We start from the raw sequence: 54,733 nt of genomic DNA, 5'->3' as shown, positions 1-54,733 counted from the left end.
ATCGACACGTTGTCGGGCGAGCGGACAAAGGCCATGTGCCCGTCGCGCGGCGGCCGGTTGATCGTCACCCCCGCGTCCATGAGCGTCTGGCACATCTCGTAGATGTCGGGGACCGTGTAGGCCAGATGGCCGAAATGGCGCGAATCCGAGGGCAGTCCCTCGTCTCCGTCCCAGTTGTAGGTCAATTCCACGTCGGCGGTGCCGTCGTCCTGCTCGGGCGGGCAGAGGAAGACCAGCGTGAAGCGGCCCTTCTCGTTCTCGCTGCGCCGGCGCTCCTTGAGGCCCAGCAGCTTGTAGAATTCCAGCGACTTGTCCAGGTCCTTCACCCGGACCATCGTGTGAAGGTAGCGGATGCCCATGAGCGGTCTCCTTGTCATTGTCATTCCGGGACGTTCCGGTCCGCCAAGAGGCTAGCAGCCGCCGCCTGGTTGTCGAGCGTTCAGAACCGCGACTCGATGCCGACCGAGATCGAGTACTCCTCGGTATCGAACCGGCTGACGTTGGATTCGCTCCGTTCGGCACTCAGCCGCACCTTCGGCACGAACCCCGCGACATCGAACCGATGCAGCGTCAGGTCGAGATCGGCGCCGTAGAACCTGTCCTCGCGCCCCCCCGGCACCGGCAACACCACGCGGTAATCGGGATAGTGACTGTCGAAGGCCGAAAGCGACAGCCCCAGTTTTACCGGACCGACGGGCCGGCCCAGGTCGAAACGTGCGCGCAGACCTTCGGTCCGGCGCACAGCGTTTACGTTCTCGGACTGGCTGTCCGCGACCTGGTAGTTCAGGGACAGGCGACTGCCCTGCGCAAGCCGCCGCATCACGCCCAACGACCAAGCCTGCGTGGTCACGTTATCGGCCGTGCCATCAAGGTCGTATTGTTCCTGCCGCATGTGGCCGATGGTCAGCGCCGTTCGCGCGCCCAGCGACTGCACCATTGCTGCGCTCACCCGGCCGAAATCATAGCGCGGCGCCTCGGCGGCCCAGCTGCGCCCGCCATGTACCCCCAGTGAAAGCACCGGCCCCTTTTCGGCGAGACTACGGCGATGCATCAGCCCGGCTTCCAGCAGGCTGGATCCGAAGTCCCCGTTGTCTGCCGAGGGCGCCTTGTCCTGCGCCTCATCGCTCAGCCAGACCCGCTTGACCTCACCATGCGCACGCAGCTCGGTCTGCGCCCTCTCGTTGCGCGCGAGGCGGTAGCGCAGCGTCATCTCCGCGCGTGCGACGGTACCGGACAGCGCCTGCGCGGTCGGTGACAGGATGCCCACGAGAGGCAGACCCTCGATGGTGTTCACACGTTCCGAGGATCCACCGTTCACGTTAGATGAGGGCGCGACGGTCAATCCTCCGTCGATCCGCAGCCTCGCCTTGCGCCGCAGGGCACGAAACTCGTTCGCGGCCCGTTGCGTCATCGCCTCGCCGGGCGAGGACCAGAGCGCGCGGCGCATCCAGATCTGGGCGGGCAGGAACCGCCCCTCGCGCGCACTGGCGGCCGCCGCGGCGCGGGCTGCCTCGTGTTTCTGCACGTCGGTGTCGGCGTGGCGGTAGGAAAGATGCGCCGCCTCGCGCGCGAGACGCGGATCGCCGCCCCGCAGATGGGCCTCCGCGACGACGAAATGTGCGTAGCTATCCTCGGCATCCGCCGCGAGCATCAGCCCGGCCAGTTGCAGCGCCGCGTCGTAGCGCCCCGCCTGGACCGCCCGGGCGGCAAGCGCACGCAGCTGGGGCAGGGTCAGTTCGACGGCCGTCGCCGGCGGATCGTCTTGCACGGCCTCGGTCTGGGCGCTCACCGGTTCCGCGACCGGCAACGCCGCGAGCAGCGCCGCGGCGAGACAGGCCGCCGTGCGGCGCATCACTCGAACGGCGCCGCCTGGTCGCAAACCGCGTCATCTCCGTCGAGGCCGCACTGAGTCAGGACGAAAGCGCCGATTTCTTCGATCGAGTTGTTCTCGATGTTGAAATTCGTCACGCCCGCGACATGTCCCGCATCCTCGCCGCCGAAGATGCCGCCGTAGCTGCCGACATTCTGATCGTTCACACTGCCTTCGCCAAGGAATTCGCCGTTCTCGTCGATGTCCGAGACGTAGAGGTCGACATCTTCGAAGCTGCGCGTTGCGTTGTAGCCTTCCGGGATCTGGTCGTCGTTGCTCGGATCGTCGTCCAGAAGGTTGGGATTTGGCGAGGGGTTCTCGGCCACACGATCGAAAATGATCCCTTCGACGGTCGCCTCGGCGAAGTTGGCATTGAGGAAGATAACCCCCTCGATCACCGCGGGCTGCGACGGCGTGATCGCCAGGGGGGTCCCATCCGCGACCGGCAGGATGATGACCGGGTCGCCGTCCGCCGTGGTGTCGTCGCGGCCGGTGAGGCTCAGCATCGAGACGTAACGCCCGGCATAGCTGACCTGCCCCTCGCCCGGGCCATCGCCGACGGTCGGCGGAGTATAGGCACCGTCGCGCGAGTAGCCGCTGCCATGGTAGACGGTGCCGAACTGCCCGCCCGAGGCGACGGCCGTCGCCTCGACCGAGCCGTCGGCGCTGCGGTTGCCGAGCGCCATGAAGAAGCGGTCCAGCGGGTCCTCCTGCACCGAGTAGGCGAGGTAGGCGATCTCGCCTGCGTCGTTGCGCACGTCGAGCGCGGTGTTTCTCTGGTAGGTCGCCTCGAGCGGTGTGGTGTCGACCGAAACGACGCTGACCGACATCGTGCTCTTGTCCTCGGAGAGCCTGAAACTGGCGAGGCTTTCGGCGAGGTCATCGGGCACGCCCTCTTCCTCCTCCTCGACGACTTCCTCTTCCTCTTCGGCCTCCTCGCACTCCTGCAAGGGGTTCTCGCGGACGCATTCCTCGTCCTCGGAGAGCGGGTTGTCGCCTCCTCCGCCGGACGAACAGCCAGCAAGAACACCCGCAAGCGCGAGCATCATGAAATAACGATACATTGTACTGCCCCGGTTCCTGCCCGTGTATTTTGACGTGAGGCTACGGGAGCCGCCTTGAAAGTCAATCGAGCCCGCGGAAAATGCCGGCCGGTGAGGCAAATCCGTCGCCACCGCATATCGCGGTTCAACGCCGAGCTCCCGCCAGATATGGTTCGCGAACGACTCATCTAGTGGAAAGGGATTCGTCCATGCCCCTCTCGCCCGACCAGCAGGCCGAAATCGAAGAGCTGCGCAGCCAGCCGCAGCAGACCCTGCGCGCGGTCTCGCCCGGGATGGAGGCGCATCTCTACCACGCGCGGCCGGTGCTGGACCACGGCTTCGTGCGGGTGGTCGACTACATGGGCGACGACGCGGCGATCACCCAGGCGGCGCGGGTCAGCTACGGACGCGGCACCAAGAGCGTCTCGAACGACGAGGGGCTGATCCGCTACCTGATGCGGCACTGGCACTCGACGCCCTTCGAGATGTGCGAGATCAAGCTGCATGTGAAGCTGCCGGTCTTCGTGGCGCGTCAGTGGATCCGCCACCGCACCGCCAACGTGAACGAGTACTCCGCGCGCTACTCGATCCTCGACCGCGAGTTCTACATCCCCGAAGCAGACGCACTGGCGGCGCAGTCGACGGTCAACAACCAGGGTCGCGGCGCGGCGCTGACGGGCGAGGAGGCCGAGCGCGTGCTGCGCTACCTGCGCGACGACGCGATGCGCGCCTACGACCACTACGAGGAGATGATCTCGACCGAGGGACAGGACGGCCTCGCGCGGGAACTGGCACGGATGAACCTGCCGGCGAACATCTACACGCAATGGTACTGGAAGGTGGATCTGCACAACCTGCTGCACTTCCTGCGCCTGCGCGCCGACAGCCACGCGCAATACGAGATCCGCGTCTATGCCGATGCCATCTGCGAGATGGTCAAGGACTGGGTGCCCTTCGCCTACCGGGCCTTCGAAGACTACCGCATGGGCGGCGCCACCCTCTCGGCTGCCGGCCTGGAGTGCGTCCGCCGGATGCTCAAGGGTGAAGAGGTGACACAGGAAAACTCCGGCATGTCCAAGGGCGAATGGCGCGAGTTCCAGGGCCTCATCGGCTGAAATCAGGGCGTCAAACGGGGCAGGCGCGGCGCCTCTGGCCGCGCGCCCGATGCCACGGTGCACGCAGCCGGAGCGCGCCACGGTTCCATTGACGTAACGCCAGCCGGCCAAACTCTGCCGACACTCTCTCACGCTGCGCCAAATCCTGCCGAAACCTTTGGAATCGTGGCGTTTCCGTGCCTGTTCCGCAACAGCACGATGATGTGACCGGGATGCATGGAGCCTCTCGCGCCCGCATCTGTTCCTTCTCCACGCGACCGGCAAAGCGCCGGTCCAGAGAACACCAAAAGGAGCAGAGAGCATGACCTTCAAACCGCTGATCCTCGTCCCCTTCCTCGCCACCCCCGCATTCGCGGGCTCGCTGGACACCGCCCAGCCCGAGCCGGCGCCCGCGGCCCCGGTCGCACCCGTTGCAGCGACGCCCACCTACGACTGGTCCGGCCCCTCGGTCGGTGTGCAGCTGGGCTACGGCAACCTCGACGCCGACGACCCGATCGACAGCGAAGACGACGGCGCGCTCTACGGCGCACGTGCCTTCTATGACTACGACTTCGGCAACTGGGTCGCCGGCGGCGGCGTGCAGTACGACGGCGCCGACATCGAGATGGGCGACGGCGCGACGCTCAATGGCATCGGCAAGATCGGCGGCCGCGCGGGCTATGACCTCGGCCGCACCATGGTCTACGGCACCGGCGGTTACGCCCATGCCTTCACCGACGACGATGACATCGATCCGGGCGACTCGGGCGGCTACTACGTCGGCATCGGCGCCGAGCACTTCGTGACCGAAAACGTCACCGTGAGCGGCGAAGTGGCCTACAACAAGTTCGACGACTTCGACGACACCGATCTCGAGGTCGACGCAACGACGACCACCGTGGGCCTGAACTACCGCTTCTGATCCACGCCCCCCCCCCCGCNCCCGCGCCCGGATCCACCGGGCGCGGGCTTCCCGCTGCGTCGCGACGCGGTCCGGCTTCCGCATTGGCGGAGGCCTTTTTTTGTGTCTCCTGTTCGCCCCCGCCCCGGCGATGGGCTTGCAATGGGCATCGGACGCGACAGGCCCCGGTGGCGGCACGCCGAGAGGTCAAGGCACCTTCCCCCGCCCTGCCCGCTCTGTCATACTCGGCCCCAATCAACAGACCAGACCGAGCAGGACTCCATGGCAGACGACCTTCTGGCCGCCAGTGACGCGCCCGATTATGACGCCTCCTCCATCGAGGTTCTCGAGGGACTGGAGCCGGTGCGCAAACGCCCGGGCATGTATATCGGCGGCACCGACGACCGCGCGCTGCACCACATGGTGGCCGAGGTACTGGACAACTCGATGGACGAGGCCGTCGCCGGCCACGCCAACCGCATCGAGGTGGAGCTTCTGGCCGATCACTCGGTGATGATCCGCGACAACGGCCGCGGCATCCCGATCGATCCGCACCCCAAGTTTCCCGGCAAGTCGGCGCTCGAGGTGATCCTCTGCACGCTGCACGCCGGCGGCAAGTTCTCGGGCAAGGCCTACGAGACCTCGGGCGGCCTGCACGGTGTGGGCGCCTCGGTGGTGAACGCGCTGAGCGACTCGATGGTCGTGCAGGTGGCGCGGAACAAGGCCCTCTTCGAGCAGCGCTTCTCGCGCGGCAAGCCGCTGGGCCCGGTCGAGCAGGTGGGCGCGGCGCCCAACCGGCGCGGCACCACGGTGACCTTCCACGCGGATGAAGAGATCTTCAGCCACCACCGGTTCAAGCCCGCGCGGCTCTTCAAGATGGTGCGCTCCAAGGCCTATCTCTTCTCGGGGGTCGAGATCCGCTGGAAATCCGCCATCGAGGACGGCGACACGCCGACCGAGGCGACCTTCCACTTCCCCGGGGGCCTTGCCGACTACCTGACCGAGACGCTGGGCGGCGCCTCGACCTATGCCGAGCGGCCCTTCGCGGGCACGGTCGAGTTCCGCGAGAAGTTCAACGCCCCCGGCAAGGTGGAATGGGCGATCAACTGGACGCCCGCGCGCGACGGCTTCCTGCAGAGCTACTGCAACACCGTGCCCACCCCCGAGGGCGGCACCCACGAGGCGGGCTTCTGGGCCGCGATCCTCAAGGGTATCCGCGCCTACGGCGAGCTGGTGGGCAACAAGAAGGCCGGCCAGATCACCCGCGAGGACCTCGTGACCGGCGGCTGCGCGCTGGTCTCCTGCTTCATCCGCGAGCCCGAGTTCGTGGGCCAGACCAAGGACCGGCTCGCAACCACCGAGGCCGCCAAGCTGGTCGAGGGCGCGGTCCGCGACCACTTCGACAACTGGCTCGCCGCCGACACCAAGAGCGCGGGCGCGATCCTCGACTTTCTCGTGCTGCGCTCGGAAGAGCGTCTGCGGCGCAAGCAGGAGAAGGAGACAGCGCGCAAGTCGGCCACCAAGAAGCTGCGCCTGCCCGGAAAGCTGACCGACTGCACCAACAAGAACCGCGAAGGCACCGAGATCTTCATCGTCGAGGGCGATTCGGCGGGCGGCTCGGCCAAGGGCGCGCGGTTCCGCGAAAGCCAGGCGCTGCTGCCGCTCAAGGGCAAGATCCTGAACGTGCTTGGCGCGGCCTCGAACAAGCTGACCTCGAACGCCGAGATCCGCGACCTCTGCGAGGCGCTCGGCGTGGGTCTGGGCACCAAGTTCAACATCGACGACCTGCGTTACGAGCGGATCATCATCATGTGCGACGCCGACGTGGACGGCGCGCATATCGCCTCGCTGCTGATGACCTTCTTCTACACGCAGATGCGGCCGCTGATCGACGGCGGGCATCTCTACCTTGCCTGCCCCCCGCTCTACCGCCTCACGCAGGGCGCGAAACGCATCTACGTCTCGGACGACGCCGAGAAGGAGCGCGTGCTCGCCGAGGGGCTTGGTGGCAAGGGCAAGATCGACGTGCAGCGCTTCAAGGGCCTGGGCGAGATGGATGCCAAGGACCTCAAGGAAACCACGATGGACCCGGCGACCCGCACGCTGATCCGCGTCACCATCGACGAGGACGAGCCGGGCGAGACCGGCGACCTCGTGGAGCGGCTCATGGGCAAGAAACCCGAGCTGCGGTTCCAGTACATCCAGGAAAACGCGCGCTTCGTGGAAGAGCTCGACGTGTGAAGGGCGCAGGGCGCGCTGCGCGCCCTGCCTGCATCACTCCGGCAACTCTTCCTCGACCGGGAAGGCCGCACGGCACTGTCCCTGGTCCTCGGCCGCGGCGCGGCGGAGGGCCGGAAGGTCGCGGGCAAGCTGGGCGTCGCGCGCCCTCAGAGCGTCTGCATCAATGGGCACGCGGCGGGTGACCGGCTCCATGCTCGTCTCGCGGCAGTAGTAGAGCGTTCCCTTTTGGGTGCGGCACCAGCGGCGGGTGACGACACGCTCGAACCCGGTCTCGTAGGTGAAGCCGCGGCCGAGGTCGCGGGCGATGCGCTCGCGCTCCTCCAGCGCGTCGCGGTAGGGCGCGGCGGCCTCGCGCAGGCAGCGTTCCAGCGGCGTGCCGCAAGCGGTGAGCGCGATGAGCGGAAGCAGGACGAGGAATCGTTTACGCATGGCCCAGCCTAGCCCGCAGCGCCGCTGCCGTCGACGGGCGGCGTGTCGCGGGCAGTGACACGGAAGCCGTCGTCATCGAAGGCGACCCGCCAGGCCTTGGCCGCGATCCGCGTGCCGCGTCCCGTCCGGTGCGCCTCGATCAAGAGGCGGTCGCCCTCGAGCCGCCCGGTGGCGCGCACCCCGTCGGCAAGGGTGAGCATCACCGGACCGTCGTCCGGGCGGCCCGAAAGAACGCGCCCCATGGCGCCGGGATAAAGATGCGTGTGATGGGCTTCGAGTTCGAGCATCGGACCTCCGGTTGGACGTCGCAGGCAGTGCCGCGGCGATGGACTCTGCCGGTCTGCGCGTTATCCTTTCATCCGCGACCTTTGCACCGAGGACCCATGCTGACCAGCCGCATCGCAATCCTGCCGACCGTCCTGCTGCTGGCCGCCTGCCAGCCCGTCGAGTCGGGGGAGACCCGCTCCAAGGACACCGACATGAAGAAAGACCCGGCCCAGACCGCCTGCCAGCCCGAGCGTTTCGAGCAATACATCGGTCAGCCCGCCGACACGATCGAGGTGCCCGAGGGCACGCCCTACCGCGTCACGGCGCCGGGCACGGTCATCACGATGGAGCACCTGCCCCAGCGGGTGAATTTCCAGACCGACGAAGACGGAATCGTGCTGCGCATCACCTGCGGGTAAGCGACCGAAGCGGAAAGGTATCTTCATGGAAGAGTTTTTCGAGGCCCTGAGCACGATCATGTTCGTGCTGCTCATACTGGTCGGCCTTGCGTCGGGCGCCATCGCGGGCGTCGTCGCGGGCCGCAACAAGGCGCTCTACCTCGTCATGGGCGTGGTCGGCGCGGTGGCGCTGCCCTTCGTGCTGGCGGCACTCGGGATCGGCGTGCTGGCCGCCGGAGGCGCCATCGCCATCCTGATGGCCGCGCTGGTGGGCGCGGCCGTGCTGCTCATGCTGGTGGCCCTGCTCTCGAGACGCTAACCCCTCTCAGCGCTTGCGCTTGACGTTGCCGCCCCGCTGGCCGGGGCGGCCCGCGGTGGAGCGCCCGGAGGATTTGACCGCCTGTTCCGAGGCCTTCTCCACGGCTTGCTGCCGCGCGAGCGGGTCGTCGGCCACGGCCAGATCGACCGCCTCGAGCCGCTTGATCTCGTCGCGCAGGCGGGCGGCCTCCTCGAACTCGAGGTTTTCGGCCGCCTTGCGCATGTCGGTGCGCAGCCCGTCGAGCACCGCCTGCATGTTGGCGCCCTGACGCTTGTCGTCGATGGTCGCCGTGACGCGGTTCATGTCCACGTCACCTTGGTAGAGCCCGGAGAGGATGTCCTCGACGTTCTTCTTGATCGTGGCGGGCGTGATCCCGTGTTGCTCGTTGTACTCGATCTGCTTGGCGCGGCGACGGTCGGTCTCGGCCATGGCGCGCTCCATGCTGCCGGTCACGCGGTCGGCATACATGATGACCCGGCCCTCGGCGTTCCGCGCGGCCCGCCCGATGGTCTGGATGAGCGAGGTCTCGGAGCGCAGGAAGCCCTCCTTGTCGGCGTCGAGAATGGCCACCAGCCCGCATTCGGGGATATCGAGGCCCTCGCGCAGCAGGTTGATGCCCACCAGTACGTCGAAAGCCCCGAGCCGCAGGTCGCGCAGGATCTCGATCCGCTCGATCGTGTCGATGTCCGAGTGCATGTAGCGCACCTTGACGCCCTGCTCGTGCAGGTACTCGGTCAGATCCTCGGCCATGCGCTTGGTCAGCACCGTGCAGAGCGTGCGGTAGCCGTCGGCGGTGACCTTGCGGATCTCGTCGAGCAGGTCGTCCACCTGCGTCGCCACGGGCCGGATCTCGACCTTCGGATCCAGCAGGCCGGTGGGGCGGATGACCTGTTCGGTGAAGACGCCGCCGGCCTGGTCCAGCTCCCAGTTCGCAGGGGTCGCCGAGACGAAGACCGACTGCGGGCGCATCGCGTCCCATTCCTCGAACTTCAGCGGGCGGTTGTCCATGCAGGAGGGCAGCCGGAAGCCGTGCTCGGCCAGCGTGAACTTGCGCCGGTAGTCGCCCTTGTACATGGCGCCGATCTGCGGAACCGAGACGTGGCTTTCGTCCGCGAAGACGATCGCGTTGTCGGGAATGAACTCGAAGAGCGTGGGCGGCGGCTCGCCCGGCGCGCGGCCCGTGAGGTAGCGCGAGTAGTTCTCGATGCCGTTGCAGACACCCGTGGCCTCGAGCATCTCGAGGTCGAAGTTGGTGCGCTGCTCGAGCCGCTGCGCTTCCAGCAGCTTGCCCTCGCCGACAAGCTGGTCGAGCCGCTGGCGCAGCTCCTTCTTGATCTGCACGACGGCCTGATTCATCGTCGGCTTCGGCGTGACGTAGTGCGAATTCGCATAGACACGGATCCGGTCGAAGCTGCCGGTCTTCGATCCCGTGAGCGGGTCGAACTCGTCGATCGCCTCCAGCTCCTCGCCGAAGAACGACAGCCGCCACGCCCGATCCTCGAGGTGGGCGGGCCAGATCTCGAGCGAATCGCCGCGCACGCGGAAGGCCCCGCGCTGGAAGCCCTGGTCGTTGCGCCGGTACTGCTGCGCCACGAGATCGGCCATGACCTTGCGCTGGTCGTATTCCTTGCCGACGTGCAGGTCCTGGGTCATGGCGCCGTAGGTCTCGACCGAGCCGATGCCGTAGATGCAGGAAACCGAGGCAACGATGACCACGTCGTCCCGCTCCAGAAGCGCCCGGGTGGCCGAGTGGCGCATCCGGTCGATCTGCTCGTTGATCTGCGATTCCTTCTCGATATAGGTGTCCGACCGCGGGACGTAGGCCTCGGGCTGGTAGTAATCGTAGTAGCTGACGAAGTACTCGACCGCGTTGTCGGGGAAGAAGTGCTTGAATTCGCCGTAAAGCTGCGCCGCCAGCGTCTTGTTCGGCGCAAGGATGATCGCCGGGCGCTGAGTCTCCTCGATCACCTTGGCCATGGTGAAGGTCTTGCCCGTGCCGGTCGCGCCCAGCAGCACCTGGCTGCGCTCGCCCTCGCCCACGCCCGCGCTGAGTTCCGTGATCGCCGTCGGCTGGTCGCCGGCCGGAGCGAACTCGGTCTGCATCACGAAGCGCTTGCCGCCTTCCAGCTTCTCGCGGCTGCGGACGTCAGGCGCCTGCGCGTGCAGCGTTTCTTCGGACTTGTCGGAATGGGCATAGGGCATGGAGGCGGACCTTTCGTGGCGCTTCCCAGAGTTGTTCCCGCGCCCCCGAGATTCAAGGGGGCGCGCCGGCCCGGATCCCTCCGCGCGGCAGATGCCGGAATATACGCCAGCGCCCAAGACTTTCGGATGCCTTTCGGCCCTGCCCTCGCGAATTCCTTTGGGAAAGGCATGGGCCGAATGTATCTTTGAGCCTGCAAACAGTTGGCTCGACGGCGCACCGGCCGCAGATTCCCACCCCTCGCTCCCAGCGGCCCGGCGCGCCGCGGCCCTGTTTGCCCCTTCCGCACAATTGCCGGCAAAGCGTGCCGGGCCGCGTGCCTTGATCTCTTGCACGCGGGGTCCAAATCCCCGATAACGCTGATGACTTCAGGAGGGATTCCATGCGCGCACGGATCTATCGCCCGGCAAGAACGGCCATGTCGTCAGGTCAGGCCAGGACCAAACACTGGATCCTGGAATACGCGGCCAGCGAGCCGCGCTCGGTCGACCCTTTGATGGGCTGGACCTCTTCGGGCGATACGCAGACGCAGGTCAAGCTGCGCTTCGAATCGAAAGAGGCCGCGCTGGCCTACGCCAAGGAGCACGGCATCGACGCGACGGTGACCGAGCCGCACAAGCGCAAGGCCAACGTGCGGCCCCGCGGCTACGCCGAGAATTTCGCGGTCGATCGCAAGGCGGCCTGGACGCACTAGGCTCCCACCCCGGCCGGCCCCTTTTGACCCTGTGCAAGCGGACCGCCCTGCGCTATCGCTTGCCCGAGCGGCCCCTTAGCTCAACTGGATAGAGCAGCTGACTTCTAATCAGCAGGTTCGGGGTTCGAGTCCTCGAGGGGTCGCCAGAAGCGCGCCGGGCGCTTGAGTCTGTCACCAGCTGTCCCGCAGTTCCGCCGCTCCCCTGCGCAGCAGCGCGGCGTCCACGCCAACGGCGATGAACTGCGCCCCAGCCTCGGTGGCCGACTCCAGCAGCGGGCGGTCCGACGACAGCACGCCCGGCGGCAGGCCGGCGGCGCGGATGCGGCGCACCGCCTCGGTCACCGCCTCGCGGACCTCGGGATGCGCCGGCTCGCCGACGCGGCCCATGGAGGCCGCAAGGTCGGCCGGCCCGACAAAGATGCCATCCACCCCCTCGACCTGCGCGATCTCCTCGATGCGGTCCACCGCCTCGACGGTCTCGACCTGCAGGATGACGCAAAGCTCTTCCTCGGCCCGTTTCGCATAGCCCGCGACGGAGCCGTATGCATTGGCGCGGGTGCAGCCCGAGACGCCCCGGATGCCGTGCGGCGGATAGCGGGTGGCGCGCACGGCCGCCTCGGCTTCCTCGGCGTTCTGGACGAACGGCACGAGCAGCGACTGGGCGCCGCAGTCGAGCAGTTTCTTGATGAGAACGGCATCGTTCCAGGCCGGGCGGCACATCGCGCTCACCGGATAGGGCGCCGCCGCCTGCATGAGCGGCATGGTCTGCACCGGGTCCATCGGCGAATGCTCGGTATCGATCAGCAGCCAGTCGTAGCCGCAGCCGGCCAGCAGCTCGACCACGCCACTGTCGGGAATCGTGCACCACAGGCCGATCTGCCGCCGCCCCTCCCGCAGCGCGGCCTTGAAGGCGTTCCGTTTCAGCTCCATCGCGCGCCTCGCACAGCCCGGAACGCGGCCGGCATGCCGGACCGTTCAACCTTTTGCATCATATGATCTTTCCTCCCTCTGCGCGCAGCCTAGGCCCGCCGCGCGCCCAGGGGAAGACCCAAGCGCGGGCATGGTTCTTGGAACATGGCTCGCGCCAAAGCCGTTTCCGGTGTAGGATCGGACTCCCCGCAGAAAGGGGTGTCATCCGTCGACTGAAAGGGAGGATTCAGACATGGATGCAATGCAGATCTCGGAATACGCACACGCGCTCTATCGCGCACACGGCGACTCGGCCGAGTTCGAGGCCGCTCGCCGTTCGCAGGAGAAGGAAGCCGAGGGCAAGATCGACGAGGCCCGCAGCTGGCGGTCGGTTCAGGCGGCTGTCCGGCAGCTGCGCGGTCCCGGCCAAAGCTAGGGCCAGTCGCATTCCGAACCGGCCCGCGCCCGCGCGCGCGGGCCGGAGGCCCTCGCTTTTCAGATCGTACCGCGAATGATCATAGCAGGCCCCGGATCGGATCTAGCATGCCCTTGGTGCGCAGGGTGCGGACCGGGTAGCTGTCATCGTTGATGAAACGGTCCAGCGAGAAGCCCGGTTCGATCTTGCTCAGCTTTTCAGCCACGGCGCGCGCCTTGTCGATCTGTCCGTCGAGCGCGTAGAGCGCCAGAAGATGTCGTTGCGCCGGGCGCAGCGCGGGGGCCGAGCGAGCCGCGGACTCGCCCGCCTCGATCGCCATCTGCGGCTGATTGCAGGCGACGCTGACGATGCAGTGATAAAGATCCCACCAGTGCTTGAAGGGCGAGTATCGCGCGATCGCGCGCGCGCGCGTCGAAGCGGCAAGCGCCTCGCGCGGGTCGCCGCCCAGCATCCGCGCGCCCGAAAGCGCCAGCCAGCCGAAACCGCCGGCCGGATTGCGCTCGACCGACTGGTCGGCAAGGTCGATGCCGCCTGCCGCGTCGGCGAAGGACATCACGCGCACCTGGCTTACCACCGCCTGGACAAGCGGGTTGTCGCCCGCCAGCTCGAGCGCGACGCGGTTCAGCTCCTGGGCCTCTTCGTTCAGCGCCTGGCCGTCAGGCTCGAGCAGTTCGATCATCTGCATCGTCCGCACGAGGCTGCGCCAGGCGGTGTAGATGCCGTTGCGATCCACGTCGATGGCCTGGCACAGCAGGCTGTCGGCCTCCCGCAGCGCCTCGGGCTGGAAGGTGAACATGCGGTAGAGCGCGAGCCGCGCCAGCGCGGTCGCCCGCGCCTCGGGGCGGGCATTGTCCATCGCCAGCGGCAGGCGGCCCAGCACGCGGTCGGCGGCCTCGAAGATCACGGCCGAGATGCCTTCGTCCGAGCGGATCACCGCATCGGCCGAGTCGATCTCCTGCAGCTTGGAGTAGAGGATCCGGCCCGAGGGTTCATGCAGCACCTTGATGAAGGCGTTGAGCCCGCCTTCGGTCTCGAGCAGGTCACAGGTGATCTCCAGGTCGCCGCGGTCTTCGTCGCCGGCCTCGACCGGGCGGCCGGCCCGGCGCCAGGCCCGCACCTGCTCGGCGATGTTCTCGCCGATGCGGTTGGCGAGGATGTCGCCCAGCACACGGCCCGCCCCCATGCCATAGGTATCGGTTCGGCAGTGCATCAGCAGGCCACGGGGCATGCCCGGGCGCGCCGCCTCGGTCCGCGCCTCGAAACGCGAGCGTTCGGCACGCAGCCAGTCCTCGAACTCGGGATCGCGCACGTCCAGACCCTCGAGCAGGTCGTGCCCGTCGTCGATGCAGAAGCCCGCCTCGAGGACGTCGACCTGCACCCGCGCGCGGTCGAGCGAGACGCTGCCGCGGTCGGCACGCAGGATGTCGCCCTGATCGCCCAGCGCGCGCCGCAGCTTGCTGAGTGCCTGCCGCAGATTGGCCGAGGCCTGTTCCGGACCGAAGGTCGACCACAGCTTGTCCTCGATCCACCGGCGGGGGCGTTGCATCTCGGGGCTGAGCGCCAGAAGGGCGATCACGCCCTGGTGTTTGGCCCCCTGTGGCGTCAGGCACGCACCGTCCGGCCCGGCCAGCCGAAGCGGCCCGGCCATCGAAATATGCAGATGACTCGCCTGTCCGGACATGGGGGCCCGTATTCCATCGTTACCCAGCGTCAAGACGGTAGCACCGGTTCAACTGCGCGGCAACGCTCGTGAATTGCCCGCAATTTGGCGGGGCCATGTCCGATAGTCTTTGACGAAAAAGTCATGAAAACCGATAAACCTGCTTATATTCGCGGCATTTGTCGGAGACTTTTCATGACTGTTTTCGGAGCGCAGGGCGCACAGGGAGCCCAGGGCGCGCAAGGTGCACAGGGCGCACAGGGGGCTCAAGGCGCACAGGGAGCGCAGGGGGCACAGGGTGCCCAGGGCGGCTTGGGTGCGCAGGGCGGGCAGGCCCACGCCGGCAGCCCGGCATCGCCCTATCTCAGCCTCGCGCTTGCCAATGCGCGCGACGGCACGCTTGGCTACTGGGACGGCAGCGCAACGCGCGATCCCTCGACCGAGGGACAGGACAGCTGGGCGGCCTTCCAGCGGCTCGATTCCTTTCCCCGCCGTGCGGTGCTGGACCAGGCCATCGGCGCGCCCTTCGGCATCGAGATGGCCAGCAGCGAAACGGCGAACGACGTGGCCCGGCTCACCTTCCTTGGTCAGACGCTTGTCGAGATGCGCAAGCCCTCTGTCGCCTTGCTGAAGGAGCACCAGCTTCACCACCTGCGCGCCGCCGCCGACCTGCGGCTCGACCGGCTGGCCGAGATCCAGGTGCAGACCTCTGACATCGCGTCGTTTTTCGGGGCGATGGGCTACATGCACCCGGAGGCGACGAAATGGACGCACTGGATGACCGGGGCGATGCTGCGGCTTTGCACCAAGCTCGAGATGCCGCTCAAGATGGCCTTCGACGTCCCCCGCCCCATCGCACTGGCCTACGAGGTGCAGCCGATCATCCAGACGCCGGGGCACGGCTCGTGGCCCAGCGGGCATGCCACCGAAAGCGCCGCCGTGGCCACGCTGCTCATGCGGCTCTTCACGGACGTGCCCTTCGCGCCCTCCGCGGCGGTGAACGAGGGCAGCCTGTTCTACCGCCACTCGGCCCGGATCGCGGCCAACCGCACCGTGGCCGGCGTGCATTTCCCCACCGACAGCATGGCCGGCGCCGTGCTGGGCCTGACCCTCGCCGAGGCGCTGGTCAACCTGCTGGACGGGACCGGCAAGACCACGAAGCGGGTGTTTCACGGCGACCGCTATAAAGGAGATTTCAACCTCGGGCTCCTAGCTTCGGAACTCGAAGCACAGGACTGCATTGAAGAGCAGGAAATCGAATTCGACACCGACGGCGTCCCCTATTGGCTGGGGGAGATGTGGCGCGCAGCCAAGGCCGAGGGGTGAGACCGGGTTTAACCCGTGGGGGCCGGATCGCCGGCCCCGTTTAACGAGTGGGCCGGAGCTTCTGCTCCGGCCCGATGTGTTTTCCGGGAACGCGTTCGCCGCAACGGACGTCAGGACCAGACGATCCAGTCCCGGAGGCGCGCCGCCCGCCCCTCCGGCACCGGGATGCGCCCGACGCGGTCCCAGTCGAAATCATCGAGTTGCGTTCCGCGACCGCCGACATGCGTGATCCTTGCGGCCGAGAGGGCCAGCGCGCGGGTCAGCCGCGCGGCCGCTGCACTGGTTCCGCCCACGGTCCGCACGCTGCCGCTCAGCGTGCCCGAGGCCACGCGTCCGGGCAGCACGCGGCTGCGGTCGGCGACGGTCCCGACGGTGGGCCCCGGCACCGACCAGTCCGCGCCGGCGGCGCTGTAATCCGATGGCGGGAAGTCCGCGGCCTCCGTATCGACACGCGCCGCACCAGCCGAAAAGACCTGCCGCGCCGGCGCCGTCACCAGCGCGGAATGCGCGCCCTCGTGACGGATCGGCGAATCCGCCTGCAGCGCGCTGTAGTCGGCATGGAGTGCCGACCAGCCATAGGCCTCGGGACTGTCGAAGTAGCTCTGCCGCGCCTCCGCACGCGCGCCTGCGGGCGCGTCGTCGCGCTGCACCTGCAGGTGCACCGTCATGGGCGCCGCGCCGCGATACCGGCAAGCCAGGCCCCAACGCCCGGCCGGGGCAAGCGGCTCGCCGTGGCAACTCTCGGTCGGACCCAGCGCCATGACGTAATGCGCCCGCTGCACGGTCTGGTCGTCCAGCCGCCGCTCGGGCACGTGGTAGAGCCGTCCCACCGTCTCTCCTGCCAACTGCAGGCTGCGCCACTGCCCGGCCGGCAGCGGCACGAAGTCCGACGACAGGCCCTCGGGTGTCGTCACCGCGATGTCCAGCGCCTCGGACGACTGGCCGGGCGCGGTGCGGATCTCGACATAGCTCTCCGTCTGGTCGCCGGGCTGCACGGCCCAGGTGATCGACTGATCCGTCGCGCTGCGGCTCTCGGCCTTCGCATAGTCGAAGCGCGCCACCAGCCGGTCCTCGTGGTTGTTGCCGAAGGCATGAACCACCCGCACGGGCTGTCCCTTGACGCGCTCCCAGTTCGCCGCCTCGCGCGCGATCTGGTACTCGGCAAAGCGCGTGCCATCCTTGGGCCCTGCGAGGATCCCCATCGAGATGTTGACGATCACCGGGGCCCTCGGGTCGATCTCCTGCGCCCGGCGCAGGATCCAACGGAGGGCCTGCACCATGTAGCTCTCGAACCGGGTGCCCGAAGTGTCGGCCACCGCCTGCGGCGGAAGTTGGACGGCCAGCAGCGGCCAGTCGCGCGCCGGGTCCTCCGGGTCGGCCGGATCGGCACCGGCGGCGAGGTCGAGCATGTGCGTGCCGTGGCTGGTGCCGTGACCGGTCGAACGCCGCGCATCGTGACGGATCAGCCGGGCATTCGTCTCGGCATAGACCCCGGTCTCGTCCAGCGCCGCGCCGCGCGCGAGCATCGCATCGATCTCGGCCGCCTCCAGGACTTCGCCCAGGTGCGCCCCCTGTGCGGGACCCGCGCGTTCCAGCGCCTGCAGCCAGACCGCGTGAAGCCGCGTGCGCGTCGGCGCGCTGCGGAACCGGGCGTTCAGGAAGGCGATGCCGTCGTCGATGATCGCGACGATGGGCTGCACCTTGTGCGCGGCAGCGGCCTGCCGCGTCGAAGGCTGGGCGCGCGGCACGTCGTCGGGGCGCAGCGCGACCGGTCTGCCGGTGTCGAGCACCTCGAAGAGATCGGCATGCGCCGCGTCCGGCGTGCCCAGGCGACGATAGAGCGCATACTCGTCCGGCAGCCCCTCATCCGGATCGGCGCCCGGCGTGCAGCGCGCCTCCAGCACCGCGCGCTCGAACGGCTCCATCCGCAGCGGCGAGTCCCCTGCCCCATCCCGCACGAGGTCCAGCAGCGCGGCCCGCGCGGCGGGCAGATCGTCTCCCTTGAGCCGGACGAAGGCGGGCTCGAAGACATCCCGGCCCGGTGCCGGCTGGCGGCGCTGGCGCATCATCCAGCCGAAATCCAGATAGGCGTCGCGAAAGTCGCCGGGTTCGGGGGCGGTCCAGGTCGGCTGGGGCATCGGGCGGGCTCCTTGGGCGCACGGACAGGGCGCGTCTCCGAAAGCAAAGCCGCGCCGGCGACTGCCGGTCAAGCAAACGCGGCAGGATTGCGCGTTATTCACGGGCCGAACGGCACGCGACACCGGAAAACCTTAACGAAATTGCGCGGGACTCACCGAGCAGTCACGACCTGCTCACGCTGCGTTCACGCTGGCATGGCAGCTTCTGTTTACGTTTCGTCAATACCAAGCGCCGGGCAAACCGGCGTCGTGACAGACAGGGGATGCGCCATGACCATCCGCATGGAAACCGAAAGACCGGCGCTGCGCGTCATCGACGGCGGCCGCAGCCGCGGCGAACCGGCCCTCGGTCCGCTGAGCCTTCCGGCACCGCCCGATCCGGGGCCGGCCGAGCTGGCCGCCGAGATGGCCGAGCTCTATGCCCTCTCGCTGGTGCGCGATGTGCCCTTCGCCGCCATGAGCGATCCGCACCATGCGATCTGGGTGGACGGCGCCACGCGGTTCACCCTGCACGAACTGCTGTGCGAGCTGCGCAGCCTGTCGTGGTTCGACGGCCCGACGCCGCCCACCGGCGCGGCCGTCCCGGTTTCGGCCTCCCGCTCCCGGGCCGGAACCGGGGGAGAGGCTGGTCATCGCCGGGCCCTGCGGCTCAATGGCGATGGCCAGCTGACCCTGCGCTCGCTCTTCCGCGGGCCGCTGGCCCACGGCTGCCCGGAAAACACCGTCTCGAGGCTTCACGCCATCAGGTGCGACGACCCCGAGGCCTGCGTCCCGCCGCGCCCGTCCGAGGATGCCCCGATGTCGCACTGGGTCGAGCATCTGCGGGCCGGCACCGGCGCCGCGCTGACCCTGCCCGGCCTGCCCGGACAGGGGGCCCCGGCCCTCGCCACGCCGCTGGCTCTGATGGCCCATCTGCGCGGCGCGCATCCCAGCCGCGCGCACTTTGCCGCGGCCCTGGCCTGCCTCGCGCGCGGAACCCCCTTCGACCCGGGCCTCGACCGGATCGGCGGCCCCGCACCGATGACCGCGCAGCAGTTGCTGGCGCTCATGGCAAGGACCGCCGATCGCGCGGCCGCCTGCGCGCTCTCTCAGGTCGGCCGCCGCGACCGGATCAGCCGGCCCGACGTTCACGCCGCGCGTTTCACCGTCCTTCAAGCCCACCGCCCGAAACTCATGGCCGGCCGCGGCGAGACGCCGCTGGAGGCGGCGTTCGAGGATCTCGCGCGGGGCGCGCCCAACCTGCTGCACTGGATCGCCCGCCGCAACGCGGCCGACGGGCGCTCGGGCCGCTTCGACGAGGTTCTGCTCCTGCCCGCATCCGGCACCGGGGCCCCTGCCCCCCATCGCAACGACGCCGCAACGCAGGTGGCCATCGCCGGGGCGCTGAGCACCGTGCTCAAGGCGCTCTTCGACACCGCCCGGCCCGCCGGGCCCCGTCCGCTTCATCTGGCTGCAGGCGCGCTCGACATCGCGGCCGAGGCCGACCGGCTGGCGGCAGACATCGCGCTTGCCCGCGCCGCGAGCGGTGGCTGGTTCCAGGCCGAGAACCACCAGGACCTGCGCCTTGGCGAGGCACTTGCTCTGCAGACCCTCCGCGCCTGGATCGAGACCACGGGCGACACGCTGTCGCTGGACTTCACCGACTTCGACGGCCGCGCGGTCGCGCTCTCGGCGCAGGCGCGCGCCACGGGACACAGCCACGCCACGCTGCGCATCGACGGCCGCCTTGCACCCTGGCCCCTCGAGGCATCGCGCAACGGAGCCCATCTCGAGGTGGTGTGAATGCCCGCCACACCCGCCTTGATGCCGATCAAGGCCAAGGCGCGTGCAAGCTGTCAGGCTTGGCCCACATTGCCGGAGGACCACCCCATGCGCCACGCCATTGCCTGTCTTGCCATGTTGCTTGCCACCGCGGGTCCCGGCGCCGCCCAGGACGCCGACGTGGGCCGCGCGCTCTACCACCAGCATTGCGCCACCTGCCACGGGCTCGAAGGCCGGGGCGAAGGGCCGATGGCGGGCGTGCTCCTGATCAAGCCGGTGAACCTGACCGAGCTCACCGCTGCCAACGGAGGCACCTTCCCGCTCGAGCGCGTGGTCAAGCGCATCGACGGCCGCGATCCGCTGGTCAGCCACGGCTCGCCGATGCCGGTCTACGGGGACTACTTCGAGTCCGGTTTCGACGTCCCGATCAAGACGCCGGGCGGCCAGCCGGTGCTGACCTCGCGGCCCGCTGTCGATATCGTGAGCTACCTGCTGGAAATCCAGCGTCGGGAATGATGCCCCGGGTGGAACCTCAGACCGGCGCCACATGTTGCTTCATCAGAATTCAAGCCAAGGAGGCTCCGACATGAACTGGGACCAGATCAAGGGCAACTGGACGCAAATGGTGGGCACCGCCCGCGCGCGCTGGGGCGAGCTGACCGAGGACGAGGTGCAGCAGGCCAAGGGCGACCGCGAGCAGCTCATCGGCCTCGTGCAGGAACGCTACGGCGTCGCCCGCGAACAGGCCGAACGCGAAGTGGCCGAGTGGCAGAACTCGCTGTAATCGGCACCGTTCAGAGCATCGACGCCGGGGCCCGCGTGGCCCCGTTTTCGTGTCAGCGGCAGATGCGCTCGGTTTTGGCGTCCTTCCAGGGGATGTAGACGTCGGGCGCCCGCAGCGCCTCCTCGAGGCCCGCCACCGGCATGACCTCGGAGATCATGTCGCGCAGCCGCGAGGTCCGCGGCGCCTCGGGGTCGAGCAGGTGACAGCAGACGTATTCCTCGACGATGGCGCCCTGCTGTTCGAAGCCGTGATCGAGGAAGCTCGCCCGCGTGTCCGGATCGAAGAGGTAGGGATCCTCGGACACCCCGTGCTCGGTCGCCGCCTTCAGCGGCGAATAGCCCGTCAGGCGCCGGTTCTGCCACTGCCAGACATGCGTCATCTCGTGCGCCATGAGCATCGCGGCATAGAGGTCGACCGCCTCCGGGTAGGCCGCCATGTAGTCCTCGAGATAGAGGTCCTCGCGGTAGAAGACGTGGTTGAAGAGCGCCATGGCCCCCGGCGCGACCGTCACGACCTCGCCCTGCGACGGCGGCCAGATGCGCTCCATGCAGGTCAGCCGCGGCCGGATCGGCCGGCGATAGGTCACCGAGCCGGCCGCTAGGCCGTCGTGGAAGCGAACGCGGGACAGGTTGGTGTCATCGCCCTGAATCGCCGCGGCGAAGGCACGTTCGTTGACCGTCAGCGGCCGACCGCAGGCGGCGAGGACAATCAGGCAGAGGCAGAGGGACATCCAGCGCATGACGCCCATCCCACCGCGAACCTTGGCCGCGATCAAGCCCCTACTCCGTCGTGGCGAGTTGGCGCGGCATCGTGCCCGAAATCTCGAGGATGAGCTTGCGCTTGACCGCCTCGGCAAAACTGTCGCGATCCTCGGCCGTCACGACGAAGGCGCCCATGCCGCCGATGATGCGGTCCTCGTAAAGCGCCTCGAGCCCGCCCTGCGCGCGGCCCGGATCGTCAGGGCGCAGGATCGGAAGCGCGTTTATGGTCACCCCGGCCGCCAGCACCTGCGCACGGGCCTCCGCGATCGAGGGGCCGGACCAGTTGTTCGCACTGTCGCCGGAAAAGTCGATGACACGGCGCCAGCCGTCGATCTCGTTGCGCTCCATCAGTCGCAACCCCTCGAGCAGCGCCGAGCCGATGGCGTTGCGCCCGTAAGCCTGGCGCGGCTTGTCGAGCAGTTCGGCGGCAAAGCCCTCGGCGTCGGCCGCCCCCGCGATGCGCGTCCAGTCCACGACCTGCGCCTGGTTGGCGGCCCACTCCACGTAGGTGACCGCGATCTCGCCGTAGGCCGTGTTGCCGATGGCGGCCAGCACCTCGGGGTCGGTGATGGCCTGGGCATAGCCCTCGCGCTGGAACATCAGCTCGCGTGGCGAGATCGAGCCGGAGGCATCGGCCAGCAGCACGAGCTCCAGGTCGGTGTCCTGCGCCGACACCGGCGGGGCGAGCAGGCAGAGGGCAAGGATCAGGCGGCGCATGGCGATCTCCCGTGGGCAGGGTCGTGCCAAGGCTAGCCGCACATGCCTCACCTGCGAAGCACCGGGAGGGGTGCTGGCGAAAACGTGAGGTCGCGTGGGCGCGGCCTTCAGCTGCCCTCGGAGGCCCGACGCATCTCCTCGGAAAATTGCCGCCGCAGCTGCCGCCGGACCTCGGCAGCGCGCTGGCGGCGGCCCTCGCCCTCGGTCAGGATCCGCAGCTCGGGCACCTCGGCCGGCTTGCCGTCATCGCCCATGGCGACCATCGTGAAGTAGCACGAGTTCGTGTGCCGCCGCGTTCCGGCGCGGATGTCCTCGGCCTCGACGCGGATGCCGATCTCCATCGAGGTGCGGCCGGCGTGGTTCACGCTGGCGCGGAAGGTCACCAGTTCGCCCACGTTGATCGGCTCCTTGAAGATCACCTGGTCGACCGAGAGCGTCACCGCGTAGCTTCCCGAGAACCGCGAGGCACAGGAAAAGGCGACACGGTCCAGCAGGTTGAGCAGCGCGCCGCCGTGCACCTTGCCGCTGAAGTTCGCCATGTCCGGCGTCATCAGCACCGTCATTTCCAGTTTGCGGGGATCCATGCGCGCGCTCCTTGCTTTCCGAACCTCTTGCCACCCGGTAGAGCACCGCGCAAGCGCGCCGCGCCTCGGGGCCCGGCCTCAGGCAAAGAAGGCTCGGCGCAGCAGGTTGAGCGCTGCGATCAGAAGCACGAAAAGCGTCAGCTTGCGAAAGAGCGCCTGGTCGATGCGGTCCTGCACCAGCGTGCCGGCCCAGGTCGCGAGCACGGCGGGCACCAGCAGCGCAAGCGAGAACCAGACCGTCTGCGCGTTCAGAACGCCCGAAAAGACATGGGCCACCGTCAGCGCCACGGCGCCCAGGCCATAGGCAACGCCTTGCACGCGGATCTGCTCGCGCTTCTCCGTGTCGATGGCGGTCAGGTAGGCGACGAACGGCGGCCCCCAGACCCCGGACATACCGCCCATGAAGCCCGCGACCACGCCGACACCCGCCTCGATCGGTGCTGCGGGGCCGTTTCTCAGGTGCGGCCGCCACCCGGCGAGCTGCATCAGGCAGAAGAGCGCGACCGGCCCCCCGATCAGCGCCAGCATCACCGAGACGGGCATGATCCGGACTAGCTGGGACGAGAGCAGCAGGAAGACGAGCCCGACCCCCAGCAGCAGCCGGAACCGCTTGAGCGAGCCGAGTGCCGCGCGAGGCCCCTGCCGGAAGGCCTGCATGGCGTTGCTGAACAGCGTGGGCAGGATCAGCCCCGCCAGCGCAAGATCGGGCGGCAGCACCGAGCCCAGCCCCGAGATCATGATCATCGGCATGGCGAAGCCGACCATGCCCTTGACCATCCCCGCAAGCGCGGCGAGCGCCAGTGAAAAGACCAACGCACCGGGAGAGACTAGCGAAAGAAGCGTATCCATGGCAGGCTCATAATCGGTCTCTCTGCAAGCCGCATCGTCAAAATGATCGGCGCAATATTAGAACGCTATATGTGCCATAGGCGTATTTAAGTTGCGCTGCACATGCGAAATCACTATGTCCGTCGCAACAGGACAAGGATGTGATTCATGGCTCACGACGGACAGGACGCGATGCCCGGCACGGGTATCCTGATCGACGACCTTCTCGCGCTGACCGGTCAGGCCATCGCCCCCGCCGAAGAAGTCCTCGAAAAGGCGCGGCAATCGGTGCGCGCGATGGTCAGCGAGGACGGCCGCGTCTCGGGCCGGCTGATCGAACAGAACCAGTTCGCCGCCCACGGTCTGGCCTGGCTCGCGACCTACGTCGAATCGCTGCGCCAGATGCAGGGCTGGGCCGAGCGCATGCGTGACGAGGGCAGCTTTGGCGAAGTCGAGGCGCTGATCCACCAGATCGCCTTCGGCGAGTACCTCTGGCAGATCTACGGCGGCATCCAGATGAACCAGGGCGAGATGGTGCGCCTGCAGGACATGGGCCTCGGCCAGGATGACATGCGCGGGCTGATGGCCGACGCCGTGATGACGCTGACCCAGCGCGGCAACACCCAGGCAGCGCGCACGCGCCTCGTCGAGCTGATGCAGGAACGCTCGGCCGAGCTCACCGTGGGCCGCAGCGGGCTCGACGAAGAGCTCGAGATGATCCGCGAGCAGTTCCGCCGCTACACCGTCGACAAGGTCGCGCCCCATGCCCACGAGTGGCACCTCAAGGACGAACTGATCCCGATGGAGGTCATCGAGGAGCTGGCCGAGATGGGCGTCTTCGGCCTGACCATCCCCGAGGAATTCGGCGGTCTTGGCCTCTCCAAGGCTTCCATGTGCGTGGTCTCGGAAGAGCTGTCGCGCGGCTACATCGGCGTGGGCTCGCTGGGCACCCGCTCGGAGATCGCGGCCGAGCTGATCCTCGCGGGCGGCACCGACGAGCAGAAGGCGAAATGGCTGCCCGCGCTGGCCACGGGCGAGAAGCTGCCGACCGCGGTCTTCACCGAGCCGAACACCGGCTCGGACCTGGGCAGCCTGCGCACCCGCGCGGTAAAGGACGAGAACGGCGACTACAGCGTGACCGGCAACAAGACCTGGATCACCCACGCCGCGCGAACCCATGTGATGACGCTGCTCGCCCGGACCGATCCGTCGACCGACAACTACAAGGGCCTGTCGATGTTCCTGGCGGAGAAGACGCCGGGCACCGACGAGGCGCCCTTCCCGACCGAAGGCATGACCGGCGGCGAGATCGAGGTGCTCGGCTACCGCGGCATGAAAGAATACGAGCTCGGCTTCGACGGCTTCAAGGTCAAGGGCGAGAACCTGCTCGGCGGCGAAGAGGGCAAGGGCTTCAAGCAGCTCATGGAAACCTTCGAGTCTGCCCGCATCCAGACCGCCGCCCGCGCCATCGGCGTGGCGCAATCCGCGCTCGACGTGGGCATGCAGTACGCGCAGGACCGCAAGCAGTTCGGCAAGTCGCTGATCGATTTCCCGCGCGTCTCGGGCAAGCTTGCCATGATGGCGGTCGAGATCATGGTGGCACGGCAGCTGACCTATTTCTCGGCCCGCGAGAAGGACGAGGGCATCCGCTGCGACCTCGAGGCCGGCATGGCCAAGCTGCTGGGCGCCCGCGTGGCCTGGGCCAATGCCGACAACGCGCTGCAGATCCACGGCGGCAACGGGTTCGCGCTGGAATACGCGGTGAGCCGGATCCTGTGCGATGCACGGATCCTCAACATCTTCGAGGGCGCCGCCGAGATCCAGGCCCAGGTCATCGCCCGCCGCCTTCTGGGCTGACACAAGACCCGGAGCGCCCGGCAAGGGCGCTCCACCTCCCTGAATTCCCTGCGAAATTTCCAGGCGCCCGCGGTGGCGCCGAACACGTTTCGGACGAAGAATCTTTCCACGCCCGCCAGCACCGGAACGCAGAGCCGCCTTGCGGCCCTCTCCTGATCTCGATCAAGGTTCATGCGCGACCGGCATGGTCTTACGCATGCAGGTTATCGAATAGAGAGAGCCATGAGCTTCAAGGACGACCTCGCCCGCAACGCCACCCACATGCGCGAGCTGCGCAAGGCGATGCCGGACACCTTCGCCGGTTTCATGTCGCTCGAGAAGGCCGCATCCGCCGACAACGCATTGAGCGCAAAGCAGAAAGAATTCGTGGCGCTGGGGATTTCCGTCGCCATCCGCTGCGAGGGCTGCATCCTCGCCCACGTCAAGGCGCTGATCCGGCAGGGCGCCAGCCGCGAGGAACTGGTCGATGTGCTGGGCACCGCGGTGCAGATGGCCGGCGGTCCGGGGCTCAGCTATGCCTCGAAGGCGCTGGCGGCCTTCGACGAGCTGACGGCCGGGGCCTGAGGCCCCGGCGCCGGCCAACGGCGGTCAGCCGCGCAGGCTGCCGCCGGTGGCCTTGCCCACTTTCTCGACGATCTTGGCCGCGACGGCCTCGATGTCCTGTTCCTTCAATGTACGAGCCGTAGGCTGCAACCGTACAGTTATGGCGAGCGACTTCTTGCCCTCGCCCAGGCTGCCGCCGACGAACTCGTCGAAGACGCGCACGTCCTCGATCAGGGCCTTGTCGGCGCCCGCCGCCGCGTTCACGAGATCCAGTGCCTGCACGTCGGCGTCGACCACGAAGGCGAAGTCACGCTCGACCGCCTGCAGGTCCGCGAGCGTCAGCGCCCCGCGCGAGGCGCCGGCCTTGCGCGGCAGCGGCACCTCGGCGGGCCAGATGGTGAAGCCCACCGCCGGACCCTTGACGCCCAGCGCGTCCAGCACGCGGGGGTGAAGCTCGCCGAAGACGCCCAGCGCCTTCTTGGGGCCCAGGCAGAAGACGCCGTGGCGGCCGGGGTGCCACCAGTCGGCGCCGTTGCGCAGGATCTGCATCTTCGCGGGCGCGCCGATGGCCGAGAGCAGCGCCTCGGCGTCGGCCTTGGCGTCGAAGAGGTCGACGGGCCGCGAGACGCCGTGCACGTCCTTGGGCCCGGTGCGGCCGACGAGGACGCCGGAGACCTGCAGGTGCTGCTCGCCCGGCTCGCCGCCGGCGAAGGCGGGGCCGACCTCGAAGAGCGCGAGATCGGCGATGCCGCGCGCCTGGTTGCGGGCAGCGGCCTGCAGCAGGCCGGGCAGGAGCGCCGGGCGCATGTGGCTCATTTCCGAGCTGATCGGGTTGGCGAGCATCGTCGCGTCGTCACCGCCGCCGAAGAGCGTGGCCGAGGCCTTGTCGATGAAGCTGTAGGTCACGCACTCGTTGTAGCCCAGCGTCGCCGCCGTGCGCCGCGCGATCTGCTCGCGCTTTTGCTGCGGCGAGAGGATCGGGCGCGGCACGCCGACCTGCGCGCGCGGCATCGGCTGGCCGCGCAGCTTGGTGAGCGAGGCGATGCGGGCCACCTCCTCGACAAGGTCGGCCGGACCCATCACGTCCGGGCGCCAGCTGGGCACCGTCGCCATGTCGCCCTCGAGCGTGAAGCCAAGCGCCTCGAGCGTCGCGCGCTGCTCGGCCTCGGGGATCTCCATGCCCACGAGCGAGATCACCCGTGCCGGGTCGAGTTTGTAGGCGCGCGAGGGATCGGGGGCCTCGCCCGCCACGACGACCTCGGAGGCCTCTCCGCCCGCGATGTCGAGGATCATTCGGGTCGCCGCCTCGATCCCCTGCGCGGCCGAGGTGGGGTCGATGCCGCGCTCGAAGCGGTAGCGCGCGTCGGAATTGATCTTGAGCGCGCGGCCGGTGTGGGCCGTGCGGACCGGATCGAAATAGGCCGCCTCGAGGACCACGTCGACGGTGTCGTCGGCAACGCCCGTCGGCTCGCCGCCCATGATGCCGCCGAGGCTTTCAGGGCCGGTCTCGTCGGAGATCACGACCATGCCGGGCGCGAGCGTATAGGTGCGTTCGTCCAGCGCCTCGAGCGTCTCGCCACCCTGCGACAGGTGCACGCGCAGGTCGCCCTGCACCTTCGCGGCGTCGAAGACATGCAGCGGGCGATTGCGGTCGAATGTGAAGAAGTTGGTCACGTCCACGAGGAAGGAGATCGGGCGCAGGCCGATGGCCTTGAGCCGGTCCTGGAGCCACTGCGGCGAGGGACCGTTCTTCACGCCGCGGATGACCCGGCCGTAGAAGACCGGGCAGGCCTCGCGCGTGTCGTCGTCGATGGTGACCGAGACCGGCGAGGCGAAGCTGCCGGGCACGGTGACCTCCTCGAGCGGCTTGAGCGTGCCGAGGCCACGCGCCGCGAGGTCGCGTGCCACGCCGTGCACGCCCAGCGCGTCGGGGCGGTTCGGGGTGATGGCGATCTCGATCACCGGGTCGACCTTCGCGGGGTCGTTCTCGGCCAGCCAATCGGTGAACCGTTGGCCAACCTCGCCCGAGGGCAGCTCGATGATGCCGTTGTGTTCGTCCGAAAGCTCCATCTCGCGCTCGGAACACATCATGCCGAAGCTCTCGATGCCGCGGATCTTGCCGACCTGGATGGTGGTGTCGATGCCGGGCACGTAGGTGCCGGGCTTGGCCACCACGACGGTGATGCCCTGCCGCGCATTGGGGGCGCCGCAGATGATCTGGCTTTCGCCCTCGTCGGTCTCGACGGTGCAGACCTTGAGCTTGTCGGCATCGGGGTGCTTCTCGGCGGCCAGCACCTTGCCGATGGTAAAGGCCGACAGGCGGTCGGCGGGGTTCTCGACCCCTTCGACCTCGAGTCCCAGATCGGTCAGCGCCTCGGCGATCTCGTCGACGGAGGCGGTGGTGTCGAGGTGCTCTTTCAGCCAGGAAAGCGTGAATTTCATCTGTCGGCGTCCGGGTTGATGATGCGTGCGCGGGACCCTTAGCCGAATGCGCTGCGGGGGGAAAGGGGCCGCCCCCCGGAACGCGACGGCGGCGCCGCCGGGTGCTGCCCGGGGCGCCGCCATGCACGGATGGTGATCCCGGCGGGGGCCGGAGCCCCCTGCCCGGCGCTCAGCGCGCCTCGAACTGGTCGAGCGGGATCTTGAGGTAGCGCTTGCCGTTGCTCTCGGGCTCGGGCAGGCGCGTGCCGAAGGCGTTGACCTGCAGCGCCGCGAGCATCCGGTCGGGCAGCGCGAGCGTCGCGTCGCGGCCGTCGCGCACCTTCTGGTATTCCTCGACCGTGGGGCCGTCCTTGAGGTGGACGTTCTGCGCCTTGTGCTCGGCCACGGTGGCGCAGCACTGGGCCTCGCGCCCCTCGGGGTAGTCGTGGCCGACATAGAGCCGCGTCTCGTCGGGCAGCGCCAGGATCTCCATCAGCGAGTTGTAGAGCTGCGCGGAGTCCCCGCCCGGGAAATCGGCCCGGGTGGTGCCCTTGTCGGGCATCATGAAGGTGTCGTGCACGAAGGCCGCGTCGCCCGCGACATAGGTGATCGAGGCCAGCGTGTGCCCCGGCGAGAACAGCACCTTCACCGGGATCTCGCCGACCATGAACTCGTCGCCCTCGGCGAAGAGCCGGTCCCACTGGCTGCCATCGCTCGCGTGCTCGTCGCCGAAGTTGTAGATCCCCTTCCACAGCTCCTGCACGCCCGTGACCTTTTCGCCGATGCAGCGCTGGCCGCCGAGCTTGTCCTGCAGCCAGAGCGCGGCCGAGAAGTGGTCGGCGTGGGGGTGGGTGTCGAGGATCCAGTCCACGTCGATGCCGGTCTCGATCACGTAGTCGAGGATAAGCTGCGCGTTGCGCGTGGAGGTCGCGCCGCTCTGCGGGTCGAAGTCCAGCACCGGGTCGACGACGGCGCCCTTCATGGTCGCGGGATCATGGAAGACGTACTGCCAGCTTCCGGTGGCCTCGTCCCAGAAGCTCTTGACGGTGGGGCTATGGGTCATCTCTGTCCTCTTTCTGTCTTGCTCGTGAAGCGCGGCCCCGCAGGGCCGCGCCTTGCCCGAAACATCGGGCCTCGGAACTTAACATTCAAGACATGAAATATGTTCCGCCGTCATGTCGGCTTTGCCTCGAGGTCGTCTGCGGTCACGCCCTTCTGCGCCTTGATGCGCTTGCGGCCGAAGACCTGCTGCACCAGCACGAAGAAGAGCGGCACGAAGAGCACGCCCAGCACCGTGCCGGTGATGGTCCCGCCGAGCACGGCAAAGCCCACCGCCGTCCGGCCACCCGCGCCGGCGCCGGTCGAAAGCGCCAGCGGCACCACGCCCAGCGAGAAGGCGAGCGAGGTCATGATGATCGGGCGGAAACGCTGCTTGGCCGCCTCCCTGACCGCGAGGTAGAGGTCCTCGCCCGCCTCGAAACGGTCGCGTGCGAACTCGACGATCAGGATGGCGTTCTTGCCCGTCAGGCCGATCACGGTGAGCAGGCCCACCTGGAAGAAGACGCCGTTCTGGAAGCCGAACCAGTAGGCCGCGCCCATGGTGCCCAGCACGCCGATCGGCATGGCGAGCATCACCGCGAAGGGAATCGCCCAGCTTTCGTAGAGCGCCGCGAGGCAGAGGAAGACCGCCGCGAGCGAGAGCGCGTAGAGCAGCGGCGCCTGGCCGCCGGAGTCGCGCTCCTCGAGCGAAAGGCCGGTCCAGGCCAGCGAGTAGCCGGGCGGAAGCTGCGAGACGAGCCGCTCCATCTCGGCCATGGCCTCGCCGGTGGTGACGCCCGGGACGGGCGAGCCCTGGATCTGCATCGAGGGCACGCCGTTGTAGCGCCGCAGGCCCTGCGGACCGTATTCCCAGCCCTCGGTGGTGAAGTTGGCGAAGGGCACCAGGTCACCCGAGGCGTTGCGCACCCGCCACTTCTGGAGGTCCGAGGGCGTAGCACGGCTGTCCGGCTCGCCCTGCACGTAGACGCGCTTGATCCGGCCGTTGTCGTTGAAGTCGTTCACGTACTGCCCGGCCCAGGCGATCGAGAGCACGTTGCCGACGTTGGTGGGCGTGACGCCCACCGCCCCGGCCGCGCGCCAGTCGATGTCGAGGTTGAACTGCGCGGCATCCTCGAGCCCCGAGGGTCTCACCGACGCGATAAGATCGCTCTGCGAGGCCAGGCCCAGAAGCTGGTTGCGCGCTGACAGGAGCTGCTCGTGGGTCTGCCCCCCGGGCGCCTGCAGGTAGAAGTCGAAGCCCGAGACGTTGCCGAGCTCGATCACCGAGGGCGGCACGATGGGGAAGACCTGCGCGTCGCGGATCTGGCTGAAGGCCCCGTAGGCCCGGCCGGCCACGGCCTGCACGCTCTGGTCGGGGCGCGGACGCTCGTCCCAGTCCTTCAGGCGGACGAAGGCGAGGCCCATGTTCTGCCCCTGCCCCGCGAAGGAGAAGCCCACCACGCCGAAGACCGATTCCACGTTCTCGGTTTCGTTCTCGTTGAAGTGCGCCTCGACCTGTTCGACCACGTCGAGCGTGCGCTCGGCGGTGGCGCCCGTGGGGCCCTGGATCAGGGTCATCAGGATGCCCTGGTCCTCGTCCGGCAGGAAGCCGGTGGGCGTGTTGTTGAACAGCCAGACCATGCCGCCGCCCAGCGCGAGGTAGATCACGAGGATGCGCAGCGGCCGCTTGATGAGGTAGCCCACCGCGCCGCCGTAGCCGCGGGTGGTGCCATCGAAGCCCTTGTTGAACCAGCCGAAGGGGCCGCGCTTGGTGTGGTTGACGTCCTTGGCCTTGAGCATGGTCGCGCAGAGCGCCGGTGTCAGCGTCAGGGCGACCACCACGGACAGGGCCATGGCCGAGACGATGGTGATCGAGAACTGGCGATAGATGACGCCCGTGGACCCCGGGAAGAAGGCCATGGGCACGAAGACCGCCGAGAGCACCAGCGCGATGCCGATGAGGGCGCCGGTGATCTGGCCCATCGACTTGCGCGTCGCCTCGCGCGGACCGAGCCCCTCTTCCTCCATGATGCGTTCGACGTTCTCGACCACGACGATGGCGTCGTCCACCAGCAGGCCGATGGCCAGCACCATGGCGAGCATGGTCAGCGTGTTGATGGTGAAGCCCGCCACCCCGAGGATCGCGAATGTGCCGAGGATCACGACCGGCACGGCCAGCGTCGGGATCAGCGTCGCCCGCAGGTTCTGCAGGAAGAGCAGCATCACGAAGAACACCAGGATGATGGCCTCGATCAGCGTCTTCTGCACCTCGTGGATCGAGATCTCGATGAAGGGCGTGGTGTCATAGGGAATGACGTAGTCGACGCCCTCGGGGAAGAACTCCGAGTATTCCTCGATCCGCTCCTTGACCCGCTCGGCGGTGTCCAGCGCGTTGGCCCCGGACGCCAGGTTCAGCGCCATGCCCGACGCGGGCTGGCCGTTGTAACGCGCGATGGTCGAGTAGTTCTCGGCCCCGATCTCGACCCGTGCCACGTCCTGCAGCAGCACGAGACCGCCGTCGGTCTCGGAGCGCAGCACGATGTTGCGGAAGTCCTCGGGCGTCGAGAGCAGCGACTGCGCGGTGATCGTCGCGTTGAGCTGCTGGCCCTCGGGCGCGGGGAGCGAGCCGAAGGAGCCCGCCGAGATCTGGGCGTTCTGCGCCGAGACGGCGGCCACCACGTCGGAGGGCGTCATCTCGAAGGCCGAGAGCTTGGAGGGGTCGAGCCAGATCCGCATGGCGTATTGCGCGCCGAAGACCTGCGCCCCGCCGACACCCTCGATCCGGGCGAATTCGTCGACGAGGTTGGAGTTGAGGTAGTCCGAGAGGTCCGCCTGCTCGAGCCGGCCGTCCTCGGAGATCAGGCCGATCACCATGAAGAAGGAGGATGAGGCCTTTTCAACCACGACCCCCTGCCGCTGCACCGTCTCGGGCAGCAGCGGGGTGGCCTGGCTGAGCTTGTTCTGCACCTGCACCTGCGCCACGTCGGCATCGGTGCCGCTTTCGAAGGTCAGCGTGATCGAGGCCGTGCCCGCCGAGGTCGACGACGACGACATGTAGCGCATCCCGTCGAGCCCGGTCATCTGCTGTTCGATGATCTGGGTGACGGTATTGGCCACGGTCTGCGCCGAGGCGCCGGGATACTGCGCCGAGACCCGCACCGAGGGCGGCGCGATCTGGGGATACTGCGCGACGGGCAGCGTGAGGATCGACAGCAGGCCGACCCCCATGATGAGGATCGAGATCACCCAGGCGAAGACCGGGCGGTCGATGAAGAAACGTGCCATTTCGGGACTCTCCGGTCTGCGCCTATTCGGTGGCGGGCGTTGCGTCGGCGGTGTCGGTGCCCTCGGGCCCGCGTTCCTCCGGGGTGACGGTCATGTCCGGAGAGACCTTCTGGAGGCCGGCCACGATCACCCGGTCGCCGGGCGCGACGCCGCCGGTGACCACCCAGTCCGCCCCACGGTCGCTGCGCACGGTCAGTTGGCGGCTCTCGACGACGTTCTCGCCGTTGACCACCATGGCCACGGGCCGGCCGCGCCGGTCGCGGGTCACGCCTTCCTGCGGGACGAGGATGGCGTTCTCGACGATGCCCTGCGGCACCTGCACCTGGGTATACATGCCTGGCAGCAGGAAGCCTTCCGGGTTGGGGAACTCGAGCCGCAGCACGACGACGCCGGTCTGCTCGTTGACGTGCGGCTCGGCGGCGGCGAGGCGTCCGGTGTGGTCGTAGTCGATGCCGTCGGCCAGCGTCAGCGTCACCATCGCGTCGCCGTCGCCCGCCAGTTCCTGCCCGGAGCGGCGCCACGAAAGTATCTCGGCGGCCGACTGCGTCACGTCGACGTAGACCGGGTCGAGATCGCGGATCACCGTGAGCGCGGTCGCCTGCCCGGCGGTCACCAGCGCGCCCTGGGTCGCCTGGCTGAGGCCGGCGACGCCCGAGATCGGCGCGGTGATCGTGGTGCGTTCGAGGTCGATCTCGGCCGAGAGCAGGTTGGCGCGGGCGACCTGCACGGCGGCCTCGGCGCTGTCGCGGGCCGCGATGGCGTCATCGAGGTTCTGCTGGCTGGTCACGTTGCGGTCGCGCAGCTCGGTCTGGCGCTCTTCCTCGCGCCGCGCGGCGCGTAGCTGGGCCTCGGCCTGCGTCAGCGAGGCCTCGGCAGCGGCTTTCTGGGCCTCGTAGGTGGCGGCGTCGATGCGGTAGAGCGGATCGCCCCTCTCGACCGGGCGGCCCTCCTCGAAAAGGCGCTCGGTGATGATGCCGCTGACCTGCGGACGCACCTCGGCCACGCCCGAGGCGGCAACCCGGCCCGGCAGGGTCGAGGTCAGGGTGACATCAGATGCTTCGAGGGTCACGACGGTGACGGCAGTGGGCGGCGCCTCGCCGCCCTGCTGCTGGGCCAGCGCCGGCGCCGAGAAGAGACCGATGGCCAGGACGAGCCGGACCAACGACGACATGGAAAGAGATTTCGGCATGAATCTGCTCCGGGTGGAAGGAATGGCGGCGCACGGCCGTTGGGGTCTTGAGTCGCATTATGGAAACTGGCAGGTTTTGTAAAGTTGAAGGATGCTGCAGGTGCACTGCGTATATGCACATCTTCGTGGGAGACCGCCGCTTTGGCGAATGACTCATCAAAGGAGGCGGGGCACGCCTGTTGCGAGCCGCGGCGCCGCGGCCGGCCATTGCAGATGGACCGCGCGCAGCGCGAATCCATCGTGCTGGACGCGACGATGGACCTGCTGGCGCGGGCGCCGCTCGAAGAGGTGACGATGGCCGACATCGCCCGGCACGCGGGCATGTCCAAGCGCACGCTCTACGGCATGTTCCCGAGCCGCGAGCAGCTTCTGGGCGCGAGCCTGGCACGGGTGAGCGAGTGGCTGTTCCGGCCGCTGGCCTCGGAGGACCGGGGCGGCACGCTGGAGGAGCGGCTGCAGCTGATCCTGACGATCAACCCGCTGCCCTACCTCGCGGGGACGACGCTCGAGATCCTGCGGGTGGTGATCGCCAAGGCGCATACCTATCCCGACCTGGCGCGGCGGATCGGCGAAGAGGGACAGTCGCGCGTGATCGGGCTGGTGCGCGCGGAACTGGCCGAGGGCGTCTCCGCGGGCGAGCTGACGCTGGGCGAGGAGGAGCTGGACCACGCCGCGACGATGCTGGTGGACATGGTCCTGGGCAACGGCATCCGCAAGCTGCTGGACACGGCGGTGGCCGAGCGCGACATGGACGAGCATCCGGTGCGCCGGGACCGCGCGATCCGGATCTTCCTCGACGGCACGCGGCGGCGCGACCCGGCCTAGCGCAGGCCCTCGAAGGCGCCGCCCGAGACCGGGGTGCCGTCGGTGAGCGTGCCCAGCACCTCCAGATCGCGACTCAGCACCACGAGCCCCGCGCGGCGGCCCGGCGCGATGCGGCCGATGTCGTCGCGGCCGAGCGCGCGTGCGGGCGTGTCGGTCGCCATGCGGATCGCCTCTTCCGGGCGCAGGCCGGCGAGGTCGATCATGTTGCGCACCGCCTCGATCATCGACAGGTGCGCGCCGCCCAGCGTGCCCGCGTCATCCACGAGCCGGCCCGCGCGCAGGAACACGCGCTTTCCACCAATCTCGAAACTGTCGCGCGTGCCCTCGAGCGTGAGCATGGCATCGGTCACGAGGCAAAGCCGGTCCGGCATGGTGCGGGCCGCCAGCGAGAGGTTCGCGGGGTGAACGTGGTGTCCGTCGGCGATGATGCCCGCGTGGCGCACCAGCCCGCCCAGCGCGGCGCCCACCAGCCCCGGCTCGCGCGGCGTCATCTGGGACATGGCGTTGTAAAGATGCGTGGCGCCCGAGAGGCCGGCCTCTGCGGCCCCGCGCAGCGTGTCGAAGCCGGCCTCGCTGTGGCCGGCAAAGACGGTCCAGCCGGCCTTTGCCAGGCGCGAGACGACCTCAGGCCCGACTTCCTCGGGCGCGAGCGTGATCAGCCCGGCGCCCGGCGGCGCCTGGCAGAGCCGGGCGAGGTCCTCGGCATCGGGGCGCCGGATCGCGTCGGCCGGATGGATGCCGGGACGGCGCGGGCTGAGGAAGGGGCCCTCGAGGTGCAGCCCCAGGATGCCGGGCACCTCCTGCGCGATGGCGTCGCGGGTGGCGTCGAGCGCGGAGGCATAGGCGCGGCCCGGCGCGGTGATGAAGGTCGGCAGCAGCCATGACGTGCCGCCACGCGCGGCCCCGGCGGCCATGGTACGCAGGGTGGCCACGTCGGGCGCATCGTTGAACTGCGCATCGGCGGCGCCGTTGATCTGCAGGTCGACGAAGCCCGGCGCGAGCACCGGCACGCGCAGCACCGGCCGCGCGCCGCCGTCGCCGGGAGAGCCCAGCGCGACGATCCGGCCATCCCTCAGGTGCACGGCCACGTCGTGCCGGGGCGCGGCACCCGTGCCGTCGTAAAGCCGCTCCGCCTCGATGATGATGTCCTGGCCGGTCATCGCCTTGCCCCTGTTGCCGCCCAAGCTATCAACGCTCCGGCGCGGCGGCGCAACCGCGCATGGCATAGTGACGCAGAGCGCAGTCGCGGCGTGGCGGCGCCGTGGGGCCTGTGGGACAACACGACACGGCCCGCGCGACGGATGTTGACCTCCGCGAGCGGCCGCTACCTTTCAGGGGCGGAAAGCCCGCCAGGAATGTTCACAGATGCAGATCGGGAGGATCACATGACATCGAGACTTATCCCAGCCCTTGCAGCAATCGCCCTCGCCGGGCCGGCCCTCGCCGAGAGCCACGCACCCAGCGGCGACGCCGAGGCAGGCGAACGCGCCTTCCGCCAGTGCCGCAGCTGCCACATGATCGAAAGCCCCGACGAGACCATCGTGCGCGGCGGCCAGACCGGGCCGAACCTCTACGGCGTGGCCGGACGTACTGCCGGCACGGTCGAGGACTTCCGCTATTCCGACCTTATGGTCGCGGCAGGCGAAGCCGGGCTGGAATGGGACGAGGAAAGCTTCACCGGCTACATCCAGGACCCGACCGGCTTCCTGCACGAGGCGGCGGAGACCGACAGCGGCCGCAGCAACATGTCGTTCCAGCTGCGCCGCGAAGACGACGCGCCGGACCTCTGGGCCTATCTCGTCTCGGTCGGCCCCGACGGCGACATGTGATCGCGACGCGATCCGCCGGGTCGCGCCGCGCGGCGCGACCCTGATTGGCGGCCGGTCCCGCCGGGCGTCCGCACACCATGCCCCCCGACATCGCCAGCGCGCGCTTGCCCGGAGACATCCGGGCTGCTTAACTCGCGCCATGATGCGCCGCATGACATCGCGCGGGTGCCTGACCGCCAGCCTCGCGCTCTGCGCGGCGACGGCCCTTGCCGGGCCGCCCGATCCGCTCGACCCGATGGATTTCATGCCGGTCGACCGCGCCGAGGCGCGGCTGGGCCAGATGTTGTTCTACGATCCGATCCTGTCGGGCAACCGCAGCGTTTCCTGCGCGAGCTGCCACCACCCGCGCTTTGCCACCGGCGACGGGGTCTCGCTGGGGCTGGGCGACGGTGGCATCGGGCTGGGCCCCGACCGGCACGCCGACCCCGACAACCCGCCAGAGCAGCGCATCCCGCGCAACGCGCCGCCGCTTTTCAACGTGGGGCACGCGGACCTCAAGGCGCTCTTCGCCGACGGACGTATCGAGATCGACCGCAGCCGCCCCTCGGGCTTCCGCACGCCGCTCGAGGACGCGATGATCCCCGGCTTCTCGGGTATCCTGTCCGCGCAGACCATGTTCCCCGTGCTCTCGCCGGACGAGATGGCGGGCCACTACCAGGAGAACGACGTCTCGAAGGCCGTGCGACAGGGGCGCCTGACCGGCCCCGGCGGCGCCTGGGACCTGATCGCGCGGCGCGTGGCCGCCGTGCCCGCCTATGTCGAAATGGTGCGTGAGGCCTATCCCTGGATCGAGACGCCGGACGAGATCGGATTCACCGACATTTCCAACGCCATCGCGGCCTTCATGGCGCTGGAATGGCGCGCCGACGACAGCGCCTTCGACCGTCACCTTCGCGGCGAGGCACCGCTGACCGGCGCGGCGCTCGAGGGGATGGCGCTGTTCTACGGCGAGGCGGGCTGCGCCGCCTGCCATTCCGGTCCCCTGCTGTCGGATCACGGCTTTCACGCCATGGCCGCGCCGCAGCTGGGGCCGGGCAAGGCCGAGAGCTTCGAGACGCACCAGCGCGACCTGGGCCGCATGCGCGTGACGGGGCACGAGGCCGATGCCCATGCCTTTCGCACGCCGATGCTGCGCAACGTGACGCGGACCGGGCCCTGGGGGCACGCGGGCGGGCACGACGACCTGCGGGCCTTCCTCCGCGACCATGCCGACCCGGTGGCCGGGCTTGACGCCTACGAACGCCAAGCAGTGCTGCCGCAGGTCGAGGGGCTGGCGGCGGACTGGGCGGTGATGGAGAACGCCGAGGAACGCGGCGCCATCGCCGCGGCGGTCACGCAGCCGGCGCATCCGCTGTCGGAGGCGGACCTCGATGCGCTCATGGCCTTCATGGCGGCGCTGACCGACGAGGCCTCGCTCTCGGGGCGGCTGGGCGTGCCCCAGAGCGTGCCCTCGGGCCTGCCGGTCGACCGCTAGCCGTCAGTCGCGCGAGACGCGCAGCACCTGCCCGGTCTTCGCAGCCTGCCAGCCGGTGGAGGTGCCGTCGGGCCAGATCACCCGCAGCTCGGCTTCTTCGTGCGGGCCGAGGCCGAAGTGCACCGGGCCCGCCTGCCCGCCCGCGTGACCGCCACCGACGGTGACCTCGCGGCTTTGCAGGCCCTGGGGCGTGCGCAGCTCGACCCAGGCGCCGACGGCCCGGGTGTTTGGCGCAGGCGCACGGGGCTCGACCGCGAGCCATTGGCCGGTATCGGGCGTCTCGTTGCGCCAGATCCGCAATGGCGCGCGGCGGTTGTTGACCACGAGATCGAGCCGTCCGTCGCCGTCGAAATCCGCCAGCGCCGCGCCCCGTGATCGGGCGTCGTCGCCGATGCCCGCCGCGCCGCCGGCCTCGGAAAAGGTGCCGTCAGGGGCCTGCATCAGCAGGTTGTTCGGATCGCGCATGGCGTTGGAAGGCATCTGGTCGACGTTGCCCTTGGCGATGAAGAGATCGAGCCGCCCGTCGTTGTCGACATCTCCGAACTCGGCGTGCCAGCCGGTCGAGGGGCGGCCGTCGTCCCCGGAATAGGGCCGCTGGGCCGCCGCGCCGACCTCGTAGGGCGCGTTGCGCCAGGCGTCGCCCTCGTTGAACTGCAGCAGCTGGTCGCCCATCGAGGTCAGCATGACCTCGGGGCGGCCGTCGCCGGTGATGTCTGCGCTGGCAATGCCCATGCCCCAGAGCGAGACCTTCTTCCAGCCGTCGGCCTCGGTGCGCGGCGCCAGCGGGTCGAGGCGCCACATCTCCTCGTAGCCGCCGCGGATGTAGTAGTGCCGGTCGTTCGAGATCCGCAGCTCGGGCGTGCCGCTGCGCTGCCAGTCCGAGATCAGCATCGAAAGCGCGCAGTAACCCGGCGAGAGCGTGAGGGGCTGGCCGTAGCTGTCGCCCTCTGGGCGATGAAGCGCGTTGTCGTCGCAGGCGCCGAAGGGGCCGTCGGGGTCCTCGCGGTCGACGTAGTTGCCGATCGCGAGCGTCGGGCGGGTGTTGCCCGGCTCCCAGGTGGCCGCGAAAGCGGTGGACCAGGCCGCGCCGCCGTCGAAGCCCCAGTCCCGGGTCGCGCCGGAAAAGCCGCAGGCGCCGTCACCGCGCAGCAGGCGGTTGGCGCCCACGCGCAGCACGGCGAGGTCGAGCGCCCCGTCGCCGTCGATGTCGAGCGGATAGGCCCCGGTCACCCCGGTCATCCCGGCAAGCCCCCCGTCGCGGAAGCGCAGCGGCGCCCCCGGCCCTTTCGTTTCGTTGACGAAGAGCCGCGCAGGTTCGGTGCCGCCGGCGGCGAGCACGTCGGGCCGGGCGTCGCCGTTGCAGTCGAGAACCGCGACGCCGCCGCCGACGTAGTGTTCCCACCCGCCGGAGTAGACGTGTTCGACCGGCAAGGCATCGGGCTGCAGGGCGAAGCGGGGCTCGGCCGTGGCGGCGGCGGGCAGCAGGAGCGCGAGGGCGAGCGCGGGCTTCATGCGACTGCCTCCTGCGCGGCGCCCAGCTCGGTCTGGGTCACCAGCGAAAGCGCCAGCGCCGCCGCGCCGTGCGCCCAGAGCAGGTCGCCCCACTCGTGCAGTTCGAGCGGCGGCATGGTCTGGCCCTCGTCGATGGCATAGGCGCGCATCTCGGCGCGCAGGTCCTCGGGCTGGAGCCAGTCATAGCGCATGCGGTCGCCGGAGATGATGATGAGCGTCGGATCGAAGAGGTTGACCACGTTCGCAAGCCCCGCCGCGAGGTAGCGCCCGGCCTGCCGAAAAACCGATGCCGCGGCCTCGCTTCCGTCCTTGGCGGCGCGGTGCAGGCTCTCGATCACATCGGGGATCTCGGGCAGACGCTCGGTCCCGACGTTGAGCGCGGCGGTCGCCTCCCGCGCCAAGGCATAGTCGGCGACATAGGCCTCGAGACAGCCGCGCTGCCCGCAGCGGCAGAGCGCGCCGCCGAGGTGCACCTTGGTGTGGCCCAGTTCGAGCCCCAGCCCCTTGGAGCCGCGGAAGAGCCCGTGGTTCAGCACCACGCCCATGCCGAGGCCGTGCTCGATGGTGATGACCGCGAAATCCTGCTTGTCGCGGCCCTTTCCGAACCAGAGTTCGGCCAAGGCCACGAGGTTGGCATCGTTGTCGATGGTCACGGGCAGACCCAACCGCTCGGAGGCGCGCGGCGCCATGTCGACATCGCGCCCCGCCAGCACCGGCGACCAGGCGACCCGCCCGCGGGCGTGGTCCACGAAGCCCGGGATGCCGAGGCCCAGCGCGGCGACGTCGGCGCGGTCGAGCCCCGCGTCGCGCACCATCGTGTCGAGCATCTCGTCGATGGCGGCGATCTGGGTGTCGGGGTTCATGCTGCCCGGAGTCACCGCGTGACGCACCGCCGCGAGTTGCCCTCCCGCGAAATCCACGAGGATGCCCGTGCGTTCGCGGTCCGAGAGCTTGATCCCCGCGACGCAGAAGGCCTCGGGCCGGACGGCGAGGCCCACGGGCGGGCGCCCGCGCACCACGTCGCCCGGATCGCGCGCGACCGGCGCCTCGCGCAGCACGCCGGCCTCGATCAGTTCGGCGGTCATGGTCGAGACGGTGCCCGGCGAGATGCCCAGCGCCTTGGCCGCCCGCGCCCGCGAGACCGGGCCGGTGGCGCGGATATAGTCGAAGATCTGGACCTTGAGCGGCCGCGCCACCGAGGCGTTGTCCACGATCAGGGGACCGCAGCGTGTCATCGGGCCGGGGCGGGCATCCGCGCTCATTTCATTTTCTCTCCGAACTTATTCTGCGGCAAATCAACCAACACCCTGCCGCACATGCGCTTCGCATCCGCAGCATGACCCGATGTTAGCTTGATATCGGGCAGAATGGCAAAGATTAAATTTGACAGACGAATTAAATACGGCAAGATGCCAGCAGACCCGGGTGAGGAGACCCGGGGCGACTCAGGGAGGATTACATGATGAAAAGACGCACGCTGCTCGCGGCAGCGCTCTCGGCCACGTGCCTGACTTCGCCCGTGCTGGCGCAGGACGGCCCGGTCATCGGCGTGAGCTGGTCGAACTTCCAGGAAGAGCGCTGGAAGACGGACGAGGCCGCGATCCAGTCGGCGCTGGAAGAGGCCGGCGCAAGCTACATCTCGGCGGATGCGCAGTCGTCCTCGTCCAAGCAGCTGTCGGACGTGGAATCGCTCATCAGCCAGGGCGCCGACGCGCTCATCATCCTGGCGCAGGACAGCCAGGCGATCATTCCGGCGGTCCAGCAGGCCGCCAACGAGGGTATCCCGGTGGTGGGCTATGACCGCCTGATCGAGGACCCCCGCGCCTTCTACCTGACCTTCGACAACATCGAGGTCGGCCGCATGCAGGCCCGCGCGGTGCTCGAGGCGCAGCCCGAGGGCAACTACGTGATGATCAAGGGCTCGCCCACCGATCCCAACGCCGACTTCCTGCGCGGCGGCCAGCAGGAGATCCTGCAGGACGCCATCGACGCAGGCGACATCACCATCGTCGGCGAGGCCTATACCGACCAGTGGCTGCCGGCCAACGCGCAGCGCAACATGGAACAGATCCTGACCGCGAACGACAACAACGTCGACGCGGTGGTCGCCTCGAACGACGGCACCGCCGGCGGCGCCGTGGCGGCGCTGACCGCGCAGGGCATGGACGGCATCCCGGTCTCGGGGCAGGACGGCGACCACGCGGCGCTGAACCGCATCGCGCGCGGCACGCAGACCGTCTCGGTCTGGAAGGACGCCCGCGACCTGGGCCGCCGCGCCGGCGAGATCGCCGTCGCCATGGCCGAGGGCACCGACATGCGCGAGCTGGAAGGCGCGCAGGAGTGGACCTCGCCGGGCGGCACGACGCTCTGGGCCGAGTTCCTCGAGCCGGTGCCGGTCACCCGGGACAACCTCGACACCGTGGTCGATGCCGGCTGGATCTCGCAGGACGCGCTCTGCCAGGGCGTGACCGACGGTCCCTCGCCCTGCAACTGATCGCCTGATCCCGCGGACCCCGGCCGGGCGCCGGGGTCCGCCCCCACTTCAGCACCAGAGGTCACGCCATGGCCGAGGCCAGCGCAACCGACAACCCGTCCGGTCGCAGGAACATCTTCCAGACACTCGAGATCGACACCCGCCTGCTGGGCATGGTCGGTGCCTTCGTCGTGGTCTGCCTGATGTTCAACATCCTCACGGATGGGCGCTTCCTGACATCGCGCAACATCTTCAACCTGACGATCCAGACGGTCAGCGTGGCGATCATGGCCACGGGCATGGTCTTCGTGATCGTCACCCGCCACATCGACCTGAGCGTCGGCTCGCTGCTGGCCACCTGTTCGGCCATGATGGCGATCACGCAGACGCAGCTTCTGCCCGGCATGGGGCTGGACTACGGCAACCCCCTGATCGCGCCGGTCGCGATCATCGTGGGGCTGCTGACCGGCGCGCTGATCGGCGCCTTCCACGGCTGGCTGGTCGGCTACCTGACGATCCCCGCCTTCATCGTGACGCTGGGCGGCCTTCTGGTCTGGCGCAACGTCGCCTGGTACCTGACCAGCGGCCAGACCATCGGCCCGCTGGACGAGAACTTCCAGTTGCTGGGCGGCATCGGCGGCACCATGGGCGAAACCGGCAGCTGGATCGTCGGGCTGATCGGCGTGGCCGCGTCCTGCGTCGCGATCTGGCAGGCCCGGCGCGCGCGGATCTCGCACGACTTCCCGGTCAAGCCGGTCTGGGCGGAGGTCGCGCTCATGGTCGTCTCGGCGGTGCTGATCCTGGGCTTCGTCGCGATCCTGAACGCCTACGAGGTGCCCGGCCGCGTGCTGGAACGCACCTTCGAGGCGCGGGGCGAGACCATGCCCGAGGGTTATACCGCCGGCTACGGCGTGCCCTACTCCGTGCTGCTGCTGATCGCCATCGCCGTCGTCATGACGGTGGTCGCGCGGCGCACGCGGCTGGGGCGCTACATCTTCGCCACCGGCGGCAACCCCGACGCGGCCGAGCTTTCGGGCATCAACACCCGCCTGCTGACGGTCAAGGTCTTCGCCATCATGGGCACGCTCTGCGCGCTGGCGGGTCTCGTGGCCTCGGCCCGGCTGTCGTTCCATTCGAACGACATCGGCACGCTGGACGAGCTGCGCGTCATCGCGGCGGCGGTGATCGGCGGCACCGCGCTCTCGGGCGGCGTGGGCACGATCTACGGCGCCATCCTGGGCGCGCTCATCATGCAGTCGCTGCAGTCGGGCATGGCCATGGTGGGCGTGGACGCCCCCTTCCAGAACATCGTCGTCGGCGCCGTGCTGGTGCTCGCCGTGCTTGTCGACATCATCTACCGCAAGCGCACGGGAGGTTCGTGATGGTGGATCGCAGCGGAACGCCCCTGGTCGAGATGCGCGACATCTCGATCGCCTTCGGCGGCATCAAGGCCGTCGACCACGTCAGCCTCGATCTCTACCCCGGCGAAGTCGTGGGCCTCCTGGGCCACAACGGCGCGGGCAAGTCGACGCTGATCAAGTGCCTCTCGGGCGCCTACCAGCAGGACGACGGCGAGGTGCATGTCAACGGCAGCAAGGCCACGATCAACAACCCCCGCGACGCGCGGCGCTACAACATCGAGACGATCTACCAGACGCTCGCGCTGGCCGACAATCTCGACGCCGCCTCGAACCTGTTCCTCGGCCGCGAGATCACCACGCCGACGGGGTTCATGGACGATGCCGCGATGGAGGCCGAGACGCGCAAGATCATGGCGCGGCTCAACCCCAACTTCCGCAAGTTCGCCTCGCCTGTCTCGGCGTTGTCGGGCGGGCAGCGGCAGTCGGTGGCCATCGCGCGGGCGGTCTACTTCCAGGCCAAGATCCTGATCATGGACGAACCAACGGCGGCGCTGGGTCCGCAGGAGACGCGCATGGTGGCCGAGCTGATCCAGGAACTGAAGCGCCAGGGGCTGGGCATCTTCCTGATCGACCACGACGTGCACCAGGTCAAGGCGCTCTGCGACCGCGCGGCGGTGATGAAGAACGGCGCGCTGGTGGGCGTGGTGAACGTGGACGAGGTCACCACCGACGACCTGCTCGCCATGATCATCGCCGGCAAGACGCCGGAGCATCTCGCGGCCTGAGGGCCCCCTCTCCCGCGCCGCCCCCTCGGGTGGCGCGGGTCAGTCCAGCGTGCGGCGGAAGCGCAGCAGCGCCGCGCCCGAAAGCACCAGCACGAAGATCGTGAGCGCGACGAAGGACTGCGACACGGTCGCCGCATCCGCCCCCTTGAGCATCACCGAGCGGATGAGGCGCAGGAAATGCGTCAGCGGAAAGACCTCGCCCAGCGCCTGCGCCCAGCCGGGCATGCCCCGGAAGGGGAACATGAACCCCGAGAGCATCAGCGACGGCAGGAAGAAGAAGAAGGTCATCTGCATGGCCTGCATCTGCGTGCGCGCCACGGTCGAGATCAGGTAGCCCAGGATCACCAGCGCCAGCACGAAAAGAAAGACCCCGGCAAGGATCACCGAGAGCGCCCCCACCATCGGGATGGAGAACAGCGCCTTGGCCGAGATCAGCACCACCGCCACCTGCACTGCGCCCACGGCAAGGTAGGGCACCACCTTGCCCAGCATGATCTCGAGCGGCGTCGCGGGCATCGAGAGCAACGTCTCCATTGTGCCGCGCTCGGTCTCGCGGGTGAGCGCCATGGCGGTCATCATGACCATCGTGAGCTGCAGGATCACCCCCAGCAGGCCGGGCACGATGTTGTACTGGGTGACGCCCTCGGGGTTGTAGCGCCGGTGCACGACGACGTTGAGCGGCGGCGCGGGCACCGAGACGCCGCTCTCGCGGCGCAGCGCCTCCTGTGCCACGGTGCCGAGGGTCGAGATCGCGCCGGAGGCGACCGAGGGGTCGGTGGCGTCGGCCTCGATCAGGATCGACGGCTCGGCCCCCTTCTCGACGCGTCGGCCGAAGTCCGAGGGCACCGTGACGACGAAGACCACGTCCCCGCGCGAGATCATCGCCTCGGCCTCGGCGGCCGTCGCGTCGGGGGCGACGAAGCGGTAGTAGCCCGTGAGTTCCAGCGCCGAGACCATGGCGCGGGTGAAGCGGTCCTGCGTCGGGGACACAAGCGCGGCGGGCAGGTCGCGCGGGTCGGTGTTGATGGCGAAGCCGAAGAGCACGAGCTGCACCAGCGGAATGCCGATCATCATGCCGAAGGTCATGCGGTCGCGCCGCATCTGGATCGATTCCTTGACGATCAGCGTCCAGAGCCGGGTGAGCGAGAGGAGCCGCCTCATGCCATGTTGTCCTGTGCGTCACCCATCAACTGGATGAAGACATCCTCCAGCGAGGTCTCGGCCTCGGTCATGCGGGTGCCGCTTTGCCCGGCCACGCGACGCGCGGTGTCGCGCAGCGCTGCACCGTCGCGCCCGACGACATGCAGCGAATTGCCGAAGGGCGCGATCTGCTCGACGCCCGGCTGGCCGCGCAGCAGCCGCGCGGCCTGGGCGGTCCCCTGCCCTTCGAGGATCACCGTGGTGAGGCCCGCGTCGCGCACCACCTCGGCCACGGTGCCGCGCGCCACGAGCTTGCCGTAGGACAGGTAGTTGATCCGGTGACAGCGCTCGGCCTCGTCCATGTAGTGAGTCGAGACCAGCACCGTCAGCCCCTCGGCCGCGAGGCGGTGGATCTCGTCCCAGAAATCGCGCCGCGCCTTGGGATCGACGCCGGCGGTGGGCTCGTCCAGCATCAGCAGGTCGGGCTTGTGCATGACGCAGGCAGCCAGCGCGAGGCGCTGCTTCCAGCCGCCCGAGAGGGCACCGGCAAGCTGGTCGCGCCGGGCGTGCAACCCGAGGTCATGGAGCGTGTCCGAGACCACGGCGCGGCGGTTGCGCATGCCGTAGAGCCCGGCGACGAAGTCGAGATTCTCGCGGATCGTGAGATCCTCGTAGAAGGAAAAGCGCTGGGTCATGTAGCCGACCCGGCGCTTGATCGCCCCGCGCTCGCGCAGGATGTCGTGGCCCAGCACCCGGCCCGAGCCGCCATCGGGCTCCAGCAGCCCGCACATGAGCCGGATCGTCGTGGTCTTGCCCGACCCGTTGGGGCCGAGAAAGCCCGCGATCTCGCCCGTGCCGACCTCGAGCGAGACGTCATCGACCACGGTCCGGTCGCCGAAGCGCTTGGTCAGGTGCTCGACGCGGATCGCGGGCGCGCTCATGGCGCTGCCGCGAGCGAGACGTCGACGATCTGCCCGGGCTTCAGCCCCGAACCCGGCGCGGGCTGCGCCTCGACGAGGTAAACCAGCTTCTGCCGGTTCTCGAGCGAGTAGATCACCGGCGGCGTGAACTCGGCCGCGTCCGAGATATAGGTCACGCGGGCCGCCAAGCCCTCCGGGCAGCCGTCGCAGCCCACCGTGAGGGCGCTGCCCACCTCGACCTGCGAGAAGGCCGTCTCGGGCAGGTAGAGCCGAAGCTTGACCGCGCCGTCGGGCAGCAGCGAGAGGACCGGCGCCGAGGGGCCCGCGATCTCTCCCGGGGTGCGGATCACGTCGAAGACCCGGCCGTCGGCGGGTGCGCGCAGGCTGCGCTGGTCGAGGTTCCAGCGCGCCTGGTCGCGCGCGGCCTCGGCCCCGTCGCGGGCGGCCTTGGCGGCGGCGATGGCCTGCCCGCGGGCGGGCAGCCGGGCGGCGGCGAGCTCGGCCTCGATCTGGGCGACCTGCGCCTCGGCCACCTTTGCGGCGGTCTCGGCGTCATCCGCCTGGCTCCGGGTCGCGGCCCCGCGTGCGGCGAGGCTCTCCATACGGTCGCGGGTGCGGCGCGCCTCTTCGGCCTGGGCGCGGGCCGAGGCGAGCGAGGCCTCGATCACCCGGATCTCGGCCGGGCGCTTGCCCTCCTGCAGGTCCAGCAGCTCGCTTTCCGCCTTGGCCAGCGCCGCCTCGGCCTGCGCGAGCGCGATCTCGGCGTCCCGGCGCTCCATCTGCACGAGCGTCTCACCCGCCACGACCCGGTCGCCGCGCGCCACGGCGACGGACTGGATCTGCGCCGTGGCGACGGGCGCGACGAGCGTGAACTCGCCCTCGGCATAGCCGGTAGCGAGCGGCGCGGGCGGCGCGCAGGTCGAGAACAACGCGACGGCGAGCGGCAGGGCACAGAGGAAATCAGTCATCGGCTGCCCCTGTCCAGTGCGGCCTGCAGGTGATCGGCGAGCACGTCCGCGATGCGCAGGCCCTCGTCCGGGCCGATCGCGTCCCAGTCCATGCGGCGCAGAACGAAGGGCTGCGCGATGCGGAAATAGACCACCTGCCCGAGCACCGCGAAGACCGCGAGGCGCACCTCTTCGCTTTCGGGGTCCTGTCCCGTCGCCGCGCCCCAGAGCGCGCAGAGCTCGCGGTGCTTGGGGCCGATGAAGGCGCCGTAGAGCAAGTCGACGGTTGCCTCGGAGCCCGCCATCTCGCGCAGCAGGAAGCCCACCATGTCCTGCGCCTCGCGGCTCTCGGTGAGGAAATGCGCGAGGTCGCGCAGCATGGTCTCGAGCCGGCGGCGTGCCTCGGAGGGAGCCACGTCGCCGTGGTCGCGTGGCGGGCCGACGACTTGCGAGATACTGCTGGCCAGCGCGTGGGCGCAGGCCTCGTGCAGGCCGGACTTGCCGCCGAAGTGATAACCGATGGCCGCGACGTTCGTGCCCGCCTGCGCGGCGAGGCGCCGCGTGGTGACGGCGGCATAGCCTTCGGCCCCGAAGAGCTGGAAGCCGGCCCGGATCAGCCGGTCGCGGGTGGCCTCGGGGTCGCGGAGGGTGGAGGTCGCTTCATTCATACGATCGATTTAAACAAATGATCAAGATTCGCGAAAGCGCGAAGTGTCATGAACCGGCGGCACTGCCCGGCCATACTGACGAACGGTCTGACCGGCGCCACATGGGCGGAAAATTCCCAAGCTTTTGAGTTGGATCAACAAACCAGCGGCCGCAATATGGCACAGGAGGTGCATGAAACAGGATCTCCGCATCACCCCGGACGAGGGCCTTCCCTCGGACGCCGCGGCGCGAGACGCCACGGACCGCGCCTTTCACGCCATGCTGGGCGGGCTCACCGGTGGGCTGTCGCCCATGGGCCTCGCGACGGCCTGGTTCGACTGGGCGGCACATATGGCGGGCTCGCCCGCGAAACAGGCCGAGCTGCAGGAACGCGCGGTCGCCAACATGGCGGGCGCCGGCCTTTCCACGCTGCGCTGCGCGCTGCGACCCGACACCCCCTGCGCCGAGATGGCCGCCGACCGGCGCTTCCGCGAGCCGGAATGGCAGCGTTTTCCCTACAACGTCTACGCGCAGTCCTTCCTGCTGGTCGAGGACTGGTGGAACGCGGCCACGCAGGGGATCGAGGGCGTGGCGCCCCGGCACGAGGACATGGTCAACTTCGCGGCGCGTCAGGTGCTGGACACGGTCGCACCGTCGAACTGGCCGCTGACCAACCCGGTCGTCGTGGACCGCACCATCGAGGAGCGCGGCGCGAACCTTCTGCGCGGCGCCCGGGCCTGGGCCGCCGACGTGGCGGCGCAGGCGCAGGATCTGCCGCCCGACGCCGATGGCTACATCGTCGGCGAGACCATGGCGATCACCCCGGGCGAGGTGGTCTACCGTAACAGGCTGATCGAGCTCATCCGCTACCGGCCCACCACCGCCACGGTTCGCGCCGAGCCGGTGCTGATCGTGCCGGCCTGGATCATGAAGTACTACATTCTCGACCTGTCGGAGCACAATTCGCTGGTGCGCTACCTGCGCGACCAGGGCTTCGAGGTCTGGATGATCTCGTGGAAGAACCCCGGGGCCGAGGACGCGGACCTCTCGATGGAGGACTACGTCCGGCTGGGGGTACTCGACGCGCTCGACGCCATCGGGCGCGTCGTGCCGGGCCAGAAGGTGCACGCCACCGGGTATTGCCTGGGCGGCACGCTGCTGTCGATCGCCGCGGCCGGCATGGCGCGCGACGGGGACGACCGGCTAGCCTCGCTGACGCTGCTCGCGGCGCAGGTGGACTTCACCGAAGCCGGCGAGATCACGCTTTTCATCGACGACAGCCAGGTCGCCTTTCTCGAGGACATCATGGCGCAGCAGGGCTACCTGCGATCCGACCAGATGGCCGGGGCCTTCCGCATGCTGCGCTCGAACGACCTGATCTGGTCGCACAGCATCCGCGCCTACCTGCTGGGCGAGACCAGCCGCATGAGCGACCTCATGGCCTGGAACGCCGATGCCACGCGGATGCCCGCGCGGATGCACTCGGACTACCTGCGGGAAATGTTCCTCGAGAACCACCTCGCGCTGGGACAGTTCCGCATCGGCGGCCGGCCGGTGTCTCTCGACGACATCGCATTGCCGATCTTCGCCGTGGGCACCGAGCGCGACCACGTCGCGCCCTGGCGGTCGGTCTGGAAGATCTCGCGCTTCACCGACGGGCCGGTGACCTTCCTGCTCACCAGCGGGGGGCACAACGCCGGCATCGTCTCCGAGCCGGGGCATCCGCGCCGCCATTACCGGGTGGGCCCGGTGGCGGGCAACAGCATGCTGGCCGAGACCTGGCGCGACGCGCATGCGCCGGTCGAGGGCTCGTGGTGGCCGGAATGGATCGGCTGGCTCGACGAAAGGTCCGGACCGGGCCGCGAGGCGGTGCAGGACATCGGCGCGGACCTCGGGCCCGCGCCGGGCACCTATGTCTTCGGCTGATCGGCGCCGTCGCCGGGAAAGGCGGCCTTGGCGCCGAGGTCCATCAGACGGCCGGCATGGGCGCGGTAGTCCGTGACCGCCTGCTGGAAGAACTCGGCCTGGATGCCGAAGAACTCGGCGGGGCTGCGGCAATGCAACAGGCGGTGCTGGGCCGCGACCTCGGCCCCGATGCGGGCGGCGAAAAACGACTGGTTCTCGTTCAGCAGGTCGAGCCAGACATCCGCCGCGCCGGTCGCGGCAAAGGGCTCGAGCGTCCAGCGAATGCCCGAGACCGGCGGGCTGGAAGTTCTGCGGGTCATGGCGTCCTCCTCCCCGTCATGTGAGGTTGAAGTCTATCAGGGTCGCGCCGCGCGGGCATTGATACCGATCATGGGCCGCTGACGCAGGCGCGCGCCGAACTGCACGAAAGGGAGCAAGTCATGTCCGACGAGCAGACCGAGGTGATCGCACTCCTCGACGATCCGGCCACGCATGGAGGCGCAGAGGTCACGCACCTGCAAACCCACGGTGCGCATGTCTTTCTCGCGGGCGACGCGGCCTGGAAGATCAAGCGGGCCGTCGCCTACAACTACATGGATTTCTCGACGCTCGAGGCCCGCGAGGCCGCGCTGCGCCGCGAGTTGGAGCTGAACCAGCCCGTCGCGCCGGAGATCTACCACGACGTGGTGCCGATCACCCGCGCGCCCGACGGAGGGCTGCAGGTCGATGGCTCCGGCCCCACGGTGGAATGGCTGCTGCGCATGCGACGCTTTCCGAAGGAGGACGAACTCTCCGCCGTGGCCGAGCGCGGCGCATTGGACGATGCCATGGCCGAGGCGCTGGGGCGCTCCACCGCCGCCTACCACGCCCGCGCGCCGCGGCGCGAGGCGGCAGGCGCGCAGCTCATCGCCGAGATCCTGGACGAGCTCGAGACGGCCTTCGCGGACATGACGGCGGAGCTGGGCGACGACGCGATCCGGGGCTTCGTCACGGCGGCGCGGACGGTTTTCGAGGCGCAGGCGCCGCTGCTCGACGCCCGCGCGGCGGCGGGGCACGTCCGGCGCTGCCACGGCGACCTGCACCTGCACAACATCGTGCTGATCGACGGCCGCCCCGTCCCTTTCGACGCGCTGGAATTCGACGAGACGCTGGGCACCTGCGACGTGCTCTACGATCTCGCCTTCCTGCTGATGGACATGGCCCACCGCGCGCTGCCGCGCGCCGCCTGCATCACGCTCTCGGCCTGGCTGCTGGAGGCTGGGGGCACCGAGGACGCCGGCCTCGCGGCGCTGCCGCTCTTCCTGGCCGTCCGCGCTGCGATCCGGGCCATGGTCGAGGTGCAGACCACCCGCGCGGCGGGCGGGGATGCAGGCGAGGCCCGCCGCTACCTTGAGGAGGCGCGCGGCTTTCTCGCGCCGGCCGCGCCCCGGCTGGTGCTGGTCGGCGGCCTCTCGGGCAGCGGCAAGACGACGGTGGCGCGCGGGCTGGCCCCGCTCCTCGGGCCGACGCCGGGCGCCGTGCACCTGCGCAGCGATACCGAGCGCAAGCGTCTGGCCGGGGTGGCCCCCCTCGAGCGACTGCCACAGGCGGCCTACGATCCGGCGGTCTCGCGCACGGTCTACGACACGCTGATCGCCCGCGCCGAGACGATCCTGCAGGCCGGGCGCAGCGTGATCATCGACGCCGCCTGGCTCGACGCGGAGGCGCGGGACCGGCTGGAGGAACGGGCCGCGCGGCTGGATGTGCCGTTCGCCCGGCTCTGGCTCGAGGCCCCGGCCGAGACGCTGGCCGAAAGGGTCTCGACCCGGCGCGGCGATGCCTCGGACGCCGACGCAGGGGTCGTGCGGGCGCAGCTTGCCGGCGCCAAGGCCCCTGCGGACTGGCCGCGCGTGGATGCAAGCGGCTCGCCACGGGAGAGCCTGGAGCGCGCCGCCCTTCGGCTCGGCCTCTGACATCGATCGGAGCGCCCCAAGATTTTTCGAACAAAAAATCTTGCTCCCCCGCCGGCGCGGTGCAAGTTCACGCCCAGGGCCCGACCCTTGACCTCGCCAACACGCGGCGTTTCAAGGCGGGTCACGGCGGCACAGCCGCAAACCCTTACCGCAAGGACCGGAACCCGCCACGATGACTTTCCCGAGTTCCCACGCCCCCCGGCCCTCCGGAAGGGCCCCGGCATGAGCACAGAGACCCTGCGCGACCGCTTCATCGCCGGCATGGGCCGCGCCGCAGCCACCGTCAACGTTGTCACCACCGATGGTGCCGCGGGGCGCGCGGGCGTGACCGTCTCGGCCATGTCCTCGGTCTCGGCCGACACCGACAAACCGACGCTGCTGGTCTGCGTCAACGAGACCGCCTCGGCCAACCCGCCGATGCGCCGCAACGGGGTCTTCTGCGTCAACGTCCTGCGCGACAGCCAGGCCTATGTCGCCGACGCCTTCGCCGGGCGTTTTCGCGAAGAACTCGCCGACAAGTTCGACTGCGCCGGCTGGCAGGACATGCCCTCGGGGTCACCGGCGCTGGACAACGCCCTCGTGAGCTTCGACTGCCGGATCGTGGCACAGGACCAGGTCGGCACCCATCACGTCTTCTTCGGCGAGGTCCAGTCTGTCACGCTGGGCACGCCCGGCCTGCCGCTGGTCTACGCGCAGCGCGCCTACGGCAGCCCCGCCCGGATCGAAAGCGCCGGCACCCTCGCCGCCGCGCGCGCCGCCGACCGCGCGCTGACGCTCGCCTGCTTTCACACGCTGGGGTCCTGGCTGCTGCCCGAGCTTCTGGCCGGCGGCGATGGCGATCCGCTGCGCCTGATCGAGGGCGACCACCGCCGCGTGACCGAAGCGCTGGCCTCGGGCGAGGCCGACGCCGCCCTTCTGCACGATTTCGAGCTCTCGCCGGACGTGGCGGCCGAGCCCCTGCTCGACCTCGCCCCGCATGTCGCCCTACCGGCCGGGCACCCGCTGGCCGAAAAGCAGGGTATCGCACCGCGCGATCTGGCCGACATGCCGATGGTGCTGCTCGATGCCCCACCCGCCGAAGACCGCTTCCCCGCGCTCCTGCGCGAGGCCGGGGTCGAGCCGCGCATCGCCCTCCGGTCAAGCTCGGCATCCACGGTCCGCGGCCTCGTGGCCCGGGGCCTGGGCTATGCGCTGGTCGCCGCGCGCCCCGGCGCCGCCGACGAGGATGCGCTGGCCCTGCGCCCGCTCGAGACCGAAGGCGGCACCACCCGCGTCATGCTCGCCACCCGCCGGCAGGACGCCGAAAGCCCCCGGAGGGCCCGGCTCCTCGCACGGCTGCGCGCGCATCTCGGCGGCACGGCCTGACGCAAGCCGGCCGAGCGCGGCCGGGTCACTCCTCCTCGGCCCGCTCCGCGAGGTCCTCGTAGCGGCCCATGCGCAGCAGCTTGATCTCGCGCGCGAGTCGCAGCGAGGGCTTAGCCATGAACAGCACGGAGCCGACCGTGAACAGCCAGATCGCCTGGGTCTCGAGGCTCTTCCAGAAGAACAGCACCGAGCCGACGGTAAAGCAGAAGGCCGCGCCGAAATCGACAGAAGTATGCGCCAGTTCGAAGAGCGCATAGACCCGGCGCGTGTCGTCGTTACGGTCGCGGTTCTCGTGTCGGAAGAGCTTCATGACCCGAATCCCCGTGTGCTCCTTTGCGCGAGGCCCGGCTGCAGCGACCCTAGCGCGAAAGCCCGCCGTGCAGCGTCGGCACGTCGAGCGAGGCGAAGCCGTAGTGCCGCAGCCAGCGCAGGTCGGAATCGAAGAAGGCCCGCAGGTCCGGGATGCCGTACTTCAGCATGGCGATACGGTCGATCCCCATGCCGAAGGCGAAGCCCTGCCACTCGTCAGGGTCGATCCCGCCGGCCTGCAGGACCTTGGGATGCACCATCCCCGAGCCCAGCACCTCGAGCCAGTCGTCCCCTTCGCCCACGACGACCGAGCCGTCCTTCCACTGGCACTGGATGTCGACCTCGGCCGAGGGCTCGGTGAAGGGGAAATGCGAGGCGCGGAAGCGCGTCTTCACGGAGGTGCCGAAATAGGCCGAGAAGAACTCCTCGAGCACCCACTTGAGGTTCGCCATCGAGATATCCTTGTCGATGGCCAGTCCCTCGACCTGGTGGAACATCGGCGTGTGCGTCTGATCGTAGTCGGCGCGGTAGACGCGGCCCGGGCAGATGATGCGGGTCGGCGCGCCGCCCGCTTCCATCGAGCGGATCTGCACCGGCGAGGTATGGGTGCGCAGCACGTGCGGCGGGCGGTCATCGCCCTCGGCACGGTGCATGTAGAAGGTGTCCATCTCGGCCCGCGCCGGGTGGTGGCCCGGGATGTTCAGCGCGTCGAAGTTGTACCAGTCGGTCTCGACCTGCGGGCCCTCGGCCACGGAGAAGCCCATATCGGCGAAGATCGCGGTGCATTCCTCCCAGACCTGGCTCACCGGGTGGATGCTGCCCGTCCGGCGCCCCCGTCCCGGCAGCGTCACGTCCAGCCACTCGCCCTTCAGCCGCTCCTCGAGCGCGGCATCCGCCAGCGCCGCCTTCTTGGCCGACAGCGCCGCGTTGATCTCGTCCTTGAGCGCGTTGAGCTTCGGCCCCATGACCTGCCGCTCCTCCGGGCTCATCTTGCCCAGCTCGCGCATCTTGAGGCTGATCTCGCCCTTCTTGCCGACGGCCTGCACGCGCAGGTCCTCGAGCGCGGCCTCGTCGCCGGCGCTGCCGATCAGGTCGATATACTTGTCGCGCAAAGCGTCCATCGCGGGCCTCCGGAGATCGATTGGCGCCTAGCTACCCACTGCGGCGCCGGGGTGCAAGACACCGCCCCGTGCTTCTTCTTGTTCCAAATACGCAAACACCGTCCCGGAACGGCAAAACGCCGCCCGGAAATCCGGACGGCGCTACAAATTCCCGAAAAGCGGGTCGGCTCAGGCCGCGGCGAGCGCGCCCTTGGCCTGGTCCACGATGGCACCGAAGGCCTCGGGCTCGTGCACGGCCAGGTCGGCGAGGACCTTGCGGTCGACCTCGATGCCGGCCCGGGTCAGGCCGTTGATGAAGGTCGAGTAGGTCAGCGACTCGTCGTGCGCGCGGACGGCGGCGTTGATCCGCTGGATCCAGAGCGCGCGGAAGTTGCGCTTGCGGTTCTTGCGGTCGCGCGTCGCGTACTGGTTGGCCTTGTCGACGGCCTGCGCGGCAACCTTGAAGGTGTTCTTGCGACGGCCGTAGTAGCCCTT

General features: G+C 69.2%; 50 protein-coding genes and 1 tRNA gene (2 of these 51 cut by a window edge). 23 read left to right on the top strand and 28 right to left on the bottom strand.

Translation table 11 applies throughout. From position 1 onward, the window contains the following. The 3 genes from SALMUC_RS16420 to SALMUC_RS16410 form a co-directional block, all read right to left on the bottom strand. On the bottom strand, positions 1 to 359 hold the 5' portion of the coding sequence (locus tag SALMUC_RS16420) for a VOC family protein (RefSeq protein WP_020038510.1). It extends 76 nt beyond the left edge of the window; 359 of the gene's 435 nt are visible here — the first part of the coding sequence; it begins with the start codon at positions 357 to 359; its stop codon lies beyond the left edge, outside the window. 80 nt (positions 360 to 439) lie between these two features. Then, positions 440 to 1,855, bottom strand: coding sequence for a hypothetical protein (locus SALMUC_RS16415; RefSeq protein WP_020038511.1), 1,416 nt, complete (start codon positions 1,853 to 1,855; stop codon positions 440 to 442). Continuing rightward, complete coding sequence (locus tag SALMUC_RS16410) at positions 1,852 to 2,934, bottom strand: hypothetical protein (protein ID WP_020038512.1); 1,083 nt, start codon at positions 2,932 to 2,934, stop codon at positions 1,852 to 1,854. Before SALMUC_RS16410 ends, SALMUC_RS16415 begins: the two co-directional genes overlap by 4 nt. 188 nt (positions 2,935 to 3,122) lie before the next feature. On the opposite strand from SALMUC_RS16410, the gene thyX reads away from it, so the two are divergent. From thyX to parE, 3 genes are all read left to right on the top strand, one after another. Continuing rightward, positions 3,123 to 4,028, top strand: a complete 906-nt coding sequence (gene thyX, locus SALMUC_RS16405) for an FAD-dependent thymidylate synthase (RefSeq protein ID WP_020038513.1) — start codon at positions 3,123 to 3,125, stop codon at positions 4,026 to 4,028. 301 nt (positions 4,029 to 4,329) lie between these two features. Beyond that, positions 4,330 to 4,929 (top strand): outer membrane protein, encoded by a 600-nt coding sequence (locus tag SALMUC_RS16400; protein WP_020038514.1) that lies wholly within the window; start codon positions 4,330 to 4,332, stop codon positions 4,927 to 4,929. Positions 4,930 to 5,190: 261 nt separating this feature from the next. Further along, positions 5,191 to 7,149 carry a DNA topoisomerase IV subunit B gene (parE, locus tag SALMUC_RS16395; RefSeq protein ID WP_020038515.1) on the top strand — a complete coding sequence of 653 codons (1,959 nt, stop codon included), beginning with the start codon at positions 5,191 to 5,193 and terminating at the stop codon, positions 7,147 to 7,149. A gap of 33 nt (positions 7,150 to 7,182) precedes the next feature. Here the strand turns inward: parE and SALMUC_RS16390 are convergent, their stop codons facing one another. Continuing rightward, the gene (locus SALMUC_RS16390) at positions 7,183 to 7,578 is read right to left on the bottom strand and encodes a hypothetical protein (RefSeq protein WP_020038516.1); all 396 of its coding nucleotides are present in this window, start codon (positions 7,576 to 7,578) and stop codon (positions 7,183 to 7,185) included. A gap of 8 nt (positions 7,579 to 7,586) precedes the next feature. Beyond that, on the bottom strand, positions 7,587 to 7,865 hold the full coding sequence (locus SALMUC_RS16385; protein ID WP_020038517.1) for a hypothetical protein: 279 nt from the start codon (positions 7,863 to 7,865) through the stop codon (positions 7,587 to 7,589). 96 nt (positions 7,866 to 7,961) lie between these two features. Here SALMUC_RS16385 and SALMUC_RS16380 point away from each other — a divergent pair, with 96 nt between their 5' ends. Then, positions 7,962 to 8,264 carry an I78 family peptidase inhibitor gene (locus tag SALMUC_RS16380; RefSeq protein WP_020038518.1) on the top strand — a complete coding sequence of 101 codons (303 nt, stop codon included), beginning with the start codon at positions 7,962 to 7,964 and terminating at the stop codon, positions 8,262 to 8,264. Between the two features lie 25 nt (positions 8,265 to 8,289). Next, complete coding sequence (locus SALMUC_RS16375; RefSeq protein ID WP_020038519.1) at positions 8,290 to 8,562, top strand: hypothetical protein; 273 nt, start codon at positions 8,290 to 8,292, stop codon at positions 8,560 to 8,562. A 6-nt stretch (positions 8,563 to 8,568) separates the two neighbouring features. Here the strand turns inward: SALMUC_RS16375 and uvrB are convergent, their stop codons facing one another. Then, complete coding sequence (uvrB, locus tag SALMUC_RS16370) at positions 8,569 to 10,764, bottom strand: excinuclease ABC subunit UvrB (RefSeq protein WP_020038520.1); 2,196 nt, start codon at positions 10,762 to 10,764, stop codon at positions 8,569 to 8,571. A gap of 380 nt (positions 10,765 to 11,144) precedes the next feature. Here uvrB and SALMUC_RS16365 point away from each other — a divergent pair, with 380 nt between their 5' ends. Continuing rightward, complete coding sequence (locus tag SALMUC_RS16365; RefSeq protein WP_021120525.1) at positions 11,145 to 11,456, top strand: ETC complex I subunit; 312 nt, start codon at positions 11,145 to 11,147, stop codon at positions 11,454 to 11,456. Between the two features lie 69 nt (positions 11,457 to 11,525). Continuing rightward, positions 11,526 to 11,602, top strand: a tRNA-Arg gene (locus SALMUC_RS16360). Between the two features lie 25 nt (positions 11,603 to 11,627). Here SALMUC_RS16360 and SALMUC_RS16355 read toward each other — a convergent pair. Next, positions 11,628 to 12,386: an HpcH/HpaI aldolase family protein gene (locus SALMUC_RS16355; RefSeq protein WP_020038522.1), complete on the bottom strand. Its 759-nt coding sequence runs from the start codon at positions 12,384 to 12,386 to the stop codon at positions 11,628 to 11,630. 232 nt (positions 12,387 to 12,618) lie between these two features. Between SALMUC_RS16355 and SALMUC_RS16350 the strand changes: the two genes are divergently transcribed. Next, positions 12,619 to 12,801, top strand: coding sequence for a hypothetical protein (locus tag SALMUC_RS16350; protein WP_020038523.1), 183 nt, complete (start codon positions 12,619 to 12,621; stop codon positions 12,799 to 12,801). A 79-nt stretch (positions 12,802 to 12,880) separates the two neighbouring features. Here the strand turns inward: SALMUC_RS16350 and SALMUC_RS16345 are convergent, their stop codons facing one another. Further along, positions 12,881 to 14,449, bottom strand: a complete 1,569-nt coding sequence (locus SALMUC_RS16345; protein ID WP_245584717.1) for an AfsR/SARP family transcriptional regulator — start codon at positions 14,447 to 14,449, stop codon at positions 12,881 to 12,883. 207 nt (positions 14,450 to 14,656) lie between these two features. Between SALMUC_RS16345 and SALMUC_RS16340 the strand changes: the two genes are divergently transcribed. Next, complete coding sequence (locus SALMUC_RS16340; RefSeq protein WP_156883539.1) at positions 14,657 to 15,787, top strand: phosphatase PAP2 family protein; 1,131 nt, start codon at positions 14,657 to 14,659, stop codon at positions 15,785 to 15,787. 110 nt (positions 15,788 to 15,897) lie between these two features. Here SALMUC_RS16340 and SALMUC_RS16335 read toward each other — a convergent pair whose 3' ends face one another. Next, positions 15,898 to 17,925, bottom strand: a complete 2,028-nt coding sequence (locus SALMUC_RS16335) for a S8 family serine peptidase (protein ID WP_020038526.1) — start codon at positions 17,923 to 17,925, stop codon at positions 15,898 to 15,900. A 270-nt stretch (positions 17,926 to 18,195) separates the two neighbouring features. Here SALMUC_RS16335 and SALMUC_RS16330 point away from each other — a divergent pair, with 270 nt between their 5' ends. The 3 genes from SALMUC_RS16330 (at position 18,196) to SALMUC_RS16320 (ending at position 20,470) form a co-directional block, all read left to right on the top strand. Beyond that, positions 18,196 to 19,707, top strand: a complete 1,512-nt coding sequence (locus SALMUC_RS16330) for a hypothetical protein (protein WP_020038527.1) — start codon at positions 18,196 to 18,198, stop codon at positions 19,705 to 19,707. Between the two features lie 87 nt (positions 19,708 to 19,794). Beyond that, on the top strand, positions 19,795 to 20,202 hold the full coding sequence (locus tag SALMUC_RS16325; RefSeq protein ID WP_020038528.1) for a c-type cytochrome: 408 nt from the start codon (positions 19,795 to 19,797) through the stop codon (positions 20,200 to 20,202). 70 nt (positions 20,203 to 20,272) lie between these two features. Further along, positions 20,273 to 20,470, top strand: coding sequence for a CsbD family protein (locus tag SALMUC_RS16320; RefSeq protein WP_020038529.1), 198 nt, complete (start codon positions 20,273 to 20,275; stop codon positions 20,468 to 20,470). Between the two features lie 52 nt (positions 20,471 to 20,522). On the opposite strand, the gene SALMUC_RS16315 is transcribed toward SALMUC_RS16320, so the two are convergent. From SALMUC_RS16315 to SALMUC_RS16300, 4 genes are all read right to left on the bottom strand, one after another. After that, positions 20,523 to 21,209, bottom strand: a complete 687-nt coding sequence (locus SALMUC_RS16315) for a hypothetical protein (protein WP_084514017.1) — start codon at positions 21,207 to 21,209, stop codon at positions 20,523 to 20,525. 40 nt (positions 21,210 to 21,249) lie between these two features. Then, positions 21,250 to 21,948 (bottom strand): DUF1194 domain-containing protein, encoded by a 699-nt coding sequence (locus tag SALMUC_RS16310; RefSeq protein WP_020038531.1) that lies wholly within the window; start codon positions 21,946 to 21,948, stop codon positions 21,250 to 21,252. Positions 21,949 to 22,055: 107 nt separating this feature from the next. After that, complete coding sequence (locus tag SALMUC_RS16305; RefSeq protein WP_020038532.1) at positions 22,056 to 22,532, bottom strand: acyl-CoA thioesterase; 477 nt, start codon at positions 22,530 to 22,532, stop codon at positions 22,056 to 22,058. 78 nt (positions 22,533 to 22,610) lie between these two features. Beyond that, positions 22,611 to 23,381 carry a sulfite exporter TauE/SafE family protein gene (locus tag SALMUC_RS16300; protein WP_021120520.1) on the bottom strand — a complete coding sequence of 257 codons (771 nt, stop codon included), beginning with the start codon at positions 23,379 to 23,381 and terminating at the stop codon, positions 22,611 to 22,613. A gap of 147 nt (positions 23,382 to 23,528) precedes the next feature. On the opposite strand from SALMUC_RS16300, the gene SALMUC_RS16295 reads away from it, so the two are divergent. Continuing rightward, on the top strand, positions 23,529 to 25,217 hold the full coding sequence (locus SALMUC_RS16295) for an acyl-CoA dehydrogenase family protein (protein WP_020038534.1): 1,689 nt from the start codon (positions 23,529 to 23,531) through the stop codon (positions 25,215 to 25,217). Positions 25,218 to 25,439: 222 nt separating this feature from the next. Further along, positions 25,440 to 25,781 (top strand): carboxymuconolactone decarboxylase family protein, encoded by a 342-nt coding sequence (locus tag SALMUC_RS16290; protein ID WP_020038535.1) that lies wholly within the window; start codon positions 25,440 to 25,442, stop codon positions 25,779 to 25,781. A 24-nt stretch (positions 25,782 to 25,805) separates the two neighbouring features. Here the strand turns inward: SALMUC_RS16290 and pheT are convergent, their stop codons facing one another. The 4 genes from pheT to SALMUC_RS16270 all read right to left on the bottom strand — a co-directional run bounded on the left by pheT (position 25,806) and on the right by SALMUC_RS16270 (position 33,693). Next, positions 25,806 to 28,202 (bottom strand): phenylalanine--tRNA ligase subunit beta, encoded by a 2,397-nt coding sequence (gene pheT / locus SALMUC_RS16285; protein WP_020038536.1) that lies wholly within the window; start codon positions 28,200 to 28,202, stop codon positions 25,806 to 25,808. A gap of 169 nt (positions 28,203 to 28,371) precedes the next feature. Then, a complete protein-coding gene (locus SALMUC_RS16280) occupies positions 28,372 to 29,244 on the bottom strand; it encodes an MBL fold metallo-hydrolase (protein ID WP_020038537.1) in 873 nt (290 codons plus the stop codon). 110 nt (positions 29,245 to 29,354) lie between these two features. After that, the gene (locus SALMUC_RS16275) at positions 29,355 to 32,504 is read right to left on the bottom strand and encodes an efflux RND transporter permease subunit (protein WP_020038538.1); all 3,150 of its coding nucleotides are present in this window, start codon (positions 32,502 to 32,504) and stop codon (positions 29,355 to 29,357) included. Between the two features lie 22 nt (positions 32,505 to 32,526). Further along, positions 32,527 to 33,693 (bottom strand): efflux RND transporter periplasmic adaptor subunit, encoded by a 1,167-nt coding sequence (locus tag SALMUC_RS16270; RefSeq protein WP_021120519.1) that lies wholly within the window; start codon positions 33,691 to 33,693, stop codon positions 32,527 to 32,529. Between the two features lie 213 nt (positions 33,694 to 33,906). Here SALMUC_RS16270 and SALMUC_RS16265 point away from each other — a divergent pair, with 213 nt between their 5' ends. Further along, complete coding sequence (locus SALMUC_RS16265) at positions 33,907 to 34,518, top strand: TetR/AcrR family transcriptional regulator (protein WP_020038540.1); 612 nt, start codon at positions 33,907 to 33,909, stop codon at positions 34,516 to 34,518. Here SALMUC_RS16265 and nagA read toward each other — a convergent pair. Further along, on the bottom strand, positions 34,515 to 35,678 hold the full coding sequence (nagA, locus tag SALMUC_RS16260; protein WP_084514016.1) for an N-acetylglucosamine-6-phosphate deacetylase: 1,164 nt from the start codon (positions 35,676 to 35,678) through the stop codon (positions 34,515 to 34,517). The genes SALMUC_RS16265 and nagA overlap by 4 nt on opposite strands. Before the next feature lie 225 nt (positions 35,679 to 35,903). On the opposite strand from nagA, the gene SALMUC_RS16255 reads away from it, so the two are divergent. Together SALMUC_RS16255 and SALMUC_RS16250 are read left to right on the top strand one after the other, a co-directional pair. Further along, on the top strand, positions 35,904 to 36,347 hold the full coding sequence (locus tag SALMUC_RS16255) for a c-type cytochrome (RefSeq protein WP_021120518.1): 444 nt from the start codon (positions 35,904 to 35,906) through the stop codon (positions 36,345 to 36,347). 142 nt (positions 36,348 to 36,489) lie between these two features. Continuing rightward, a complete protein-coding gene (locus tag SALMUC_RS16250) occupies positions 36,490 to 37,821 on the top strand; it encodes a cytochrome-c peroxidase (RefSeq protein ID WP_051155928.1) in 1,332 nt (443 codons plus the stop codon). Positions 37,822 to 37,824: 3 nt separating this feature from the next. Here SALMUC_RS16250 and SALMUC_RS16245 read toward each other — a convergent pair whose 3' ends face one another. Both SALMUC_RS16245 and SALMUC_RS16240 read right to left on the bottom strand, forming a co-directional pair. After that, positions 37,825 to 39,333, bottom strand: coding sequence for a CRTAC1 family protein (locus SALMUC_RS16245; protein WP_020038544.1), 1,509 nt, complete (start codon positions 39,331 to 39,333; stop codon positions 37,825 to 37,827). Beyond that, positions 39,330 to 40,595 carry an ROK family transcriptional regulator gene (locus SALMUC_RS16240; RefSeq protein WP_020038545.1) on the bottom strand — a complete coding sequence of 422 codons (1,266 nt, stop codon included), beginning with the start codon at positions 40,593 to 40,595 and terminating at the stop codon, positions 39,330 to 39,332. Before SALMUC_RS16240 ends, SALMUC_RS16245 begins: the two co-directional genes overlap by 4 nt. Positions 40,596 to 40,792: 197 nt before the next feature. On the opposite strand from SALMUC_RS16240, the gene xylF reads away from it, so the two are divergent. The 3 genes from xylF (at position 40,793) to SALMUC_RS16225 (ending at position 43,952) form a co-directional block, all read left to right on the top strand. Next, positions 40,793 to 41,827 (top strand): D-xylose ABC transporter substrate-binding protein, encoded by a 1,035-nt coding sequence (gene xylF / locus SALMUC_RS16235; RefSeq protein WP_020038546.1) that lies wholly within the window; start codon positions 40,793 to 40,795, stop codon positions 41,825 to 41,827. A 68-nt stretch (positions 41,828 to 41,895) separates the two neighbouring features. Beyond that, the gene (locus tag SALMUC_RS16230; protein ID WP_020038547.1) at positions 41,896 to 43,188 is read left to right on the top strand and encodes a sugar ABC transporter permease; all 1,293 of its coding nucleotides are present in this window, start codon (positions 41,896 to 41,898) and stop codon (positions 43,186 to 43,188) included. Then, the gene (locus SALMUC_RS16225; protein ID WP_020038548.1) at positions 43,188 to 43,952 is read left to right on the top strand and encodes an ATP-binding cassette domain-containing protein; all 765 of its coding nucleotides are present in this window, start codon (positions 43,188 to 43,190) and stop codon (positions 43,950 to 43,952) included. Before SALMUC_RS16230 ends, SALMUC_RS16225 begins: the two co-directional genes overlap by 1 nt. A gap of 39 nt (positions 43,953 to 43,991) precedes the next feature. Here the strand turns inward: SALMUC_RS16225 and SALMUC_RS16220 are convergent, their stop codons facing one another. Genes SALMUC_RS16220 through SALMUC_RS16205 form a run of 4 tightly spaced genes read right to left on the bottom strand, consistent with a single transcriptional unit; the run spans position 43,992 to position 47,627 of the window. Then, positions 43,992 to 45,113: an ABC transporter permease gene (locus SALMUC_RS16220; protein ID WP_020038549.1), complete on the bottom strand. Its 1,122-nt coding sequence runs from the start codon at positions 45,111 to 45,113 to the stop codon at positions 43,992 to 43,994. Beyond that, on the bottom strand, positions 45,110 to 46,033 hold the full coding sequence (locus tag SALMUC_RS16215; RefSeq protein ID WP_020038550.1) for an ABC transporter ATP-binding protein: 924 nt from the start codon (positions 46,031 to 46,033) through the stop codon (positions 45,110 to 45,112). The genes SALMUC_RS16220 and SALMUC_RS16215 overlap by 4 nt, the downstream gene beginning before the upstream one ends. Further along, positions 46,030 to 46,980: an HlyD family secretion protein gene (locus tag SALMUC_RS16210; protein WP_020038551.1), complete on the bottom strand. Its 951-nt coding sequence runs from the start codon at positions 46,978 to 46,980 to the stop codon at positions 46,030 to 46,032. The genes SALMUC_RS16215 and SALMUC_RS16210 overlap by 4 nt, the downstream gene beginning before the upstream one ends. Then, positions 46,977 to 47,627: a CerR family C-terminal domain-containing protein gene (locus tag SALMUC_RS16205; RefSeq protein ID WP_020038552.1), complete on the bottom strand. Its 651-nt coding sequence runs from the start codon at positions 47,625 to 47,627 to the stop codon at positions 46,977 to 46,979. Before SALMUC_RS16205 ends, SALMUC_RS16210 begins: the two co-directional genes overlap by 4 nt. A gap of 172 nt (positions 47,628 to 47,799) precedes the next feature. On the opposite strand from SALMUC_RS16205, the gene SALMUC_RS16200 reads away from it, so the two are divergent. Then, the gene (locus SALMUC_RS16200; protein ID WP_020038553.1) at positions 47,800 to 49,533 is read left to right on the top strand and encodes a PHA/PHB synthase family protein; all 1,734 of its coding nucleotides are present in this window, start codon (positions 47,800 to 47,802) and stop codon (positions 49,531 to 49,533) included. On the opposite strand, the gene SALMUC_RS16195 is transcribed toward SALMUC_RS16200, so the two are convergent. After that, positions 49,518 to 49,832 (bottom strand): phasin family protein, encoded by a 315-nt coding sequence (locus tag SALMUC_RS16195; protein ID WP_020038554.1) that lies wholly within the window; start codon positions 49,830 to 49,832, stop codon positions 49,518 to 49,520. The genes SALMUC_RS16200 and SALMUC_RS16195 overlap by 16 nt on opposite strands. Positions 49,833 to 49,952: 120 nt before the next feature. On the opposite strand from SALMUC_RS16195, the gene SALMUC_RS16190 reads away from it, so the two are divergent. Then, positions 49,953 to 51,464 (top strand): bifunctional aminoglycoside phosphotransferase/ATP-binding protein, encoded by a 1,512-nt coding sequence (locus tag SALMUC_RS16190; RefSeq protein ID WP_020038555.1) that lies wholly within the window; start codon positions 49,953 to 49,955, stop codon positions 51,462 to 51,464. Between the two features lie 222 nt (positions 51,465 to 51,686). Further along, positions 51,687 to 52,829: a flavin reductase gene (locus SALMUC_RS29045; RefSeq protein ID WP_020038556.1), complete on the top strand. Its 1,143-nt coding sequence runs from the start codon at positions 51,687 to 51,689 to the stop codon at positions 52,827 to 52,829. A gap of 25 nt (positions 52,830 to 52,854) precedes the next feature. On the opposite strand, the gene SALMUC_RS16180 is transcribed toward SALMUC_RS29045, so the two are convergent. From SALMUC_RS16180 to rplT, 3 genes are all read right to left on the bottom strand, one after another. After that, complete coding sequence (locus tag SALMUC_RS16180; protein WP_020038557.1) at positions 52,855 to 53,139, bottom strand: YrhK family protein; 285 nt, start codon at positions 53,137 to 53,139, stop codon at positions 52,855 to 52,857. A 49-nt stretch (positions 53,140 to 53,188) separates the two neighbouring features. Then, a complete protein-coding gene (gene pheS, locus SALMUC_RS16175) occupies positions 53,189 to 54,259 on the bottom strand; it encodes a phenylalanine--tRNA ligase subunit alpha (RefSeq protein WP_020038558.1) in 1,071 nt (356 codons plus the stop codon). Positions 54,260 to 54,427: 168 nt separating this feature from the next. Then, on the bottom strand, positions 54,428 to 54,733 hold the 3' portion of the coding sequence (gene rplT, locus SALMUC_RS16170) for a 50S ribosomal protein L20 (protein WP_020038559.1). It continues 63 nt past the right edge of the window; the window shows 306 of its 369 coding nt (coding positions 64-369); its start codon lies off the right edge, out of view — the gene reads right to left on this strand; it ends in the stop codon at positions 54,428 to 54,430.

The sequence above is a fragment of the Salipiger mucosus DSM 16094 genome (assembly GCF_000442255.1).
Taxonomy (GTDB): Bacteria; Pseudomonadota; Alphaproteobacteria; order Rhodobacterales; family Rhodobacteraceae; genus Salipiger; species Salipiger mucosus.
Note: the sequence above shows the minus strand (reverse complement) of the source record. Positions and strands in the feature narration are given on the sequence as shown.

Bases quoted from the DNA above. Each gene is read 5' to 3' on its own strand.
- SALMUC_RS16410 (WP_020038512.1), bottom strand. From the start codon at position 2,934: ATGTATCGTTATTTCATGATGCTCGCGCTTGCGGGTGTTCTTGCTGGC.
- thyX (WP_020038513.1), top strand. From the start codon at position 3,123: ATGCCCCTCTCGCCCGACCAGCAGGCCGAAATCGAAGAGCTGCGCAGC.
- SALMUC_RS16400 (WP_020038514.1), top strand. From the start codon at position 4,330: ATGACCTTCAAACCGCTGATCCTCGTCCCCTTCCTCGCCACCCCCGCA.
- parE (WP_020038515.1), top strand. From the start codon at position 5,191: ATGGCAGACGACCTTCTGGCCGCCAGTGACGCGCCCGATTATGACGCC.
- SALMUC_RS16390 (WP_020038516.1), bottom strand. From the start codon at position 7,578: ATGCGTAAACGATTCCTCGTCCTGCTTCCGCTCATCGCGCTCACCGCT.
- SALMUC_RS16385 (WP_020038517.1), bottom strand. From the start codon at position 7,865: ATGCTCGAACTCGAAGCCCATCACACGCATCTTTATCCCGGCGCCATG.
- SALMUC_RS16380 (WP_020038518.1), top strand. From the start codon at position 7,962: ATGCTGACCAGCCGCATCGCAATCCTGCCGACCGTCCTGCTGCTGGCC.
- SALMUC_RS16375 (WP_020038519.1), top strand. From the start codon at position 8,290: ATGGAAGAGTTTTTCGAGGCCCTGAGCACGATCATGTTCGTGCTGCTC.
- uvrB (WP_020038520.1), bottom strand. From the start codon at position 10,764: ATGCCCTATGCCCATTCCGACAAGTCCGAAGAAACGCTGCACGCGCAG.
- SALMUC_RS16365 (WP_021120525.1), top strand. From the start codon at position 11,145: ATGCGCGCACGGATCTATCGCCCGGCAAGAACGGCCATGTCGTCAGGT.
- SALMUC_RS16355 (WP_020038522.1), bottom strand. From the start codon at position 12,386: ATGGAGCTGAAACGGAACGCCTTCAAGGCCGCGCTGCGGGAGGGGCGG.
- SALMUC_RS16350 (WP_020038523.1), top strand. From the start codon at position 12,619: ATGGATGCAATGCAGATCTCGGAATACGCACACGCGCTCTATCGCGCA.
- SALMUC_RS16345 (WP_245584717.1), bottom strand. From the start codon at position 14,449: ATGGCCGGGCCGCTTCGGCTGGCCGGGCCGGACGGTGCGTGCCTGACG.
- SALMUC_RS16340 (WP_156883539.1), top strand. From the start codon at position 14,657: ATGACTGTTTTCGGAGCGCAGGGCGCACAGGGAGCCCAGGGCGCGCAA.
- SALMUC_RS16335 (WP_020038526.1), bottom strand. From the start codon at position 17,925: ATGCCCCAGCCGACCTGGACCGCCCCCGAACCCGGCGACTTTCGCGAC.
- SALMUC_RS16330 (WP_020038527.1), top strand. From the start codon at position 18,196: ATGACCATCCGCATGGAAACCGAAAGACCGGCGCTGCGCGTCATCGAC.
- SALMUC_RS16325 (WP_020038528.1), top strand. From the start codon at position 19,795: ATGCGCCACGCCATTGCCTGTCTTGCCATGTTGCTTGCCACCGCGGGT.
- SALMUC_RS16320 (WP_020038529.1), top strand. From the start codon at position 20,273: ATGAACTGGGACCAGATCAAGGGCAACTGGACGCAAATGGTGGGCACC.
- SALMUC_RS16315 (WP_084514017.1), bottom strand. From the start codon at position 21,209: ATGCGCTGGATGTCCCTCTGCCTCTGCCTGATTGTCCTCGCCGCCTGC.
- SALMUC_RS16310 (WP_020038531.1), bottom strand. From the start codon at position 21,948: ATGCGCCGCCTGATCCTTGCCCTCTGCCTGCTCGCCCCGCCGGTGTCG.
- SALMUC_RS16305 (WP_020038532.1), bottom strand. From the start codon at position 22,532: ATGGATCCCCGCAAACTGGAAATGACGGTGCTGATGACGCCGGACATG.
- SALMUC_RS16300 (WP_021120520.1), bottom strand. From the start codon at position 23,381: ATGGATACGCTTCTTTCGCTAGTCTCTCCCGGTGCGTTGGTCTTTTCA.
- SALMUC_RS16295 (WP_020038534.1), top strand. From the start codon at position 23,529: ATGGCTCACGACGGACAGGACGCGATGCCCGGCACGGGTATCCTGATC.
- SALMUC_RS16290 (WP_020038535.1), top strand. From the start codon at position 25,440: ATGAGCTTCAAGGACGACCTCGCCCGCAACGCCACCCACATGCGCGAG.
- pheT (WP_020038536.1), bottom strand. From the start codon at position 28,202: ATGAAATTCACGCTTTCCTGGCTGAAAGAGCACCTCGACACCACCGCC.
- SALMUC_RS16280 (WP_020038537.1), bottom strand. From the start codon at position 29,244: ATGACCCATAGCCCCACCGTCAAGAGCTTCTGGGACGAGGCCACCGGA.
- SALMUC_RS16275 (WP_020038538.1), bottom strand. From the start codon at position 32,504: ATGGCACGTTTCTTCATCGACCGCCCGGTCTTCGCCTGGGTGATCTCG.
- SALMUC_RS16270 (WP_021120519.1), bottom strand. From the start codon at position 33,693: ATGCCGAAATCTCTTTCCATGTCGTCGTTGGTCCGGCTCGTCCTGGCC.
- SALMUC_RS16265 (WP_020038540.1), top strand. From the start codon at position 33,907: ATGGACCGCGCGCAGCGCGAATCCATCGTGCTGGACGCGACGATGGAC.
- nagA (WP_084514016.1), bottom strand. From the start codon at position 35,678: ATGACCGGCCAGGACATCATCATCGAGGCGGAGCGGCTTTACGACGGC.
- SALMUC_RS16255 (WP_021120518.1), top strand. From the start codon at position 35,904: ATGACATCGAGACTTATCCCAGCCCTTGCAGCAATCGCCCTCGCCGGG.
- SALMUC_RS16250 (WP_051155928.1), top strand. From the start codon at position 36,490: ATGCGCCGCATGACATCGCGCGGGTGCCTGACCGCCAGCCTCGCGCTC.
- SALMUC_RS16245 (WP_020038544.1), bottom strand. From the start codon at position 39,333: ATGAAGCCCGCGCTCGCCCTCGCGCTCCTGCTGCCCGCCGCCGCCACG.
- SALMUC_RS16240 (WP_020038545.1), bottom strand. From the start codon at position 40,595: ATGAGCGCGGATGCCCGCCCCGGCCCGATGACACGCTGCGGTCCCCTG.
- xylF (WP_020038546.1), top strand. From the start codon at position 40,793: ATGATGAAAAGACGCACGCTGCTCGCGGCAGCGCTCTCGGCCACGTGC.
- SALMUC_RS16230 (WP_020038547.1), top strand. From the start codon at position 41,896: ATGGCCGAGGCCAGCGCAACCGACAACCCGTCCGGTCGCAGGAACATC.
- SALMUC_RS16225 (WP_020038548.1), top strand. From the start codon at position 43,188: ATGGTGGATCGCAGCGGAACGCCCCTGGTCGAGATGCGCGACATCTCG.
- SALMUC_RS16220 (WP_020038549.1), bottom strand. From the start codon at position 45,113: ATGAGGCGGCTCCTCTCGCTCACCCGGCTCTGGACGCTGATCGTCAAG.
- SALMUC_RS16215 (WP_020038550.1), bottom strand. From the start codon at position 46,033: ATGAGCGCGCCCGCGATCCGCGTCGAGCACCTGACCAAGCGCTTCGGC.
- SALMUC_RS16210 (WP_020038551.1), bottom strand. From the start codon at position 46,980: ATGACTGATTTCCTCTGTGCCCTGCCGCTCGCCGTCGCGTTGTTCTCG.
- SALMUC_RS16205 (WP_020038552.1), bottom strand. From the start codon at position 47,627: ATGAATGAAGCGACCTCCACCCTCCGCGACCCCGAGGCCACCCGCGAC.
- SALMUC_RS16200 (WP_020038553.1), top strand. From the start codon at position 47,800: ATGAAACAGGATCTCCGCATCACCCCGGACGAGGGCCTTCCCTCGGAC.
- SALMUC_RS16195 (WP_020038554.1), bottom strand. From the start codon at position 49,832: ATGACCCGCAGAACTTCCAGCCCGCCGGTCTCGGGCATTCGCTGGACG.
- SALMUC_RS16190 (WP_020038555.1), top strand. From the start codon at position 49,953: ATGTCCGACGAGCAGACCGAGGTGATCGCACTCCTCGACGATCCGGCC.
- SALMUC_RS29045 (WP_020038556.1), top strand. From the start codon at position 51,687: ATGAGCACAGAGACCCTGCGCGACCGCTTCATCGCCGGCATGGGCCGC.
- SALMUC_RS16180 (WP_020038557.1), bottom strand. From the start codon at position 53,139: ATGAAGCTCTTCCGACACGAGAACCGCGACCGTAACGACGACACGCGC.
- pheS (WP_020038558.1), bottom strand. From the start codon at position 54,259: ATGGACGCTTTGCGCGACAAGTATATCGACCTGATCGGCAGCGCCGGC.